The sequence below is a fragment of the Bacillus sp. SRB_331 genome, from assembly GCF_003264175.1.
Lineage (GTDB): Bacteria > Bacillota > Bacilli > Bacillales > Bacillaceae_G > Bacillus_A > Bacillus_A mycoides.
This window is the reverse complement of record NZ_NADV01000002.1, coordinates 1-42,837: the sequence shown is the minus strand read 5'-3', so window position 1 is coordinate 42,837 and position 42,837 is coordinate 1. Positions and strand designations below refer to the sequence as shown.

Genomic DNA, 42,837 nt, shown 5'->3' with positions numbered 1-42,837 from the left:
CCGTTGGCGGATCTACTGGCGGATCTACCGGCGGTTTTGGTTTCTCTGGATCCGTTGGTGGATCTACTGGCGGATCTACCGGTGGTTTTGGTTTCTCTGGATCCGTTGGTGGATCTACTGGCGGATCTACCGGCGGTTTTGGTTTCTCTGGTTCTGTTGGTTTCGGTTTTTCTGTCCCTGTATTTTCCGTATTACCATTCTCCCCCTCCGGTGTAACTGGTGGAAGAATATCTCCTATACTCGCTACTGAAGAATCAATATTTTGATCGCCAAACGCAAAATGATCTCCGTTCAGGGTTACTTGTGGTTTATTATCTGTAATAGCTGCAATCACATTATCTTTTGTCGTATCTTGAAGTGTTTTATCTGTTGTTTCTTTATCAAAGAGTGCAAGAACACGAGAAGTGGTTTCATCTCCATTTTGAAGATTACTTACAATGGATTTTTCTTTGAAATTAATTTTTGATTTATCAATCTCATCTAGTACATAAGCAACTTCATTATCTTTACTTTGAATTGCGTTCTCTGTAATTGCTTCGAAATCTTGTTTGTTCAGATTTTCTTTCTTTTCCTCCGGCTTATTCTTATCTACCTTTTTTGTAATAGCTGGTTTACTTTTTGATGATTCCTTGCTTCCAGACCAACTGCACCCTGTAGTACTCAATATCAATGAACCACCAAGAAAAACAATTCCCATTTTTTTGTACAGATTCTCATAATTTAATGGCATGTTATTTTTTCCCCCTTAGATGTCCTTTAGATCTTTATCAATTTTTTCAATCTTAGTTTTCTTTTCCTCTTCACTTATCGTAGATTGTTGAACATCTCGTTTTTCTAATTCTTTGACCTCTTTCATCAAGTTTTTATTTCCTTGTGTTTTGGCAAAAGAATAACACTCTTCATATTTTTTTAGATTTACAAAAGCTTCAACGATGAGCTTTTCACGTCTACCATCCATATTGACTTTCCCTTTAAGCTTGATTACCTCCTCATATTTCTTATTAAGCGCTGCCTTTTCAAAGTCGATTACATCATTTTTGACATCAATTTCATTGATTTTATTCATGTTGTCTATCCCGATAAAATAAGCAACCACACTTTCTGCAAATTTCGGCTCATATTGTAATGCCTTATTTGCCCTTCCATTTAATAAATAAGTAAATAAAACTGCCTTCTGACTATCTTTATCTAATTCTGTGTAATTGACCTTATCAAAGTATTTAACGGCTTCTCCATACTGTTGAATGGCTGCCTGTTGTAATCCTTTTACTACATATTGTTCCGAGCCAGCATTTGCACTCGAAACTGGCTCGGAAGAGAATAATTTAAAGGCAAATATGGCACCAGCTCCAATTAACACCACACTTCCTATAACACTCGCAATCATCTTGAATCCTTTTCTATTTTCCTTTCCAGGCTTTACTTGTGTTTTCACTTCATCCGATGGACTATAGGAGGGTTCCTCCTTTCTTTCTGATAATTCTTCTTGATATTCATATTCTTCATGAAAAGGAGAATCATTGATTTCCCTTTCTAACGTTTCTAACAGCTCCTTCTTTTGTTCCTCTTGTTCTGGATCTAATTGCATCACATTCATTTTTTTAGAAATGTGATCAAAAATATGATTTGCATATCTTGAACCCAGTGATAAAGTACCGTTATAGATTTCATTAGAATGACCATCTATCAAGTCAAAATCAATATGTTCTTGCCGCCCTTCTTCTCTATAAACACGTTCTAATCGTTTGGTTAAGGTATAAGCTTCATGAAACGAATATTGCTTACCAGACTCAATTTCTGTTCCATTACTACTTTTAAAAATGACAAACATGGCTTCTCCTTTCTCACATTTACTTTAAATCCCATGAAAAAAGGCAACAAAAAAAGCCATACCCTTTGCATAGCTTCCTCATTGCCCTATTCATATTCATTCACTATTTCATCCAAAGAAATGGAAATAAGATTTGACCAAATTTAACATTACTATTTACGCTCTCTGCTAAGTATTGGCATCCCATTACGATAACGAGTCCGGCCGCCCCACCAATAAACCACCAAATACATTTATGTCTTCCACGCTCACCGCCCCAGATTAAAAGATAAGCGCCCCAACAAAAAACAATTGCTGTACTCACCATTGCCCCTCTTTGCATCCAAGTAATAAATGAATTACCCGTATTAATTAGACCATCCATCGCATCACCTAACACTAACATTTGAGCAATTGTTTCAAACATATACACTCACTCCCTTTTCATATTTAGATTCTTATACATTACTAAGCTGACTTGACTCATTCGGCTTGCTGTCTTCTTTTACTTCTGTTGGTGTTGCCTTATAAGCTTGTAAAGCTTTCATTACTAAATCTTGATTTTCTTCAATACATTTCTGATGATGTAAATGAAGCCAATGGTTATAATCCTGACCATTGGCTTTTAATAGATTTGCTACCATTTCTTTTTCCTTTTTTAACTCTTTTTGTGTAATCGCCACTGTATCACCACCTTTCAATGATTATGTGATTACTTCTGATATTGATCTTTGCACTTTTGAACAAAATAGGTAACTTCTTTTTCAAGTTCGGACTCTTTGAACTTAGAGAAATCAATATCTTTTTTCAGTTTTCCTTTTTCATAATAAGCCAGAGAATCTCTTCGTTGTGATAATCCCCAATCGTGAGGATTACTTGAACCTGGAATGTCCTCACGATTTTCATTCAATCCTCTTACCTGAATCTTTTCCTTTTCAGCTATTTTCTTCACAAGAAAAATCCAATCATCACTATGTCTCATATTAGAGTTCAACATAATAAAACCTGTTCCATCCTCACTCATAAACTTCTTCATTTCTAAAGGACTAAGTTCCATTACTTCCCCTTTTCCAGAGCTAAAGACAAATGCTGAACTAATACCAATTGCAATTAACAGTCCAACAACAGCGGAAATGATCCACCCTTTACGACTCATGCATGTTCCTCCCTATGCCATATTTTTTAAAGCGATTTTGAAGTGTGATGAGACACATTTTAACTTCAACATCCGTCTTTATTTTATAACATTTATAGGAAAGTGGGATAGAAAATGGAAATATCATTTATGGCTGGAATGACGAACCCTGTATTAGCATGCGTATAGATACTAACCCCGACCTAGCTTCTATATGCCCAATACCGCACTACGTATTTTGGCGTGAACGTAGAACCTTATGTATCTACTGTTTGTAATGTTCGTCGCTTCTTCAGAATGTCAACATGGGATATTCCTCACGATTACTGAAACAAACAGATCTTTGATACAATGCATTTCCCAGTGGTCACAGATGAGTTTTACGATCTTACTCATCAAACGATAATCGTATACCTACCCCCTCTAGTGACCTTTTGAAGGGAGGCACGCATATATACTGGCCGTATATCATCCTTCTACATCATTACTTTAAGGAAGAAAGACATACGCAATATATATCTAAATTGTCAAAGAGCAAATTACTTTGTGCTATGTTCTCAGCACACTTCAAAATCGCTTTTTTTATTTACATTTTTGTTTTACAGCTACTAATTCCGCTTGCTTATGTTTCCGTTTTGCAATTAAATTTTGATGTTCATCTCTAACCGAGCGCACTTGATAATAAATTTGAGCTACCTTTTCAATGCTTCCTGTGGTATTTTCAATTGCGATGGCACCTTTCAGTTCGTATGTTTTCCCATCAAAAGTTTTGACACTATGAGCTTGTGATGCGGCAATATCATAGAATGTGAGCCTTTGTTCTTTTCCCATATGAACTCCTCCTATTTTTGATAAAGAAGGGAGAAAAGCGCCTCTCCCTTGTCTAGTTTTCTAGCCATCTAGATAAGATGAAATAGTGAACGAGTGCTTTATATCATGCTAGGATTGTTGTGTTGTACGAAGTGATAATGCGTTGTGCTGCCTCTTTTCCATATATCTGCTGTAATGCGGATTGAGATTCAACTACGATTGAATGATGAATGTGGTAAGTTGCGCTATCTTTTAAAAACTGCTCCATATGAGGGATCGGGTACAAATCATATTGATGAAATACCAGGTGAATTGGTCTTATATTCTTGCATTCTGTTAGATACAGAAGAAAACTTGATAATGCTTCTCCTCTATCTTGATACGTACTTGTTTCCGTTTCTACACTGATATACACAACCGCTTTTTGCTTTATATCCATTTGAAGCGTTTCATAACCAGCCAGTAAATCATGTTTGAGTATGTGATACCCTTGCTCTTGTTTCCCTTTGTATGTGTCTTCAAAAAAGATACCTTTCGGATCAAAAATGAAAATAAAATCATCGTTTGTTTCATTTACACCTTCTATGACCGATTTATAAGCCCCAAATCGAGCTTTTATCACACCTGCAATCTTTTTCCTTTCATTCATCTCTTTCAACGCTCTAATCACCTTTGTATACTTCTTAGCTACGCCTAGCATGTGTTGCACTCCTTCCTATTTCATTTTCCTCTTATGACTACTACTGAAACCAAAAATACTCTTTTTGTTCCACTTGCTTTTCACGTTGATGTTTTTCAAGAATGTATAGCAATGTGATAGTTATCGCATCCCTTGTTTCTTTTGAATAAAGACCTAGCTCATGGAAGATTTGATAAGCTGGATGCTCATTCTCAAGCGAATGTACTACTTCTACCAAGTTCGCTTCACTCTCATATATTTTTTCCGTGAACTCAATAACTTTTTTCACATCTAAGTAATATAGGTTTTTATGTCGTTGATTCAGATACAAAATACTTCCTGCCAATAATTTTGTAGCGGATTCTATCCAATAATCATGTTGCTTTAATGGTCTAATTACAGTTTGAGCGATTGAAATTGCTTGCATCAATTCTTCAGGCAACCAAGCACTCTTGCGCCGCATAACGCCTTCCCCAAGTTTCCCTAAATTTTTCATTTTACCGACGTAGATTTCTGACATCTCATTTCATCTCCCTCTCGGTATCTTATATCTTGCTCCCTATCCAAAAAACAAATGTCCAAATGGGAATTACGAGTATACATGCATTACGAAATCCAATAGCAAAACCAAGCGGATTTTCATCTGTTTTACTAAAATGAGCTTGATATTTTGTCATATACTCTTAGTCCTTTCTTTATTGAGCTTTCTTGCGGTTTCTTACTGCAAATACGGCTCCAATTAAGCCAAGTGCGACACATACAAGACCGACCCATTTTATGTATGGATTTTCGGCTTTACCGCCTGTTGTCGGAAGATAAGTTTCGATTTTCTTTGGTGTTTGTTCTAGTTGTGGTTTCATAACAATCTGTTGTGGTTTCTCTAATTGTGGTATGACAGGTTTTTCCGTTACTTTTGGTTGTTCCGGTACCTGTGGTTGTGGCGCTTCTGGTTGCTCTGGTTTTTGTGGTTGTTCTGGTTGTGGTGTCTCTGGTGTAGGTGGTGTCGGTTTCTTCTGGTCCTTCACCGTATGCTTAATGATTTGACCATCCTCTTTAATTTCAAAAGAGAATATTTCTTCATTTAGTAAATATCCTTCTGGTGCGAATGTTTCTTTATATGTGTACTTTCCATATGGAAGCTTAAATTTCGCTATGCCGTTTTGATCCGTTTTTCCTTTTACAACTTCTTCATTTTTTTCGTTAAAAATGGTAAATTCAGCATTGGGAAGCTTATTGTTACCATCCGCAATATCTACCTTGCTAATCTCCAACTCTCCTATGATGTTCCTATTTTCCGCTGTTAGCATGACTGCCTTTCCTTGTTCAGAGATACTAAAAGGAATAGATTCTTTCGTTAACACATAGCCAATTGGTGCTTGCTTCTCAATAAATGAATATGCTCCAAATGGTAAGTCTTTTACTTCAACCAAACCATTTTTATCACTTTTGTGTTCGCTAATTTTCTTTCCTTTACTATCTTGAAGAATGAACACCGCACCTTCTAATTTTTTATCTGGATTCTCTCCATCTACTTTTAGAAGTTGCACGTTTCCTTTTACTTCTTTATTTTCAACCGTAAATGTCAGTGTTTTTCCTTGTTCTTTGATCTCGAATGGATATTTTGTTTGATTAAGAAGATATCCTTCTACCCCTTTTGTCTCAGCAAAATAATACTTACCATATGGAAGATCCTTCACTTGTGCAATCCCTTGTTCATTTGTAGTTGTTTTTGTGATTTCTTTTCCCTCTGCTGTATACACTGTGAACTCAACTTTTGGAAGAGTTTTTCCGCTATCACTTAATTTCTTAATCTCAATGTTTCCTTTTACTTTTACGTTTTGTACTGTAATCGTAGCAACCTCGCCTGTTTTTACTTCAATCTGTTGTGGCTGCCCATTCAATACATAACCAGTAGGTGATTTTACCTCTTTAAGAGTATAAGTTCCGATTTCTAAACCAGAAAGGCTTGCTGAACCTTGCTCATTGGTAGTAATCGTGCCCATCTTTTTGTTTGCACTGTTGAATACTTCAAATACTGCACCCTGTAGCAATTCTTTTTGCTCTCCTACTTTTATAACTTTCAATCCACCAAGTGATTTCCAGTTTAATTGTAGATCGGCACTCACTTTTTCCTCACTTTTTTCTAAAAGGACTGTTGCATCTTGGACTTTATCAGTTCCTTGATAAGCGACTGCCTGCAAATTAGATAGATTGGATGTTACTTTTAAGGTAAAGTTACCTGTTTGAGAGGATTTCGGTATCAAAATACGGAATTGTTCTCCTAAATTGAATTGTTGTTTTTCTTCACCTTTTGTTGAAACAACTTTCGTTCCATTCGGTGCATTAGCTAGTTGAACTGTAAACACACCGTTCTTAGCATTACTTTCAATTTGATACACTGTCGTTTCAAAGTACTCACCGTTTAACTTTGCTTCTTGATTGTCTGTTGGTGTTACATTCATGTACATGTCTTGTGTTTCCTGGCTTGCATTCGCACCATTAATAATGGTTTTTACGACTTTAGCAACATTTCCGTTGCGATGCTGAACTTCGTTAATGTCAATTTGACCTAACGCTGCCCAAACACTAAGCTGTGTCGCATAATGCGCCTCTTTCCAGTCAGAAACTCCTAATTCTTCTGGACTCTTTTGCGGATATCCATTTAGAAGAACTCGGTACACAACATCGTCTGTGCGCCCCATCTCTGGAAGGTCATTACCGTTTGGACTTAATTTCCCATACGTTAAGCAATACGCAATTTGCCCATTCGTATTCTTCAATAATTCTGTCCGTAGGTCTTTCCCGTACATGGGACTGAAACTCCAATTCATTTCGTATTTCTCACGATTAATGACTTCAGCACTCGCTTTCGTAAGTGGAAATACAAAATTTAAGACAATTAGAAGTATACTCATGACAATGAGTAACGTTTGATACGATCGTTTCAACATACTAACAGCTCCCTCAAATGATATGCAGTTTTCAAAGAACTATTTAAATCAGAATTTTCTGATTTAAAAACTTAAAAAATAACAATAAAATTGTACCTTTTTTACATGGTTCATTTACAATATAAATGTATAATTATTTTTTGTGAAAATAGTTTATTCCAACTTTGCTCGATAGTAAGTTGCAAAAAATATGTTCTCAATTGGTTCTTCAAAAAAATCCGCAATGCTTTTTGCCCTGCTAAAAATTAAACCTTTTCTCCCTGATTCTACATCGTATAAAGTACTTGTAGGAATTTTGGAACCCTTTGAAACTTCTTTAATTGTATAACCCTTTGACTCACGAATTTCTCTTAGAACTGCCAAATATCTCCCCCCTTTTTTTACAGTTTATTAGTCTTTAAGCCGAAAGTCAACACTGAACATGTTAACTTTTTTAAATTTTAACATAAATATAGTTATAAGGAGCTAAAAACCATGTTTGGAAAAAGATTAAGAGAATTAAGAAACAAAAAAAATATGAGCGCTACCGCTCTTGGAAAAGCATTAGGGATTGCTCAAACAACAATTTCCAATTGGGAAAATTCAGGAGCTGAGCCAAATTATGAAATGCTAGTAAAAATCTCACGCTTTTTTGGTGTATCAGTTGACTATTTAGTTGGAAATGACGGTGATTCTAATAAAAATGAAATAAGTAGATTAGCAAAAGAATTATATGAGGACCTTAATTCAGTCTCCGAAGATGAACGTCAAGAAATAGAAAAAGGATTATTAGAGTACATAGAGTTCCTTGGGTATAAAGTAAAAAAAACAAAGAAATAAATCCTTTGCCTTTTAATTTGCTCTCTTTCTTAGACTAGATTTTGAATTTTTATTTTGCTGTATATAAGTTTGTAATTTACTATGTAGTTCAACATAATTACTTGTTTGTGACAACACTGATACCAAGAAATCGTAATCAACTCGTTTACATATATTTTTCTTTTTCATCAAATAGGCACTCTCCTGTAAAATGGATTTTCTTTTATAAATTCCTATTTTTACGCATTAGTGGAACGAAACATTAAAAATTGCCAACAAATGTTCCACCCCTTAAACAACAAATGACACTACAATTTTTGTAGTGTCATCTTTTAACAAGCCTATCACCCAGCACCGCCACCAGGATCTACCATCATATATTGAATGATTTTAGCAATACTCCCTTGTATGGGGAGCATTGCTAATGCTGTTATTGTAATTAGCAAATAAGTTTTCTTTGTCCAATTTTTCACTTGTACCACTCCTACTTCAATTTTAGTACATTTTTAGGAAGTTCTGCATAGAACAAGTCGTTATTTCTCTCAAATGCCAATAATGCTTCTCTCATTAAATTCATATCATCTCTTGCAAGAGCCTGAATGAAAACTTGTAACGGTGTCAAGAAACCATTTTTCCTTTTGATTTCTTCAATAAGATTATCTGCTTGTTGATTCAGACCCCTTTTGACATACAAATATGCAAGTTCTGCCGGATTTTTTGGTTCTATATTATCTAGATTCTTTTCAAGATGTATGTTAAGAAAATCTAGAGTTGTTTGTATCATTTGTTTCTTCTTGAACATCTTTTTGTTATTTGGGGATATCATAAGTTGCAATCCTTTATCCAAGTAGTACTTAGATAATTCATAATCGCTTAGTATATATGTTTCACCCATGATACAGCATGCTGTTGCTTTTGGTATTAAAGCTACTCTCCCTTGTCTAACAATCATTTCATTACATAATTCTCTTGCCTTTTCCAGCTCGTTATTCCTATGATAACTTGTAGCAAGCAATTCCATAGTTCGTAATTCATAAGAAGAACGTAAAAATGGATTTTTCAAATTTTTAATTTGTGATAATAAATCATTTGTATATTCACTTACTAAATTATAATTTCGATAATCAAAAAAAGCGTAGATTAGTGAAAAATCCATTGGGATTTTGCTAATATCATCTGTACTCTTTCTTTGTTCCATTTTCTTTTTTACTGTTTTTAAAAAAGTTTGCGGATTTATTTTTCCAGCATTTCTTAAATGAAGTAATTCATAAGCATTTGCAAATTTACGATTCAGTATATTGTTAGATTCTTTTTCCTTATCAATTAAATACTGTAATACATCTAATTCTCCACACATATCTAAATATTCAAAAGCAACTCTCAAATTCACTTTACGCTTTGCTTTTTCACAATATTTCAGTACTTCCGTTTTCCTAAAATTATAATCATGTGGGTATAACATATTCAATATTTCAGTGTAAATATAAAAATCAAACTCCCTTTTCCTGGTAAATGACTCATTTATTTTAGAATGACTGGTATCAAACATTTCTGCAAGCTGTCTATTAGTAATACCTTTATCATTTAGATCTTTATGGATTTTTTCTAGAATCATGGTATATCCTCACATCCTCTTGAAATGCTAATGTATGGGAAAATACATACGTATAGAATATTCTGTAAATATATTCTACCAGAAATTAGTGAAACTTTCGTTCCAATATACATTTTTCTATATTTCTATATAAATTTCAGAATTTTCAATAAAAATAACGCGTTTTCTTATTCAACTTCTAACCTATTCTTAGTTGATATTTCAAAAAACTATGTGTAAAATAGTTTACAAGGACATTATTAATTACCTATATTAAAAACGGTTCAATTAATGATACTATTATTAAGTTTATATAAAAAAATAAAACCCCACCGCACGGTTTTTAATTAGTCTAGGTCGGCAAACTTCGAACTAATTAAAAACTCCTCTGGATAGGGTTTTAAATTCACATTATAAATATATGTGTTTTTCTTTAATGTCATACTTGATGTTAAAATTATACCATAAGTTGCATACAATGTGAATATAAAACCTCTGTTTTCCTGTTTATTTGTGGTGGGAAAATTAGGAGGTTTTTTCTGTGTTATTACACAACTTTTTGCTCAGTCGAGCAAAAGCCGAATTAAGTCCCCACATCAATCACCTATCAAAAAAAACCGGGGCTATTAATCAATCAATTAAGAAAGTTATTACTTACATTGATAATATAGTCCTAGAATATGAGGGTGTTACTACGAAGGATTACCTCACAAAACGTAAATATGAAGCTTTAGAAACAGTTTTATCGTACCTAGTACAAGAAGGATATTCCCAAGTAAAGCAAGATCACATCAGCAAAAAATCAGGTATTTCAAAACCTGTCATTAACTACGTGTTAACATGGCTGCAAGATTTGGGAGTATGCCAACAAATTAAAGTACGAAGACATGGTAAGATTGCCCCTTCAATTTACATTTTAACCATTCATAACAACTATTTAAAAATCATTGAATACTTCAAGATAAAATGGGCTGTAGCAATTGATGTGTGCTCTACTTTCACTGAATTTCTAAGTAAAAAGCTCTTTAAGAAGACTGTTGTAGCCAATCACGGAGATATAAAGAAAGATATACAAGTCTCGTCTAATTCTATAGATATTTTCAGCGCAAACAAACAAGCAAAATCAAATACGTATTGTGAATTAAAAGAAAAGAATAACAGATTACAAGATTTGGACGACTATCTAAGTGAGGATCAGAGAAAGGCTTATTACTATATTTTAAGCCAAGAACTAAATCACCTTAGTGAAAAGGATGCATACACAATTGCTTTAAGAATGACACCTTATATCGACCGCTATACTAGATGGGATTTTGAAGAATGTGTGCAATGGTTCCAATACAATAAAGCTCAAAATAGCAATCCTGCACATTTTATAAAAATGTTTGGGCAAAAATCTAAACAAAACTGGGAACGAAGAAATCAAAACGCATTAGAAAAGAAATCCCTGCATGGTTTAAATATAAAAAGAGAATTTGTTTTCTATAATTTTTTAGAAGAGAGTAACTAAATTTAAAAAATCATACTCGTATGTAGCCTTGCTTAAAAAAATCAACCATAGCAAGGCTATTTGTCATATCCTCTTATAAAAAGTCATAAACTTGCTATTTTTCGACACAAGAAACTTCAAAATACAAATCATCTTATAGAATTTTTTTATGAAGTTCCAGGCAATCCACGTATACAGTTAACCATAATATATTTATAGTTAGCTCTTCTTTAACTATCAAATTAAACTTGAAATTTACTAAGAGAAAATGCTGAATAGCTTGCTAGAGTAAGTTTAAAAGCATCATTATTTATTCTAATGTCTTTATTGGTTTTACTTTTTAAAACAAGATTTATTTAATATAGCATTCTGGAATTCTTTCTGTTTTGTCTAATTTTAAGGAATCCGATTCAACTTGCAAAATATATAAATTATTATGTAGATGCCTGTAATCAGCTTCCCTAAAATTTGATAAAATTCTATTCATTTCAAATGGAATCTATGGGAATGTCTCCCCTTCCTCCCCCACTTCTAAAGAATATTATAATAATATCAATAGCTATTGAATGCATTTTAAAAAGATAGGCCATACTAAAAAACGTAAACTATTAAATATAGCCTTGTAGCATTATTTTCATTTAAGATTAAATACCTCAAATACTTTGTAGATTATATAAAAGTTATAACACTCTATAAGCCATTTTGAGGAACAAAAATTTCATTACAAGTACCCCTAGTTTAAATTGAATATTATTATTTACTAGTAAAACGCTATTTAAACGCATAGCGTTCAATACATACCTATTAACTTTTCCCATATTTTGAATTAAAAGAATATTAAATAGATACTAATTCTATTAATGAAAACTTTGATTCTTGCACATATATCTAGTAAAATTCTTATATTAGAAATAAACTTTTAATAATAAAATTTTAAGTAATTCTTTAGTTATTGTATTTTCTACTAAATATCTTTTCACTTCTAAAGGTGAACGTTATCAAAACGGATAAACTTTAGAATTTAATTAACATTAATACTAGATACATAGACTAATCTGACACACAAGTAGCTGCACTGAAAACATTTTAAAGGTAGTAAAGCTTCTTACCGAGTGGTCCAATAAAGATTTTTATTATTAGAGGAATGATCCTTCTAATAAAGAAAGAATATCTAACACACAAATAATGGAGGTGTGAAGTTTGGAATATGGATATTTTGCACAAGAAGTAGCAAAGCAACTGGATATAAACACTAATACACTTCGTAGATGGTCAATTGAACTAGAAAAAATGGAGTACATATTTGAAAGAAATGAACGTAACCAACGAATTTATTATGAAAATGATATAGATATTTTAAAACAAATGAAGGAATACCTAAATCAAAACTGGAAATTAGAAGAGGCCGCTACACGAAGCATGGAGACAATCGAAGAAAACGTCCCAAAAACGGATAGTGTTCAGGAAGAAAATGAAACTGAAGTAACACTTCAGAAACGTTCACAAACAGATATTTCAATAATTCAAGATAAGTTTTCCTATATGTTTAACCAGCAAGAAAAAATTGTACAACAAAACCAAGATATTATTAATTTATTATTACAAGAACGCTCAGAAAAGGAAGAAAAAGATGTACAAATCCAGTTACTACAGGAAAAACTGGATAAAGCCATTCAATTGTTAAATGAAGATCGCCAAGAACAACAAGATAACAGTAAACAAACGTTCATTCAACGTTTGTTCAATCGAAACTAATTGGGCGATTTTCTTTTAAACACATTTCCCAATTAATAAAAAGAAAGCGGTAATTACCGCTTTCTTTTTATTTTTTAAATCATCTTCACAATGCTAAATATACGTTATTAAAAAGAATTCCTCTTATGTCTGTCTTTAATACCTATTTAACTTCAAAAGTAAAACGTATATTTACTAATATACATCTAACTAATACTCATCAAAAGTTCATTACTTTTTTACTAAGGTTCATACATATCGCCTAAGTATAATAAAGAGAAGATAACTTAATTTCAATTATAATATTATTAGTTGAAAAAGCAAAAAAAACCTGTCTTTTTCTCAACCTTTTTTTAATTACTTTTCTTAATTCAAACATATCAAAGCTATCTTAATCCTTTGATATCAAAAGAAAGAACGCACCATAAACGCCTAGCGTTCACGATCAATTTTAGTTTTTATACACTTCAATTTTATATAGTTATTCCTCAACTCGAATTTAAATTTAATTTTGTATGAAATTTAGAGTATTACTTTCAATTTTATTGCGTTTAAGGCAATTCCACCATTTCAACAATTAGAAGTATTTATATATTTCTTTGGCCTTACCTATGAATCCTAAAGATCCTCGATTTTAATTAATATCAATGTTTTGATCATTATTTTCGAAATCATCAAAATTTCATCGATTTTTCGGGAAGCTTGGTTAGGCTCTGTAACGCCTTAACTTTTTAATATTTTCATATTATATAATTAAAGCAAGAATGCCTTAACCCCATAAAACAATGGTTTTAACGGATTATGAACGCATAGCGTTCACGTTTATTAGAACGTTAATTTACCACTTCACAAGCGTTCATTCTATATTTATTTTAATCTTGTTGTAATGAAATTATATATTGAATACTTAAATTACGCTTCTTTATTACAAATATAGAATGATAGCTTATTTTAAATGAAACTACAAATTTAAAATAGCATGCCCTAAATTTCAAAAACAAAGCTTTCTTGATCCTCAACTTTCAGCTTTATCAGCAAATCTTTTATCATTATCTCTAAGCAATCTTAGTACAAGTCGCATTCCTCTAAATAAATGAGCTCCCATAAACGTTGATATGAAAGGGATAGTCGCTACAAAAACGGATAGCGTTTACGTAATCTTAAACACTAAAATAACACTTTGATAACGTTTATGCCTTAGGAGGTTTAATTACATTCTCTAAAACATCACATTCTCTTGAAAATATTAAACTTTCAGATCCAACTAACTACTTTATTTACTAAAAAATGAATTCTAACTTAAATAATTGAGTTGGTTCATATACAAATTACTCGCTCTAATTAATGCTTTCATTATTACTTTTGAACACTATAACTTAAGCGGTCTATCAGTTATTACACTAAATCTAGAGGATCATGCCGAATGTTATTATGTAAACTGTGAACTCACATTATATACATGGATCAAAGAAAGCAAAACATCCTAAATTAATATATTTGATGGCTTACATGTTCTTCTAAAATATTGACAGATAATAGGGATGAGTGACTAATGTCAGTTAATAAGATAGGAGAATATTGGCATATGTACGCGAGAGAAAATGAGTTAAACATAAGTGTTCCAGATGCATGGATGTTTGGAGATGGTTCCAAGGACATGGGAGATGAATTAGGAAGTTTAGTTGTTAAAGGAATCAAAACAGGAACATGCGCTGCACATTGTGTTTACGGGCTTGAAGGAGAAGAAATTCAAAAAGTTGGTCAGTACGATATTGTATTGGATGGAGACAATAATCGATTAGCAATTATAAAATATATAGAGATTGATTTTTAAAAAATGAATGAAGTAACAAGTAATTTTTCCAGATCTGAGGGTACAGGTGATTTAAGCTATGATTATTGGTATAGTGAGCATGTTGAATTTTTCACTTTGGAATTATGCCAGTATGGACTTACTTTTGCTCTAGACTTATTGCTAGTTTGTCAAACGTTTAGGGTAATGGATGTTTTTGAACTACTCACCACTTAACGTCCCTACGGTGAGAACATAAGTATCTTGTACGTTGACTCACCACACTACCTACTTTGGCTTGGTTTTCGCAACTTCGGCAAGCGTGGGTCGATCGTTGAAAATTTTACGGTTGCAACGTTTTTCTGCAACCAACCTCATATCTTCAGTTTTCGAAGAGCAATCTGTACAAGTAAATGATAGCAAACATGTTGGCCTATGCCAACCGACATTCATCTCCCACCTAAAATTGGTGTTTCACACCTTCACATTTTTGAGGAAGGAGTTTTTTGTCGGAGAACGATAAATTGAAATCCAAACATGCTTTATTCTAGCTATACATATACAAGAAACAGGCTATAAAAATCCGATTTTATAGCCTGTTTTTAAACAACTATTTTCTTTTTCAAACAACTTTATTATTCGTTAACAAAAACCTTATAAACGTTGTTATTAAAGGGAGAAACGCCATGATAACGTATAGCGTTTATGTATTATTAAACACCAAATTAACACTTCGATAACGTTTGGCTGTTAGCGGATTTAAATACATCCTCGAAAACTTCAAATTCTCTTAAATTCTAACTTTAATTCCTAAGAATATCTTAAAGGAATTCATTCAACGCATATAGAAAACTTCTCCAAGGTTTATATAAATTCCTTACAAAACATACAATTAACTGAAAAAACAATCAATCCAACAAACGAACTGAACTTAGTTCTAATAAATATAAAATGAATTTCTGTTTTATATTTATTTTATATAAAACCTTAATTAATCAACTCTAAAATTCAAATTAACTCAATTAAATATTATTTTTATATCTAAATTATATCTAATTGATATTTAATTAAGGTTAATTCCTTTCAAAACCTTGTAATCACTCTAATTTTAAGTTATAATATATTTATTAAATATAAATAAAAAATAAATTTTATAGAGGTGATGTATAATGAAGGATTTAAAAGGGAAAACTCTTCATATAGACATTGAAGGCGATATTGGGAACGATTCTTTTAAAGGTTACATTAATGGTGAATACATAAAAATGAAAAACGTATATCAAAGCGTTTACTCAATGCCAAATGTAACAGAAACAAACACTCAAAAAAATGTGATTAATCTAGTAGACAATATGTTTGTAAATATTGCTAGTAAATCAATTAGAAGATCTGGTATGTACTTTATTGGTAATCGAGCGATGCTAACAGGGAAGAACCCAAAAAACATGAACATTAAAGTAGGTCAAAAATATAACGATGATTTGCCGTTAATTAATATGCTAGGACTAATTGCAAATAAATCCGTTCAGCTTGAGTGGGAAAGAACTGAACAACTACCACAATCAATTAATGTGAATGTTGATCTTATTTCAGCTATTCCAGCAAGCCAATGGACACCAGTAAATGCAAAACACCTAGAGCAACGTTTTACTAATTCAAATCATGTTGTAGTTGTTTATGTAGGAGAAGAACAAGTAACAGTCAGCTTAACATTTAACAGTGCAAACATTACCCAGGAAGGCGTTCCTCCTTTATATGCAATCCTTGAAGGCGAAGAAGATATGTTTAGTGACTTTATTAAACTATATAAAGACAAACTTGGGGTAGAGACAGTTAAAAAATCATTCTTTAAGAACAAAAAAATCTTACATAGCGACATTGGAGATGGAACAACTGAGTATATATACACAGTTGGTGTAAATCCAGTCATTGATGCTTGTAGTGGAGAAAGACGTGGAGTTGGGCATGCTACAGAAGAAGCTGTTAAGCTATTAAACGAAGAACGTGGAACAAACATTAAACGCCAACAATTCTCACAAATCCTTCAAGATCCAGATCATAAATACTATGAAGAAGCAACTGGGTACTTTAATATTACAAAAGTGGAACAAGCTGAACTTATCTTAGAAGATACAAGTGAAAAGTATGTAAGCAATACAGCTAGTGAAGCTGAAATTTTATGTGTATACGGTGGGGGAAGTGTTACTTTTAAAGATGAGTTATATAATCAACTATTAGAGTATTGTGAGCAAGTTGGTATGTACTTATTATGGATACCAGAAAAATATGCTGTAGATATGAATGCTAGAGGGATGCAAGTAATCAAGAATATTCTTACTCGAAAAAAGGTGAGATAATATGGCTGACAAGAAAAGAGAATCTTTCTTTTGGAATCTCAAAAAAATTGAGAATGAGGAATTCTTTAAATGGTTTGAATCTCAAGGGAATATAGCAGATTCATTATATAAACTTGTCTGTTACTTCATTGATAAACATGGTTTACAAGATGTTGGTGATTATAAGATTCAACAACAAATGCAAAGAGAAATCTTACTTCAAGATAAAGACTTTTTAAATGAGGTTAAACGGGTCCTATTGAATGATTCAAATCTCATTATCAAAAATGATGACCAAAACAACCATAATGAGATTAAATCTCCTAATGAAGTAATTGGGACTCCTGAAGAGAGGCCCGATAATGAAGATGAAAAAAAAGAAGACGTTTCTAAATCTGAAACAAATGTTTTGAATGATGAATATGAAGATCTTGATACAGCAAGTTTATTTGGTAATTAGCGCTGTCAACATAACAAAAAGAGTCCTGATTGATAAGGACTCTTTTTTGAACTTTTACAAAAGTAAACTTTTAAACACCTAATTAAAATTCTATTATCTATTTTACCACTTGGACAGATACTGGCTTCCAACCCTGATTCTCTACCCAATCAATATCAACCTTATATTTTTTATTACTTTGCTTATCTCGTATATTACCGTAGGCTTTATTATTACCATTATTCCCAATAAAATCGAAAATCAATTGACTCTCTGGAACATCAACAGCATAAGAAATTGCTTCTTTCATCTCACTCCAATCTACTGTTCCTTCTTTAAATTTCATTTCAGGTTTTGCTCCTTGCTTTGTACCAATTGGCTTCCAAGAAGGATTAGTTTGAGAACCCTTTTCTTGAGATACCGATTTTTCTGCTTTTTGTTTCTCTTCTAACAGTGCTGCTTCTTTCTCTTCACGTTTCTTCTCTTCTAACAGTGCTGCTTCTTTCTCTTCACGTTTCTTTTCTTCTAACTGCGCTGCTTCTTTCTCTTCACGTTTCTTTTCTTCTAACTGCGCTGCTTCTTTCTCTTCACGTTTCTTCTCTTCTATCTTTGTTGCTTTCTTTTCTTGAGCAATTGCTTTCTTTGATGTATCAGAAGGGGAAAACAACTGGTATGTCACTATACCAACTGTCACTAATATCAAAGTAAATGCAATATTAAAAATCGCCTTTTGACGACGATTTTGTTGTTTTTCTTGAAACCTGCTTACTTGTCCCATTTTTCAAACCTCCGAGTTTATTTTCTCCTCTAATCTTTATGCATCATCCTTATAATTCTTAATATTTTGATTAAACAATGGGAATGAATTACAATTCCCATACAAGATTTCATATCATAATAAAATTTGTGTTGTTTCAAGCATCTGACATATGTTATTCAAAAATATTTTAATACATTAAAAATTGATAAGCATTTGTACGTAAGAAACCTTCAATTTTATTCAAAGGTGATTCCAATTACGTCCACATTAGATCTCCTGTAGAAATCTTTTTAACAATTAAGCCCCTTCTTCCCTTATTTATAATTTTCAAATTAAACTGCCCTCTATGGTACAATAAAGATGTGTTGTTTTCTAATGGGGTATGTCGTAAAATCAAAAGGGATTTTATCTCTTTTACCTTTTTTTCAGAGTAACTTTCACCACTAGGAAACTCTATTATTCCTAATGTAATCTTTAATTCGCTTTCATCAAAAATCCAATCCTTATTAAGTTCCCTTATCTTTTGTATAAAGCTTCTTTTGGTTTTTCCTATATAGATCAATGTTTCATTCTTAGCATATACTCTAGAGATTGCAAATATCCCCTTCTTAAAAGCTTCTTCTCTATTATAAAAATCATTTAAACTATACAATCCATACCATTTAATATGTACTGTTTCTATTAACCTCACCTCATTTTTAGATAATATTATAATTTCTGAGTGTTCGAATTATTGTGGATACATAGCCTTGATTACTTGAATTATAAATAGTGCTTTTCAATAATACATTTTATTCATGAATATGTACACATCTTCATGAATTTTCTATCATTTGTTTCGTCAAGTAGGACTCATCATTCTCTTCGTTCATTTTATCGTTCTGTGGTGGGGGAAGCCGTGTACAGGGGAGATAGCAACTCAGCCGGATGAGTGGGTTGCGCACAAAAAATTATCCGAAATTCATCGATGTCAATCCCCCCCAACCATGAAAATACCATAGGTTGTCCAGGCTGCAAGAAATCCGTACTATTAGTGAGACATCCCGGCCTAGCCAAGCTGGTGGACTACGATCTTTAAGAATCCTTTATGGAGAAAGGTTTCATTTGATGCACTTGCCTCCACCTTCGTCTATGTTCAACCACACTTTCTTAGTTTTGTAACGTTTGACGAGGTCGATTGTGGTGCCAGTTGTGTAAAAAGAACTCGTCTGTTGGCTATCATTCGCCTATAAGATTTAAGGTTTGTAAAAAGAAAAAGCCATTAAGCTTATGGTACGAAAATCCATTGTCAAACCGAGGCCAAGACTGAAAGACCATACGAGTTTCGTATCAACCAAAGGGACTCAGAAGTCGCCTTCTAAATAATTAGCAGTTACGCTGGTGTTTGTAGGAATATCACACTTTAAGCGTAGGAGTTTAATGGATAATTTGTATGTAAATACCCTAAAAAAAGAGTCCTAGAAATAGGACTCTTTTTTTAGGCTTAATTTTCAACTTACATCTTATCAATAATTAACTGTCGTTTATACCATTGATTTAATTTATTTCTCGCCGTACTAGAGAGACGTTTTGTTTTTTTATTATAAAATCTAGAAAGAGTAGGCTGCGATATACCTATCTCTATTGAGAGTTCTCGCATAGTCATATTCTTTTTCATATGCACAAACTCTATTTTCTCTCTAATTACTTGTTCATTTTCAGTTGTATCTAATGGTTTTTCTACAATTTTTATTGGCTGACTTTCCTCATGTATTGTATCAATTGTTTTCTTTTTCGCTAAGTTTTCCATTGAACTAATTAGTTCTTTGGGTGGCAATATTACTATTCCTAACTGTGAATAATAGTTTTTAAACCAATTCTTCTTTGTCAGTTTTTCTTCTTCTAAACCATTATGATATTCCCAATGAGAAATTACTTCTTCTTTTTCTAAATCAATAAGAACATTTTCTAATTGTTCGCGTATACGATTAGGTTTTTGTTTCTGGTTTATACCCATAACTGCCAACAAACCTTTATCTCCACCTATAGAATAAGGTCTTTGTAAGCTAGAAAACATTTGACGGATTCTCCATTGCCATGTCAAATACCGAATTAATCTTTTATGATATTTGTGTCTATAACTATTATATTCAAGTGCCTTTTTTGATAATAATGCGGTAGTACTATTAGAGCCATATAGATATCCGGATAAGAAACTTCCTGGTTTGATCCTGCACGATTCTATCCCCATGTATTCGTTTGTATTTTTATCTCTCCATAGAACTACGGAATCTAATACAAATAATCTTTTAATTACCTCACGTTTTACTTCGTAATGCTTACCTGTTTCAGCACGATCATTTAATACGACTACTTCATTATCATCATTTAGATATATAAAAATACTTGCTAAGGCCGCAATCCGCTTCGCTACCTTAATTTTATCTTCCACTCTATAATATTCGACACCATTTGCCTTAGCTTTTGAAATACTGCACATTTCTAAAACTTGTTCATATGAAAAATCAATAAATTCATCCGGCGATTTTGCTTCATTCAACCATTGAATTGTGATGGTATCTAAACAATCTGCAGTTAAATCATCCATATTACTCATTACGCCGTCTACTAATGTATTCCATCTTGCTGTCTCTTCAATATTCGTTAACTTTAGATCTTCATCTTTATGAGAGGAGAGCTGGGCCACTCCATTACTATCCTTTGTTTCAATAGGATATGATTTTAACCGTGTGTTTTCATCTTCTTCAAATTGATTTTTTGCTATTCCATCTCTTAACTTATAATAGACCGCAGAGTTATTTACTTCTAAATAGTTTTCATTCAATTTGTTCGTAGCTGATTCACTTGTTGCTGTATGCACTATAGTACTAGCTGTCTGATTTTTACGAAACTCTTGTTCAATAAAGACACCTATTTTCTCATGAATAATTAATCTGTAAGCATCTATATTTTTAAATATATCTAGAGAAGAAACACCTTTTCTTTGTTGTTGCTCTAGCCACTGTACAAGCATTGAAAATGATGGAGAAAGGTATTCTGAAGTCACAATTTTACTTTTATCTGCTTCAACCTCAACATAATAGGAAACCCATTTATGCCACAATTGCTCATCTTGTTTATACAGTGGTTCTGTTATTGATAGTGCATCTCTAAACAATTGTAGAACGTCTTCCATATAAATTCGGCTCCTTATATACATTTAGTTATTATTGATCTTAATTTGAAAATAATTAGCTATATGATGTTCCTTTTTATAAAACTAGAAATAAAAAGGAATATTTCATTCTTTCATTTCACTGTTAACATGGTAAGGTCTCTATTTTGCATACTTATAGCCCTCTCTGTAACTGATTATACAAGACTCAATCAATTTGTAAAATCCAAATAGCAATGATACAAGTACTTATACAATAACCTATCTTTCATTCATTAACTCTTTTTCTATTAGATTTCCAGTACTATTATTCATATTTATCTCCCTAAAGTTCCTCTTACATTTAAAAGAGAAGTAAAAGCCAAAAATGTAAAGATGAAAATATATATGTTACTTCGAATACCCCAAATTCATCAAAAATGAAAATTTATAGTCATATCATTCCCCTTTCCATCAAAACATGAAATAAAAATGACATTATGTAACTCTTTTTACTAACTCGAAATTTTTTCTAAAAGTGCTTAAAGCTTGATATATAAGCGTTTCTATTACAGCTATACTATTAGTTATGAAAATTTATAGCTATATGATGTCCCTTTTATTTTAGATGAAAACCCCATAAACCTTTTTATATTAAGGCTTTACACGTTTATAACCCTATTTTCACGTATTTATGCAACATGAAAATCGATAGCTGTATGATGTCCCTTTTTTTAACCAAACATGAAAACCCACCTAGCCACTTCATGTTCCTTTTGTAATTGTAAAATTACAGATAAAACCCATTAACATCACTGTTTAAAGGGTTTTATCTGTTTAATTCACAATTATAAACATGAAAATTCATAGCCATATCATGTCCCTTTTATTTTTTTAAAAATCGATATAACTGTTGATCTAATCATGTTTACAAGGTTTTTTTGCTATTTTCCTTCTTTTCTACCAATATGAAAATTCATAGCCACATCATGTCCATAAAAAAAATTTCAAGAATCCTGAAACCCCTTGATACACAAGGGATTAAAGGACGTTTCATCTTTTTATTTTTTCTCTTAAAGGGACGCATTTCAACCAATTTCGATTTGGTATAATCAAAATTGGTATATTTTATAGTGTTTTGGCATTTATTTCTGAATTTATAGGTAGGAGGTGAAAAAGATGGGAAAATCATTTATTATTCGTAATCAACGTAGTCTAAATGGACAATCTACAAATGCAGTTTTAGTAACACTGAAGTCTTGGCAAAAACTTGTTGAAACTTTCGAAGAGAAATACTACAGCTATAAAGATACATACCTTGAGGATATTGTTGATCATATGACATATGAGGAGCGTATTGCCGATGTGGATGGCTTCGTAGCACAGGCTAAACCATCTTTTTCACGTCGTACACTATCTGCTATTTCGGAAACAATGGGAAGAAAGCATAAATTATATGGCATTACAAACGCAGATTTGGAAGTCTTCTTATATCTACATAAAAAATGTTACACGAATGGAGTCATTCCAAATGTAACAATACATATGATGTGGGAAGATTATAAACTATATAAAGAAGAATTTGCTTACATACAGCATTCTCAATTTTATATTTCATTAAAAAAATTAAACCTACATAACATTATTACGATTGAAAATGAATTAGATGGCCGATATACAATTAAATTAACTCATTTTATGAATGAAGAAACTGAAAAGGCCAATGCATATGTTTATATTAGCCCAGTGGTATTTACGAAAGCTTTCTTTGAGCTATCAGTTGCAGCTAAGAAGCTATTCTTAGATATTGCTATGCAACAGCACAGTGAGACTACACTAAAACGTTCCTTAGATAAACAAGATGAAAGAGGAAATAGAACTCATTTTGGTGGGATGTACCGCTTTTTACATAAAAAATATCCACATCAAATACGCGCAGTTATAACAGAATTAACAACTGCATTACCATGTACAGGGACTCCATTATTCAAAATTTGTAAATTACAAAAAGGAGTTAAGAATAAAAAAAGATATACGACTCTATATCTATCCTTACATACGGATTTCTTATGTACAAAAGAAACAGGCGAAGTACAGTATCGCGATCCATTCACACCAAAGCTTACTTATGCTCGTAAAGCTCGTTTTATCGAATCCGTGCTACAAGAGATGAATATTGGTGAGTTTACACAGGACATGAACAAATTTATTGCTGTACTTAAATATACATGCCATCGACAAATTCGAAGCGTAATTCATAGCTTACGTGACATGATAGATCGTAATGAAGAATATCCAAGCAAGTTAGTATATACACTGAAAAAATTATTAAATCAAACATCACAATATCAAATTCTTGATACAGCGGCTAAAGAAGGTATTTATCCTCTTATTACACAACATGTTCCAAAAGAACAAAAAGAACAAGCTGTATTTGATTTCGGATTGCATTTCTCTATGTACTCTCTTCGAAACATCAAAAAGCTGTTCCGTAAAACGTATGAATTACTAAACTACAAATTTGCTGTACCTGTTACAGAGGAATCGTATCACCGCAACTATCTAAAGTATCAAGAAGAAACGTTGTTTAGAAAGTATGCCTATGAACAAGGTACAAACCTAAACGCTTATATGGCTTTAGAAATAGAAATACGTGAACTCCTAAAAGCAAGAGGACATAAAGATCGCTTTATTCCAAGTGATGTTCGTGAATTGTTCATTGAGAAGATAGATAGATTACCGAAAGAAAAGCTTCGCGTTATTGAAGTACCAGATAGCTTCAATTTAATTACATTTATGCGTGCCTTTGAACAGTTAATACGCGCTGGTATCCCAGTAACAACAGCTGAGCAAGTACTCACAGTAATGCAAACGAACTAATCATAATCAGCTCTCTATTTTTGAAAAAAATTCAAGATAGAGGGCTATTCGTGTTGATACGTTTATTTAAAAGACTTTTACTCATTCTTCACAATAAGTAACTTTACTCGATTCTATTCATAATAGAATCTTTTTTTATGCAATCATATACAAAAATAGTATGGTACCTATCTAAATTTCCACACTTACTTTCATATAAACACGTATGAGCTGTCTAAATACATTCAAATATCTACAAGAAATCATAAGAAAAAAATTAAATTTCGTGGATAAGTAGATAAATAATACATAATGTGAATAATTTAGTGCAATTATCATTGATATAAATAGCTTATACGCCTTTATCTATCAAAAATCATCAATATTAATGTGAGTTATGTGCTTGATTTGGATTATGTTGATTAATTAACACATAATGTGAATCTTTTGTGGGTAAATACAATAAGATTGTGGAGATTCAGTGCATTCATATGAATTTTTACGATTGAATAAATATGTTTAACAATGTATCAATTTGTTTCATTTTTTATGTAGGAATACTAAATTTCATTTATGATTATTTGTAGATTCCAGATCATATTAATACCTAATTTTCCGTTGTTAAATTCTACTATTTATGATTTTTTACGCTATGCATTGTTAAAAGGCTTTGTTACAGTAAGGATATACGTACATTTCTCAGTCCTATATAAGTTTTATCTTTATATTTTTAATATATATAAGATATATATTTATATTAGATTTTATTAACTAATCTTCATAAACAAACTGATACAGTATAACCATGATAAATGATTATAGAAGAACGTTTCAAAATGTTGGTTCAAGAAACATGTAACAGACTGGATATTGTTATTATCGCAATGGAATGTGATACAGACCACGTTCACTTGTTTTTAAATACAATGCCAACACTTAGTCCCGCCAATACAATGGCAAAAATTAAAGGGGGAACATCAAAGCGTTTGAGGGAAGAATTTCCTCACCTTATGCATTTGCCAAGTCTATGGACACGTTCCTATTTTGTTTCTACTGCTGGAAATGTATCAAGTGAGACAATAAAACATTATGTTGAAAATCAAAAAACAAGGGGGTGAAACTTATGTCGCAAACCATAACAGTTCAAGTTAAATTGCTTCCAACAAAAGAACAGATCTGTTTATTGGAACAAAGTAGCCAAGAATATATCAGAGTCATTAATGAACTTGTATCTGAAATGGTTGAGTTAAAGAAAAGCACTAAGAAAAGTACAAAAGATGTTCTCGTTAACCTACCAAGTGCGGTTAAGAATCAAGCGATTAAAGATGCGAAAAGTGTGTTTTCTACAAAGGTGAAAAAAAGTAAATACAAAATCGTTCCGATTTTAAAGAAACCCGTTTGCGTATGGAATAACCAAAATTATTCATTTAACTTCACACACATCTCGATTCCATTTATGGTGAACGGAAAATCAACTCGTTTGAAAATACGTGCGTTATTAGTAGATAAGAATAATCGTAACTATAATTTGTTAAAACACAAGTTAGGTACACTCCGCATCACCAAAAAATCTCACAAATGGATTGCCCAAATATCTGTTACAATTCCTACAACCGAAAAGACAGGAACAAAGATAATGGGTGTCGATTTAGGGCTAAAAGTTCCCGCTGTTGCAGTAACAGACGGTGACAGGGTTCGTTTCTTCGGAAACGGAAGACGAAATAAATATATGAAACGTAAGTTTCGTAGTGTCCGCAAGCAGTTAGGAGAAGGTAAGCAATTGAATGCTATTCGCCAATATAATGATAAAGAACAAAGATGGATGAAAAACGAAGATCACAAAGTAAGTCGTAAAATTATTGATTTTGCAATATATAATAATATTTCTGTCATTCGATTAGAACAACTAACGAATATTAGACAGACGGCAAGAACAAGCCGTAAAAACGAAAAAAATCTACATACTTGGTCATTTTATCGTTTAGCACAATTTATCGAGTACAAAGCGACATTAATTGGTATTAAGATCGAATATGTGAACCCTGCTTATAAAAGTCAAACCTGTCCAAAATGTTCTGAAAAGAACAAGGCACAAGACAGAAAATACAATTGTACATGTGGGTTTGAGAAACATCGTGATATCGTTGGGGCGATGAATATTCGCTACGCAACTGGGATTGATGGTAACAGTCAATCAGCCTAAGCACCTATATGGTCTGGTTTAGGAGGGGCAATGAGATGCCCTCATCTTGAAGTCTGTTCAAAACAGAAATGGACTGCGAACGCTTAGTCATTCAAGAATCCCACCCGTTAGTCCGTAAGGATTAGGGCTTGCGACTTCAGTCGTGGGAGTCTCAAATTGTTACTAAAATGACTGAAAAATATTCCATTCATATACAAAAAATAAGGATATTTTCTAATATAAAAACAACCTTTTTTAACGAATATGATTTCTATGACGCCTCATGGTAAATGCTACGTGTCGATCTTGACTGAATATGAAAAAGAGACTGTACAAAAAGAAGTAGAAACAGTTGTTGGATTAGATTTTGCAATGGATGGATTATACGCTAGTTCTGAGGATGAGAAAACCAATTCTCCTAAGTTCTATCGTAAAATGTTAGAACAATTAGCAAAGGTACAACGAGGATTAGCAAGACGTGTTAAAGGCTCAGAACGTTGGAGCAAGGGGGGTAGCTCGACTGTCTTAGGACTAATTTGTTAGCTATCAAAAGTAATGAATAACCGAGAAGCTCCTACTTCAAGTAAGCTCATAAGAGCTAATAATTGGCGAGTAGTTCACTTGCAAATCTTTTTCTTAATGGTATACTGTAAATACAAACTAAGGTATATACCTGATTAAAAAATCATACAATAAAAAAGAGAGCAACATGTGCTCCTCTTTTGATAACTACTACCGTCAGGTGGTGGCTATCAATTATCGTTTATTTTTACGAAAACCACTCTTTTTCTGCTTGCGACGGCGTGAAGAAAGGGTGGTTTTCTTGTTATTAGCACAGATTCAAAGAATTTAAGATTCTTGTCGAACGTCATTCCTATTTTGGAATGACGTATTTTTTTAGGGACAAATTCGAAAATCCTTATCATTATCATATGTATTTAGTGTATCTAGAATTCTTTATGGATGGTGAAGACATATGAGTCAATATCAAATGCTGTATAGTACACCTTATCAGTATTCTTCTCGAGCATTGAATCAAATGTACAAAGCTAATAAGAATGAAGAAAACATATGTGCTATACAAGAGCACATGCTACGACATGAAGTATACCTGGACCGACAATACCGAGGTTATTATCATTTAAGTCAAAAAATCGAGGAGGATCTATATGGTGATGAACAGGCTGCCTCCTGGAATGAGCTACTAGATGAATATCAACTTTTTAAGGATGGTAAAGGGAATTTGTCCATTAAACCAAAAGGATGGGGTTAATATGACAATTATTGGAGAACTAGGTATTGTATATGGCGTGACAGGAGCTTCAATTTTAGGAATAAAAATGCTAAAGAAGAAAGGTCTTTATCTTCCAGGTTGGTTGCTACGTGCGGGTCTCAAATGTTTGCTGATTGGGAGCGTTTGGTACGTTCTAATGGATATACTAGATGTGTTTCTACGTTAGTATTACATCTGGTAGTTGAAAGTGATTATAATAGCGCATCTTAAACAGCTTTTTCTAAGCTTCCATACAGGCTCAACTACCTTAAGGAGGTATGGAGGGAATGTTGTCGCTTTTATTAATTCCAGCAACCTTTATAACTGTAGCTTATTTTTATCAAAGTAATGGAATGAGTGATAAGAAAAAAATTGCAACGTTTTTTGAAATTGCAAAGATATGTGTCCAGTATAAAGGTGAATTACAATACCCCATTTTTATAAAAGAAATTAAGGATGATATAAGTATGAATTATGTTTACAAGTTACCACTTGGTGTACCTAGTCAACTTATCCAAAAGTTAGCTGAAGTATTAGAAGAAGGCCTATATAAACCTGTTAAAATATCGTTCCATCAAAGAGAGCTTCATATTCGCGTATTTAAGCAACAGATACCTGAAATGTGGAATTGGTCTAAGGATCTATTAAAAGAGCATACATGGAGAGTTATGATGGGGAAAGCGTTAGATAAACATGTGTATCATGATTTCGAGAAAACACCGCATATGTGCGTGTCGGGTATGACACGGTTTGGAAAGACTGTATTTCTAAAAAATGTGATGACAAGTTTGATTTTACAACAATCTCAACATGTAAGTTTTTTTATTATTGACTTGAAGGAAGGATTAGAATTTAGCCCCTATAAGAATTTGTCTCAAGTGGTAGAGGTCGCTGAAAATTCGGAACAGGCGTTAGAAATGTTGATGAGGGTACGTGAAAAGATGGTAAGACAGATTGAAATGATGAAGAAGTCCTATTTTACCAATATCATAGACACATCAATTAAAGAACGTTGCTTCATCATAGTAGATGAAGGAGCAAATCTTTGTCCCACACAAGGATTACCTAAAAAACAACGTGATGTATTATTTTTGTGCCAGGAGATGTTATCTGAAATCGCAAGAATCGGAGGTGGTTTAGGATTCCGGCTCATATTTTGTACGCAATATCCTACTTCTGATACATTACCAAGACAAATTAAACAAAATGCTGATGCGAAAATAGGCTTTCGATTACCAACGGCGGTCGCTTCACAAGTTGCTTTGGATGAACCAGGTCTGGAGGATTTACCTTCTCTTCCAGGAAGAGCATTGTTTAAAACAGATCGTACAGAGGAAATCCAGGTACCTTATTTAAAGGATACAGACATGTGGAAGTTACTGAAGCAATACAAGGTGGTGAAACAGCATGAGGCACCAGAAGCTCAAACAGAAAGCCAGACAGATCGAGATTTTATCGAGTTTAAATAAGCTGGAATTTGCTTCTAGGAGGCAATTGCAAGCAATTCATGCTCTAGGTAGTATTCGAAATGCAAATCGTATTTTGAAGGATCTACGGCAATATTGCCATGTGACCTCTCATAACCGAGAGTATGTTTACTATCTTAATAAGAAAGGTTGTGCTTTGTTAGGATTAGAGCCGAATGAACGAAAAAAAAAGCATCAACTTGAACATATTCTTTTACGCAATGAGGCTTGGATGTGGTTAGATTTTCCGGATTGGAAGACTGAACAAGTTATAAAATTTAGATATCAAAATGAAGAAAAAATAATTGTACCAGATGCATATTATTTAGTGGATCAGATACCGCATTTTGTTGAGATTGATAGGCTGCAACACATGAAGAATAATGAAGAAAAAATACAGTATTATAGTTTAATTGCAAAGCTATATAAAAAACAAAAAGATATCGTACCAAACATTTTATTTTTTACTATATCGGATTATCGAGAAAAGAAATTAGAGAGTTATGGAATAAAATATAATGTATTCACCCGTACATTTGTATTAAAAGACGTACTATAAAGTTAAAAAGCACAAGGTGAATTCTGCTCCTTGTGCTTTTTACATGTCCCAAAAATCAGTGATTTTTGCACTCCTGTCCACCTTTTTAATTGCTCGAAAGATTTTTTGAATAACTGGGAAGCTTGGAATGTGAGATTTATTATTACATAACCTAGAAATTGTATTACGGCTTACACCGGTTGCATCTTCTAATTCCTGCTGCTCTATTCCATTTTGATCTAACCATTTTCCTAACTTTGTACGATTTTTCTTTTTTCTTTGCATGAAAGTGCCTTCCCTTCTTCTATCCTATTTAACTGTTATTTTGGACACTTTCGATGTAATTTATACACATTCACCTTGAATGGTGCATATGTCTTTCTTTTGGTGCATACAATAAAAATAGATAAAGAGAATAACAGATTTTTTGTAATTATTTTGTGGAATATAGCATACATAATAATAGCTACAAGATGCGGATACACTGAAATATAATTGCATCTTGTTGCAAAGGATATGATTAAAAAATTAAAAGCTGAAACCTCTTCTGCGAGAAGGGATTCAGCTTTTAATTTTTATTTAAATAAACGTCGAGAAAATTTGAAAGATGAGCAGGAGAAGGATAAGAGTCGAAATATGAAATGTTATATATCAAGCAGTAAGTATCTCAAAAAAGTTTCAATCCGCGCACCAACAAGAGATGCGATTGTACGCTCCGAGTCCTCGTTAAGAAATTGAAAGATTTCAATCCACGCACCTGTAAGAGGTGCGACCGAAATCATTTTAAATATGGAAAAGGAGCGTGCTATTTCAATCCCCGCACCAATAAGAGGTGCGACTACTACATTAACAACTAGTTGTACCTTGCTGTGCATTTCAATCCACGCACCTCTTGTAGGTGCGACCATTAGACAGCTATACAGAGTTTTCACCATCTATATTTCAATCCCCGCACCAATAAGAGGTGCGACACAAGAAATATCAGAGTATACTAAGGAATATCAAATTTCAATCCACGCACCTATAAGAGGTGCGACTAAAAAAAGAAAAATTACCCATTGTATGCGGAATATTTCAATCCCCGCACCTACGAGAGGTGCGACAAAACGCTCCGGCCACACCGTTAAGCGACAGCCTGATTTCAATCCCCGCACCTACAGAGGTGCGACGTAAGGCGACTTCGGATTGTGTCAAGTCTTCAAAATTTCAATCCCCGCACCAATAAGAGGTGCGACTTAAAGCTGCATTTTACACTTTTCATGCGTTTAGGATTTCAAACCACGCACCTATAGGAGGTGCGACTATCAAGTTCAGCACCAACGCCAACATCAAGAGTAATTTCAATCCACGCACCAATAAGAGGTGCGACGGGTCATTGATAGATGCTACCCCTACCTCACGAACATTTCAATCCACGCACCTATAAGAGGTGCGATTCTTGGCCTGGCTGCCAAACGAGGCTATCATGGGATTTCAATCCCCGCACCTACAAGAGGTGCGACGTATGTTGCGTTACGATGGATTAGAAGTTTTAGAATTTCAATCCACGCACCTGTAAGAGGTGCGACTGTAGAGCTGATCGTAGCTTTTTCGATGCACGAATTTAAATCCCCGCACCCACAAGAGGTGCGACCCCGATTTGTGTTCAAGATCATACACAAATACGTTAAGTTGGTTCAAAAATATGCAAGCTTTTTTATTTAATTAAGAAATTTGTATAGAAAATCATAAATTTTAATCATAAGATAACTATTTTCTTCATTACAGTCCATCAATAATCTCAACTTTTAAACCATCTAATTCATGTACTAAGATGGTATAGTTATCAATTGTTTTGGGTTCGTCAATATTCCGCTTAATGTCCAGTAAACGGTGTACTTTTGCAGAAGAGTACTGACCAAGTTTTGAATTATGCTCCCACCAACAAACTTTATGTACTTCTATACTTCCTTCAGGACGTGCTGCTGACGCATCATTTTCAAACAATGTAACCAGTGCATTTTTAATCTTTTTCGCATCCTCGTTAGTAAAACCTGTCTTTTCTGCTAATTGTGTATTAATACTGCCATAAAAAACATAGACTCCAAAATCAACACGATGCTTCATCCCCATCGTATCTGAACCTTTATCCTTCCCAGGCTCAGAATTTACACTCTTCGTAATCTGCATACTAGTAATGTCAATCGGATCAACACTAGTTGCTGTATGAATTGAAACAGGTCCTCTTACTCCAACAGAGACACCTTTTCCAGCTCCCCCTTTAAATGCAAAAACTTGTCCAAAGCTCCTTACATCAATCCACTCCTGACATGAGATTGCAGCAAATTGTTCATGAGGATTTTCTTTTGATTTTAACGCTTTGACTAAATCTACATTTGTTTCTGCTCTTTCCCTTAAACTATTAAACTGGTCTACCCTCCTATCATTTGATTGAACAAAAATAGATTCTTCCATATCTTGAAGACGATTTCTAATTTTTCTTTTAATGGCTACATCAGAGATTTCACCATGGCCATCATAATTTTGTCTTGGACGATTCCCATTCAAAGGATCTCCATTTGGATTAGCCTTGGTAACAGATAGAACAACTGCAAAATCGATTTTATGGTTTAAAGTTGTCATTATTAATTCTCCTCTCCATTATTTACTGCATCATTTAGTGAAACATTCTTTTCTTTTTTTTGATATAACTCATGCCGTTGACTGTAAAAGCCTAACAAGTATTTTACAGATAGTGGTTTATTATTGAAATCTTCGATTTTTATTTTTGAGCCAACCTCATCAATTAATTTGTTATAATACCAAACTTTCTCTCCTAAACGTGCTTGATATGGCTGTAGAGCCCCCTGAATCGTCCTCCATGTTCTTTCCGGATGTTGAGAAAAGGAATTCATATATCTTCTAGCATTTGTAGCACGTTGATCACCTGTATTTAAAGAATTTCTTTCCAAAACATCCGCAATTGCAAGAAGGCGACCGAATAGATAATCACGATCATTATTTTCCTTATCTAGTACCAATTGATATCCCTCCATTGTATTAATTAATGCACATGTAATGCTTAGTGTTTTTTCCCATTCCCATTTTTCCATTGAAAGAGGGTTTGATGCACGCTGAAAGGCGCTTCTGACAATGTCGAAGGGGATTTTTTTCTCGTCTATAATACAAGGCAGTATACGCTCCATCAAACCTTTAACTACTTTCTCGTTTGCTTTTGGCCCATAAGCAGCAAACGCAATATCTTTCGTTGATGGTGCTCCATAAAATTTCACAAATTCATTATCTTTATTTTTACGATAGCGATGTTCCCATACACATGTGGAATGCCAGTTCTTTAACCGGTTTAAATAAAGGTTTTTATCTATATTACGGTAATAGAGAACTGCTAATCTACCCGTTGTCGCTGAATCAAGCAAGAGAATATTTACATTGGCACTGGACGATAAATTATTTTTATAGCCATCAATCGCTTTAGCGACCTCATTAGCAAATTGTTCATGTGTATAAGACTTAATTTCTCGCTTTTTCGTTACTCTTACATCCATTGAAAAAATGTTGTAACTGTCTTCTACAAGATCTGGAATATCTTCTGCATCATTGCCCCAGACAAGAAATACACGTTGATCAACGATTTTCCCTTGCTTGTTAATAAGCCATTTCAATGCATTATGCGCTTTTTGAGATACATCGTAACTGATATTAGCGACATCATTAGCCTTTTGAAATCTTCCTCTAAATGTAAAACCACTTGTATCATTTGCAGAAATCAATTTTGCCTTGTCCCCTGCATTTCTGATTTTATTGGCATGTTTGTCTGTACTTGGCATTATTTTTCCTGTCACATAGCAATAATCATCTTTACCCAAAAAATCATTATAAAATTTGATAAAAGAATCGTACATTAAGGGATCTTTCCAGACGTTTGTCAGTATTTCATTCGGAGAATACACATTAAACCTAATGAAAGCGCTCTCTTGCCTACCTGTAACTGTTGAAAAAATGGGGGGTTTTTCACCAAGGAATACTTCAGCCTTTTCATCCCATGCTTCAATCAATTGTCCGTTTTCATCAACATGCAAAACTTTTTGTTCGACTAAATCTTTTATTAATTGTCTCTTGCTTAAATAATTATAGATGCTTTTTACTTTATCTGTAGCATAGGGAGATACTGCCCATTTTTCTAATTGTCTTATGTAGGCGGAGAAAGGTTCTTCTTTTTTGATTTTCCCCCCATAGGTAACAAAATCACCTGCCACATAACTCAATTTATCATGTAATGGATAAGGAGCTATTTTTGATCCAGCTCTGTTGGCGGAATCTTCTGTACATGGAATCAATGTATTGGCATCAATTTTATCAATGATTTCCGCGGTGTGAAATTCACCATCTTCTGTAATTGAAACTTCGATATGAGCTGTTTGAGTAGTATGAGAAATAGGTAGTAATGTATATTCTTGGCCATTATATTTTTTTTCAATTTTACCGATTCGATCTAAGTTTGATTGATACGTCTCGTACAAATTCAATAGCCAACTCATTTATTCACTTCCTTCTTCTAATTGTTTTATAAGCTCATCAACTGATTCAATATTTGAACGGTCAAAAACCTTTGGCTCCATCTTCGATATTTTACGAACTTGTGTACATTCTTCAGGTCGGATGAATTGAATGATTCCATCTCTCATTACAGGATTCCATAATCGAACTTCTAGTTCATTTCTACCCGTTTCATCTGGATAATTAAGCCCATGAACCATTGTACCTAAATGAATATCTCCACCATAATTATCATAAAAGCCTTTGCCTTCACCAAAAACACAGGGCTCCACATATCCTTGGCATTCTCTCGTTCCTAAAAAAATGTCTCTCCGTCCTCCAACTTTAAGTGAACGTTTTAGGATGTTATGATGCTTAAATTCGTTACGGTCAAAAGCTAAATCTGGTCGGTGAGGATTAAAGATAAAATGAGCCTGGACTTGATATCGTACATTCTTTAAATATGTGTAATTTGCGAGTGTATTTCCACCACCATACTCAATTGGACGAATACCTTTTGATTCCATTTTAATCGCATTCATAATTCTTATTTTATCTACAATCATAAGGAGAGTTGGCTTCCAGTAAATTGATTCGACAATCCCTTTAATAGCTTGATAAGTTGGTACTTGATAAGTTAACTTTTCTCCTCCCATTTTCATCAAGGGATCTGTGAAAAGAGCGTAATCACCAAATACTTCAAATTCAATAGAATTTCTCAAAGATTCTCCCCCCTTTTTTGGTTTTCTAAATTTTTCTAATAAGTTAATGATAGCTCTCCTATGTAACGATATCAATAATTTAAAATAATATATTGTAAGAAGGTTATGAATTTTTTATAAATACTATAATAAATCGTCACTAGTATTAGTGTGGACTAAAAGGTATAGTATATGATTTAAAAACCTATCTCAAATAAAGATAGGTTTTTAAAATATTGTGGCCTTAAAAGTGCTCTCATTATGAGCATTCAAACCATATTCATCACTATAAGCACTTTCTTTCAAAGCTAAAATCTTTCCATCAAGATAACATACTAGTCCATCGTTTTTAATTAATTGTTCTTTTTCATAGTCGAATAAATTAACTGTATACTGCTGTGCCTTTCGTAATAATCGACTTAGATCCTCAATGGAATTACTGCCATTTAATTCTGCGATAATATCCTTTCCCTCTTCATATGGAACAATAACCGAAGTGGTTAGATTATCAATGACGTTGAAATGTTCGGCTGCTGTTCGGTAACTATTTATAATAAATAACGGAATGTCCTTTTTGGCGTGTTTATGAATATATGCTTGACGATAGCTGTTTTCTATTCTTGGTGCAGATAATAAATCAGTCATGTTCTTTTTTAGTTTTGGAATAAAATAATTTAAATCAGATTCAAATTCTGTATAATATTCTTTAAAATACCTTTTCATTGCCTCTCTTGATAAAATATGCCCCCCATGCGATTTGTTGTTACGCTTCAAATCCACAAGGATTTTTTTTGTAATTTTCTTGCCGATTTTAATCTCCTTTAAACGACTTAGATTTTCCTCTTCATAATCAATCACATAAACATTCTGTATGCCCTTTTCCCCATGACGATTACACCTTCCCGCGGCTTGTGCTATAGAGTCTAACCCAGATAAGGATCGAATAACACACTCAAAACTCACATCTACACCAGCTTCGATTAACTGTGTACTGATGCAAATGATTTTTTTTCCATCATTGAGGCGCTTCCTAATCTCTTCTAAAATTTTATGTCGATGGGCTGCACACATTGTTGTGCTTAAGTGGTAAATCGGAATATTTAATTCTTGACTCTGTAATTGTGTATATAAATCTCTCACAACTGATTTTGTATTTAAGATAATTAGGATACTTTGTACTTCCTCAATTTTTGTATGTATAAATGCTGTGAGTTTATTATTATTAAACGTTTCATTAGTTGCTTTATCAATGATTTCGACTCTTTTAAATGATTCAATTACATAATCGAGATTATTAATCATTTCAGAATCTGTATTTATATCTAACTTCTGTTCTACAAAGTCCAAAGCGGGTTGAGTGGCAGTACAGAGAACCAGACTGGAACAACTATATATTTTTAAAAAATTCAATGCTTGATTAAATAATGAAACGCATGAAATGGGAACTTTTTGTACTTCATCAAAAATAATAATTGCATCACTTAGATTATGGAGTCTTCTAGTATTTCGACTTCCTTTTGCGTAAAACACATTTAGAAACTGAACCATGGTTGTAAAAATAACGGGCGAATCCCAATTATCTTTAGCTAGTTTTAATTTTTGTTGTACGTTAATAATACCGTCTTCACTTTCATCATTATCATTCACTTCTTCAACTATATTGGAATGATGTTCTAAAATATTTGCTTCATCTTCTAAGATTTTTCGAACTTCTTCCGCATTTTGCTCAATAATTGTTGTGTAAGGTACAACATAAATAATTCGTTTTTTATTATGGAGCTTAGCATGTTTTAGTGCATATCTTAAACTTGCTAATGTTTTACCACCACCAGTTGGAATTGATAATGTATATATTCCTGATGGCCTTTCCGCAAATTGGTCACACTGATCTGACATCTCTGCTCTTAGAATATTAATGGGGTTATTTGCATTCTGCTGTTTTTTAAATGAATTGATTTTTATCATGAGCCTTTCGTAGTATATATCGAATAAATCGTTAGAATTTATTACGGATTCTATACTTTTATCTTCTTCAAATAGTCGGGTGTTTGTTCTATCGGCATCTATTAATGTACTAAAGATAAATTTAGTTAAAAACATTAATTGTTTTTCAGTATTTTCGGGGGATTCTTTAAGTAAAAAACTTTCTAGTTCTACAGTGGCTTTGTCAACATACTCATGAAAATCTATTTCGCTCATAACATATTTAAAAAAGAATTGCTTTGTCATATCAAATTCACTCAATTCTTTATCTCGCACTCGATTTAAATAGGCAGATTCTAAATCAGGGTTTAAAAAATCTTGAAGGTACCCATGGTGAGAAATAATGGCATTTCCTACGATTTCAGCTAGTATCCCTTTATAAGGAATAATATTTTCCGTATGGAAGAATTGATATAAAAGTTTTCCACCTGCAGTTGAATGATCGACACTTCCTCTTTTGGATGGAGATTCAGGGTTATTTACTGCTTCTAATATATATGTTCTAAATCCATTGGTGTATTTACCCAAATCATGGAGCATACCTGCTAAACCAGCTAAGTGTTTTATCCCAATTTTTTCTCCATAGGTTTCAGCTAGTTCTTTTACACCTAACAAATGCTCTTCGACAGTTTGTACCTGTTTGTCACTTTCACGGATGTGAGCAATGTAGTTCATTCTTTTCCCTCCAATATATAGCTTTAAAAAGTCGCCCATTTTACCATTTTATCATGTAAAGAGATAGACAGGACTTAAGCATGGGATGTTGATCTTCGTTATTAAGCCACGACTTAATAATTTCACGTACCAAACTTTTAATAAAAAAATGTTTGTATAAACCAAAACAAAAGGTTTATAATAAGAACAAATGTTCTGTTCTTGGAGGCTAAAACGATGTTTGATTACTCAAAATGCATGAATCGAATGATTTTTTGCATAGACCTTTGTTCATTTTTTGCCAGTTGTGCATGTGTTATGAGAGGTTTAGATCCACTGAAAGTAAAATTAGCTGTCGTTGGGGATGTGAATAGAAATGGATCTATTGTGTTGGCTGCGACTCCTGAACTTAAAAAATTAGGTATTTCCACAGCAACCAGATTATACGAAGTACCAAAAGATCCAAATATAATTATCGTAAATGCAACAATGAGAAGATTTGTTGAAATTTCAAATCAAATCACAGAAATTTATACAAAGTATGTAGCATTAGAGGATCTACACGTTTACTCAATCGACGAATGCTTTTTAGACATGCAACAAACAGCTCATCTTTTCGGACGTGATCCGATTGTAATTGCTAAAAGGATTCAAAAAGAAATATATGATACAACGGGCATAACTGCATCCATCGGAATTGGGCCGAATTTGTTCCTTGCAAAAGTTGCTCTAGATGTGGAAAGTAAACATTCGAATTCCAGGATTGCAATGTGGTCATACGAAGATGTTTCGAAGAAATTATGGAATATTAAACCCCTTCAAAAAGTATGGGGAATTGGAACGGCGACTCAGGAAGCTTTACATAGCATGGGGCTATTTTCCTTGAAGGATGTTGCTAGAACGCCTAAAGAACATCTAATCAAGCGATTTGGCAAAGTAAAAGGTGAAGAGTTATATCGTTTTTCATACGGTATTGATGAGAGCCGTATTGCTAATAAATACATTCCGAAAAGCACTTCTATTACAAAAGGACAAATATTATTAGAAGACTGTTTTAGCCCCAAAAAATTAAAAATGCTTCTTCTAGAACAAATAGAAGAAACCTGTTTTCGCTTACAGCCCTTCCCGAACGAGAAAGCCCATCGCCTTTAGGCATGGGATGAAAGTGAGGTTGGATACGGAGTGCTACTAAACAACCGAAAGGTTTGTGGCACTTTAGTTATCCAAAGTGTGTGTATCCTTTATTTTTGACCTTTCGTTTTGCAGTTTTATAATCAAACTGATACATTGTAAGTATGATAAATGATTATAGAAAAACCAAAACAACAGTTTCATTAATTAACTACCATTTTGTGTTTTGCCCACGATACAGAAGAAAGATTTTTCTTAACGCAAAAGTAGAAGAACATTTCAAAGCATTGGTTCAAGAGCTATGTAACAAACTAGATATTGTTATTATTGCAATGGAATGTGACAAAGACCATGTTCATTTGTTCTTAAATGCACTACCAACACTTAGCCCTGCTGATATTATGGCGAAAATTAAAGGCGTGACGTCGAAGCGTTTAAGAGAAGAGTTTTCTCATCTCGCGCATTTGCCAAGTCTGTGGACACGTTCCTATTTTATTTCTACTGCTGGGAATGTATCAAGTGAAACAATACAACATTATGTTGAAAGTCAAAAAACGAGGGGGTGAAACTTGTGGCACAAACCATCACGGTCAAAGTTAAATTGCTTCCGACAAAAGAACAACTTAGGCTATTGGAACAAAGTAGTTCCGATTATATTAAACTCATTAATACACTGGTATCAGAAATGGTTGAAGCGAAGAAAAGCATGAAGAAAAGCACAAAGGATATTGAAGCCAATCTTCCAAGTGCGGTTAAAAATCAAGCGATTAAAGATGCGAAAAGTTTATTTTCTACAAAAGTGCAAAAGAGTAAATACAAAATTGTTCCCATTCTAAAAAGACCTGTTTGTGTGTGGAATAACCAAAATTATTCATTTGATTTCTCGCACATTTCAATGCCCCTTATGGTAAATGGAAGGTCAACTCGGTTAAAGGTTCGTGCTTTATTAACCGACAAATATAATCGCAATTTTGAATTGTTGAAACACAAGTTAGGTACACTTCGTATCACAAAGAAATCTGCTAAATGGATCGCTCAAATATCTGTCACAATCCCTACAAACGAAAAAATGGGAACAAAGATTTTAGGAGTGGACTTAGGTCTCAAAGTTCCTGCGGTAGCCATCACAAACGATGATAAGGTTCGTTTCTTCGGAAACGGTAGACAAAACAAATATATGAAACGTAAGTTTCGTAGTATTCGCAAGAAGTTAGGAGAAGCTAAGAAATTGAATGCCCTTCGGCAGCTTGATTATAAAGAACAAAGATGGATGCAAGATCAAGACCACAAAGTGAGTCGTGAAATCGTTGATTTCGCAACGAATAATAATATCTCTGTCATTCGATTGGAGCAACTAACGAACATTAGACAGACGGCACGAACAAGCCGTAAAAACGAAAAAAATCTACACACTTGGTCATTCTTTCGTCTAGCACAATTCATTGAGTACAAAGCGAATTTAGTTGGTATAAAGACCGAATATGTGAATCCTTCTTATACAAGTCAAACATGCCCGAAGTGTTCTGAAAAGAACAAAGCACAAGATAGAAAATATAAGTGTCAATGTGGATTTGAGAAGCATCGTGATATCGTTGGGGCGATGAACATTCGCTACGCAACTGTGGTTGATGGTAATAGTCAACCAGCCTAAGAACCTATATGGTCTGTCTTAGGAGGGGTGATGGCACACCCTCATCTTGAAGGCTGTTCAAAACAGAAATGAACTGCGAACGGTTAGTCATTCAAGAATCCCATCCGTTACACCGTAAGGTGTAGGACTTGCGGCTTTAGCCGTGGGAGTGTCAAGATCTATAGATAAATGTTGTCGTACGGTTGAGCTTTCTATAGGCTATAGCAAATACATCGGTGGAGGATTTAAACGAGCGATTACATTAGATCAGCCAACATGCTTAACAGAAGATGTGTATGAGGCTTCTTTGCAACTATTAAGAAGGTTTCATTCTGGACATCCGGTGCGCCAAATACACATTACACTAAAAAATTTGACCAGGGATGATGCAATTCAAATGTCATTGTTCGAAGATACTTCCCAAAAAGATACTAAAAGGAAATTAGCAAAAACAATGGATAGTATACGGCATAAACATGGTAAAAATTCAATTATGAGAGGTATCAGCTACATTAAAGGGGCTACACAAAGGGACAGAAACGGAAAAATAGGTGGACATAAAGCATAAGGAGGAATACAGATCATGATTGATAGAGGTATGATGCGATGGGTTCCATTTTCAGCAATAAAAGAACAATTTGAAGGGATGAATGAATTATACGATAAGCAAAATGAAGTACCGATGCCTATTTTAGATGAGCAACAATTAGAAGAAATAAATGATGTTGTGTATTTGGCAATGTCTAAAAATCTAGAAGTAAGTATTTTCTATCATAAACAGAAAAAAATACAATTGGAAACAGGTTATATTCATTATTATGACACATCTCGAAATGAGCTAAGAGTTATTGATAAACATGATAAGGTGATATGTATATACATCAATCATATTACAGATATAAAATATACATAATTTGAAAAATAGGATAGGTTGTTATATTGAAACGAACAGGTAAAGATGTAATTGGACTGATTGGTACGTTGTTAGGATTACTATGTTCGCTAGTCATTCTATTTCTAGGAAGACTCGCATACGAAATGGGAGAGTTAGAAGGAGCTGAAAAAGGTCTTACTGTTGGATGTATGGGAGCATTTTTTTCTATTTTAGGATTCTTTGGTTTTATAAAAGCTAAGGGTGCATGTAAAGAGGCTGGATTTTTGATGATTGTATCTGCAATAGGTTTATTTGTTTGTGTAAATAAAATTACATTTTATCTATTCCCTGGCTTGGCACTTTTACTTAGTGGACTAAATAATATTTTTGGCAAGAAGTAATATATAAAGAGCAAAAAAATATTAATTAAGGAGTGGTAAGTGTGAAATATTTTGTATTTGAAGATGATGAATTAATAGGGGGATGCGAAGAGACAATATACGTTTTTGAACAAACCAAAAGAAAAAATAACTACGACAGCATTAATGATTTGGAGGAGTTTGCAGTACAATGCCTATTCATTGAACGGAGAAATACACATTGGTATTGGTATAAAGGAAAAAATGTGATAGAAATGACTATGCAGGAACTCGAAGAGAGAATTAGAGCAGAATTAAAAGAATTGAAAATGATATCCAAAGAAGAATTTACAGAAGTAAGAAACAGATATTCTCCTTATATCAAACCTATCGAGTTTCCTCGTAATGGAATCAGATGTGCATATGCTTATGAACCAGACTGGAATGATGTGTTCTTTGTTATGGAAACGGAAGAAAGTTATTTTGCCCTTTATTGGTTCACAGGGGCTTAAAAATAACTTTTATTCAAAATTAGCGGGTTTTCGATAAATAATTAATAGGCTTGCTATATAAATAGAGTCCTATATTAATTAGCAAGATTTAATAGGGATAGCACCGCACATCCATCAACTTAAGGATTTAGACTATTTTTGAAGCTAAAAGCACGTTACTATTCTCTTATATTAATGAGAAAGGGTGACGTGCTTTTTATGAATATGAATCAAAAACAAGAATTATCTTTATTCGCCGAAGAGTTATATCGATATATGTCTCCCGCTACACTTAATCAATTAGCTATAGAAGCTGGTGGGATGAAACGAAAACGTAAGTGCCATGGGCACCATTTTTTATCTTTATGTGTATGGCTGAACCAACAAATCGCTACTACCTCTCTTACTCAACTTTGTAGTCAATTAGAAACTTCAACAGGAATTTTATTAAGTCCTGAGGGACTTAATCGGCGATTTAACTCGGCTTCTGTAGCCTTCTTTCGAACTGTATTTACTACACTTCTACAAGCTAAAATTGGGGGATTATCTAAGATTTCCCATGCTCTTTCTGCTTACTTTGAGCGTATTCTTATCCTTGATTCTACAACATTTCAAGTGCCGGATCGATTCGCAGCTACTTATCCTGGTGCCGAAGGCTGTAGTCATACAGCTGGTGTAAAAATTCAATTAGAGTATGACT

Annotated in this window: 43 protein-coding genes and 3 pseudogenes; 22 read left to right on the top strand and 24 right to left on the bottom strand. The window is 33.4% G+C overall.

What is annotated here, in order from left to right; translation table 11 throughout:
• The 11 genes from B5P42_RS01655 to B5P42_RS01610 form a co-directional block, all read right to left on the bottom strand.
• Positions 1 to 730: hemagglutinin (locus B5P42_RS01655; RefSeq protein ID WP_258397389.1), on the bottom strand; the 730-nt coding region annotated here is incomplete at its 3' end.
• Between the two features lie 15 nt (positions 731 to 745).
• Positions 746 to 1,831 (bottom strand): hypothetical protein, encoded by a 1,086-nt coding sequence (locus B5P42_RS01650; RefSeq protein ID WP_113733494.1) that lies wholly within the window; start codon positions 1,829 to 1,831, stop codon positions 746 to 748.
• Between the two features lie 103 nt (positions 1,832 to 1,934).
• Positions 1,935 to 2,237, bottom strand: coding sequence for a hypothetical protein (locus tag B5P42_RS01645; RefSeq protein WP_002193594.1), 303 nt, complete (start codon positions 2,235 to 2,237; stop codon positions 1,935 to 1,937).
• Between the two features lie 31 nt (positions 2,238 to 2,268).
• Positions 2,269 to 2,493: a hypothetical protein gene (locus tag B5P42_RS01640; protein ID WP_002166630.1), complete on the bottom strand. Its 225-nt coding sequence runs from the start codon at positions 2,491 to 2,493 to the stop codon at positions 2,269 to 2,271.
• Positions 2,494 to 2,522: 29 nt separating this feature from the next.
• Positions 2,523 to 2,966: a hypothetical protein gene (locus B5P42_RS01635; protein ID WP_113733493.1), complete on the bottom strand. Its 444-nt coding sequence runs from the start codon at positions 2,964 to 2,966 to the stop codon at positions 2,523 to 2,525.
• 561 nt (positions 2,967 to 3,527) lie between these two features.
• Complete coding sequence (locus B5P42_RS01630) at positions 3,528 to 3,776, bottom strand: hypothetical protein (protein WP_113733492.1); 249 nt, start codon at positions 3,774 to 3,776, stop codon at positions 3,528 to 3,530.
• 103 nt (positions 3,777 to 3,879) lie between these two features.
• Positions 3,880 to 4,455 carry a TraM recognition domain-containing protein gene (locus tag B5P42_RS01625; RefSeq protein WP_113733491.1) on the bottom strand — a complete coding sequence of 192 codons (576 nt, stop codon included), beginning with the start codon at positions 4,453 to 4,455 and terminating at the stop codon, positions 3,880 to 3,882.
• 40 nt (positions 4,456 to 4,495) lie between these two features.
• A complete protein-coding gene (locus B5P42_RS01620) occupies positions 4,496 to 4,954 on the bottom strand; it encodes a type IV secretory system conjugative DNA transfer family protein (protein WP_113733490.1) in 459 nt (152 codons plus the stop codon).
• Positions 4,955 to 4,979: 25 nt separating this feature from the next.
• Positions 4,980 to 5,111: a hypothetical protein gene (locus B5P42_RS32460; RefSeq protein ID WP_258397387.1), complete on the bottom strand. Its 132-nt coding sequence runs from the start codon at positions 5,109 to 5,111 to the stop codon at positions 4,980 to 4,982.
• Between the two features lie 18 nt (positions 5,112 to 5,129).
• Positions 5,130 to 7,385, bottom strand: a complete 2,256-nt coding sequence (locus tag B5P42_RS01615) for a thioester domain-containing protein (RefSeq protein ID WP_113733489.1) — start codon at positions 7,383 to 7,385, stop codon at positions 5,130 to 5,132.
• Between the two features lie 153 nt (positions 7,386 to 7,538).
• Complete coding sequence (locus B5P42_RS01610; RefSeq protein ID WP_113733488.1) at positions 7,539 to 7,748, bottom strand: helix-turn-helix transcriptional regulator; 210 nt, start codon at positions 7,746 to 7,748, stop codon at positions 7,539 to 7,541.
• Positions 7,749 to 7,859: 111 nt separating this feature from the next.
• Between B5P42_RS01610 and B5P42_RS01605 the strand changes: the two genes are divergently transcribed.
• On the top strand, positions 7,860 to 8,204 hold the full coding sequence (locus B5P42_RS01605) for a helix-turn-helix domain-containing protein (RefSeq protein WP_002187884.1): 345 nt from the start codon (positions 7,860 to 7,862) through the stop codon (positions 8,202 to 8,204).
• A gap of 323 nt (positions 8,205 to 8,527) precedes the next feature.
• Here B5P42_RS01605 and B5P42_RS32455 read toward each other — a convergent pair whose 3' ends face one another.
• Both B5P42_RS32455 and B5P42_RS01600 read right to left on the bottom strand, forming a co-directional pair.
• Positions 8,528 to 8,656 (bottom strand): hypothetical protein, encoded by a 129-nt coding sequence (locus B5P42_RS32455; RefSeq protein WP_258397385.1) that lies wholly within the window; start codon positions 8,654 to 8,656, stop codon positions 8,528 to 8,530.
• A gap of 11 nt (positions 8,657 to 8,667) precedes the next feature.
• On the bottom strand, positions 8,668 to 9,798 hold the full coding sequence (locus tag B5P42_RS01600) for an AimR family lysis-lysogeny pheromone receptor (RefSeq protein ID WP_113733487.1): 1,131 nt from the start codon (positions 9,796 to 9,798) through the stop codon (positions 8,668 to 8,670).
• A gap of 520 nt (positions 9,799 to 10,318) precedes the next feature.
• Between B5P42_RS01600 and B5P42_RS01595 the strand changes: the two genes are divergently transcribed.
• From B5P42_RS01595 to B5P42_RS01570, 5 genes and pseudogenes are all read left to right on the top strand, one after another.
• The gene (locus B5P42_RS01595; protein WP_113733486.1) at positions 10,319 to 11,287 is read left to right on the top strand and encodes a Replicase RepFR55; all 969 of its coding nucleotides are present in this window, start codon (positions 10,319 to 10,321) and stop codon (positions 11,285 to 11,287) included.
• A 1,179-nt stretch (positions 11,288 to 12,466) separates the two neighbouring features.
• Positions 12,467 to 13,021, top strand: coding sequence for a MerR family transcriptional regulator (locus B5P42_RS01590; RefSeq protein ID WP_113733485.1), 555 nt, complete (start codon positions 12,467 to 12,469; stop codon positions 13,019 to 13,021).
• Between the two features lie 1,531 nt (positions 13,022 to 14,552).
• Positions 14,553 to 15,029 (top strand): annotated as a pseudogene (locus tag B5P42_RS01585) (ASCH domain-containing protein).
• A 932-nt stretch (positions 15,030 to 15,961) separates the two neighbouring features.
• Positions 15,962 to 17,149, top strand: a complete 1,188-nt coding sequence (locus B5P42_RS01575; protein ID WP_113733484.1) for a ParM/StbA family protein — start codon at positions 15,962 to 15,964, stop codon at positions 17,147 to 17,149.
• A gap of 1 nt (position 17,150) precedes the next feature.
• Positions 17,151 to 17,588, top strand: coding sequence for a hypothetical protein (locus B5P42_RS01570; RefSeq protein WP_113733483.1), 438 nt, complete (start codon positions 17,151 to 17,153; stop codon positions 17,586 to 17,588).
• Positions 17,589 to 17,685: 97 nt separating this feature from the next.
• On the opposite strand, the gene B5P42_RS01565 is transcribed toward B5P42_RS01570, so the two are convergent.
• From B5P42_RS01565 to B5P42_RS01550, 3 genes are all read right to left on the bottom strand, one after another.
• The gene (locus B5P42_RS01565; RefSeq protein ID WP_113733482.1) at positions 17,686 to 18,345 is read right to left on the bottom strand and encodes a YrrS family protein; all 660 of its coding nucleotides are present in this window, start codon (positions 18,343 to 18,345) and stop codon (positions 17,686 to 17,688) included.
• Positions 18,346 to 18,583: 238 nt separating this feature from the next.
• The gene (locus tag B5P42_RS01560) at positions 18,584 to 19,018 is read right to left on the bottom strand and encodes a sodium:proton symporter (protein WP_113733481.1); all 435 of its coding nucleotides are present in this window, start codon (positions 19,016 to 19,018) and stop codon (positions 18,584 to 18,586) included.
• Between the two features lie 804 nt (positions 19,019 to 19,822).
• Positions 19,823 to 21,502: a helix-turn-helix domain-containing protein gene (locus B5P42_RS01550; RefSeq protein WP_113733480.1), complete on the bottom strand. Its 1,680-nt coding sequence runs from the start codon at positions 21,500 to 21,502 to the stop codon at positions 19,823 to 19,825.
• A 1,137-nt stretch (positions 21,503 to 22,639) separates the two neighbouring features.
• Here B5P42_RS01550 and B5P42_RS01540 point away from each other — a divergent pair.
• The 8 genes and pseudogenes from B5P42_RS01540 to B5P42_RS01505 all read left to right on the top strand — a co-directional run bounded on the left by B5P42_RS01540 (position 22,640) and on the right by B5P42_RS01505 (position 29,799).
• Positions 22,640 to 24,340 carry a hypothetical protein gene (locus tag B5P42_RS01540; protein ID WP_113733478.1) on the top strand — a complete coding sequence of 567 codons (1,701 nt, stop codon included), beginning with the start codon at positions 22,640 to 22,642 and terminating at the stop codon, positions 24,338 to 24,340.
• A 797-nt stretch (positions 24,341 to 25,137) separates the two neighbouring features.
• A pseudogene (gene tnpA / locus B5P42_RS01535) lies at positions 25,138 to 25,437 on the top strand (IS200/IS605 family transposase); the annotation flags it as partial.
• Between the two features lie 5 nt (positions 25,438 to 25,442).
• Positions 25,443 to 26,522, top strand: a complete 1,080-nt coding sequence (locus B5P42_RS01530) for an RNA-guided endonuclease TnpB family protein (RefSeq protein WP_113733477.1) — start codon at positions 25,443 to 25,445, stop codon at positions 26,520 to 26,522.
• Positions 26,523 to 26,768: 246 nt separating this feature from the next.
• Positions 26,769 to 27,008 (top strand): annotated as a pseudogene (locus B5P42_RS01525) (transposase); the annotation flags it as partial.
• Positions 27,009 to 27,477: 469 nt separating this feature from the next.
• Positions 27,478 to 27,774, top strand: a complete 297-nt coding sequence (locus tag B5P42_RS01520; protein WP_113733476.1) for a hypothetical protein — start codon at positions 27,478 to 27,480, stop codon at positions 27,772 to 27,774.
• A gap of 1 nt (position 27,775) precedes the next feature.
• Complete coding sequence (locus tag B5P42_RS01515; protein WP_044441200.1) at positions 27,776 to 27,961, top strand: hypothetical protein; 186 nt, start codon at positions 27,776 to 27,778, stop codon at positions 27,959 to 27,961.
• Between the two features lie 100 nt (positions 27,962 to 28,061).
• On the top strand, positions 28,062 to 29,243 hold the full coding sequence (locus tag B5P42_RS01510; RefSeq protein ID WP_113733475.1) for an FtsK/SpoIIIE domain-containing protein: 1,182 nt from the start codon (positions 28,062 to 28,064) through the stop codon (positions 29,241 to 29,243).
• Complete coding sequence (locus B5P42_RS01505; protein WP_098425903.1) at positions 29,182 to 29,799, top strand: replication-relaxation family protein; 618 nt, start codon at positions 29,182 to 29,184, stop codon at positions 29,797 to 29,799. The genes B5P42_RS01510 and B5P42_RS01505 overlap by 62 nt, the downstream gene beginning before the upstream one ends.
• Before the next feature lie 39 nt (positions 29,800 to 29,838).
• Here the strand turns inward: B5P42_RS01505 and B5P42_RS01500 are convergent, their stop codons facing one another.
• The 8 genes from B5P42_RS01500 to cas3 all read right to left on the bottom strand — a co-directional run bounded on the left by B5P42_RS01500 (position 29,839) and on the right by cas3 (position 37,673).
• Complete coding sequence (locus B5P42_RS01500; RefSeq protein ID WP_113733474.1) at positions 29,839 to 30,063, bottom strand: helix-turn-helix domain-containing protein; 225 nt, start codon at positions 30,061 to 30,063, stop codon at positions 29,839 to 29,841.
• A gap of 359 nt (positions 30,064 to 30,422) precedes the next feature.
• Positions 30,423 to 30,713, bottom strand: a complete 291-nt coding sequence (locus B5P42_RS01495) for a hypothetical protein (RefSeq protein WP_113733473.1) — start codon at positions 30,711 to 30,713, stop codon at positions 30,423 to 30,425.
• Between the two features lie 66 nt (positions 30,714 to 30,779).
• On the bottom strand, positions 30,780 to 30,923 hold the full coding sequence (locus B5P42_RS31835; RefSeq protein WP_181458770.1) for a hypothetical protein: 144 nt from the start codon (positions 30,921 to 30,923) through the stop codon (positions 30,780 to 30,782).
• 318 nt (positions 30,924 to 31,241) lie between these two features.
• Positions 31,242 to 31,427: a hypothetical protein gene (locus B5P42_RS31755; RefSeq protein ID WP_142674042.1), complete on the bottom strand. Its 186-nt coding sequence runs from the start codon at positions 31,425 to 31,427 to the stop codon at positions 31,242 to 31,244.
• Between the two features lie 112 nt (positions 31,428 to 31,539).
• Entirely contained in the window at positions 31,540 to 32,400 is an 861-nt protein-coding gene (gene cas7c, locus B5P42_RS01490; protein WP_113733472.1) for a type I-C CRISPR-associated protein Cas7/Csd2, read from the bottom strand.
• A gap of 2 nt (positions 32,401 to 32,402) precedes the next feature.
• Entirely contained in the window at positions 32,403 to 34,316 is a 1,914-nt protein-coding gene (cas8c, locus tag B5P42_RS01485; RefSeq protein WP_113733471.1) for a type I-C CRISPR-associated protein Cas8c/Csd1, read from the bottom strand.
• Entirely contained in the window at positions 34,317 to 35,036 is a 720-nt protein-coding gene (cas5c, locus tag B5P42_RS01480) for a type I-C CRISPR-associated protein Cas5c (RefSeq protein WP_113733470.1), read from the bottom strand.
• Positions 35,037 to 35,243: 207 nt separating this feature from the next.
• A complete protein-coding gene (cas3, locus tag B5P42_RS01475; protein WP_113733469.1) occupies positions 35,244 to 37,673 on the bottom strand; it encodes a CRISPR-associated helicase Cas3' in 2,430 nt (809 codons plus the stop codon).
• 216 nt (positions 37,674 to 37,889) lie between these two features.
• On the opposite strand from cas3, the gene B5P42_RS01470 reads away from it, so the two are divergent.
• From B5P42_RS01470 to B5P42_RS01430, 8 genes are all read left to right on the top strand, one after another.
• A complete protein-coding gene (locus tag B5P42_RS01470) occupies positions 37,890 to 38,804 on the top strand; it encodes a Y-family DNA polymerase (RefSeq protein ID WP_113733468.1) in 915 nt (304 codons plus the stop codon).
• A 143-nt stretch (positions 38,805 to 38,947) separates the two neighbouring features.
• Complete coding sequence (gene tnpA, locus B5P42_RS01460) at positions 38,948 to 39,349, top strand: IS200/IS605 family transposase (RefSeq protein ID WP_113733467.1); 402 nt, start codon at positions 38,948 to 38,950, stop codon at positions 39,347 to 39,349.
• 5 nt (positions 39,350 to 39,354) lie between these two features.
• Entirely contained in the window at positions 39,355 to 40,434 is a 1,080-nt protein-coding gene (locus B5P42_RS01455; protein ID WP_113733466.1) for an RNA-guided endonuclease InsQ/TnpB family protein, read from the top strand.
• A 142-nt stretch (positions 40,435 to 40,576) separates the two neighbouring features.
• The gene (locus B5P42_RS01450; RefSeq protein WP_258397381.1) at positions 40,577 to 40,981 is read left to right on the top strand and encodes a DinB/UmuC family translesion DNA polymerase; all 405 of its coding nucleotides are present in this window, start codon (positions 40,577 to 40,579) and stop codon (positions 40,979 to 40,981) included.
• A 15-nt stretch (positions 40,982 to 40,996) separates the two neighbouring features.
• Entirely contained in the window at positions 40,997 to 41,326 is a 330-nt protein-coding gene (locus tag B5P42_RS01445; protein WP_113733465.1) for a YolD-like family protein, read from the top strand.
• 26 nt (positions 41,327 to 41,352) lie between these two features.
• The gene (locus B5P42_RS01440; protein WP_088055073.1) at positions 41,353 to 41,688 is read left to right on the top strand and encodes a hypothetical protein; all 336 of its coding nucleotides are present in this window, start codon (positions 41,353 to 41,355) and stop codon (positions 41,686 to 41,688) included.
• A 41-nt stretch (positions 41,689 to 41,729) separates the two neighbouring features.
• Positions 41,730 to 42,158, top strand: a complete 429-nt coding sequence (locus tag B5P42_RS01435) for a hypothetical protein (RefSeq protein WP_113733464.1) — start codon at positions 41,730 to 41,732, stop codon at positions 42,156 to 42,158.
• 198 nt (positions 42,159 to 42,356) lie between these two features.
• A partial coding sequence (locus tag B5P42_RS01430; RefSeq protein ID WP_142674041.1) for a transposase occupies positions 42,357 to 42,837 on the top strand: 481 nt, incomplete at its 3' end.

Coding starts and splice junctions, on each gene's coding strand:
- B5P42_RS01515 (WP_044441200.1), top strand. CDS start 27,776: ATGACAATTATTGGAGAACTAGGTATTGTATATGGCGTGACAGGAGCT.
- B5P42_RS01530 (WP_113733477.1), top strand. CDS start 25,443: ATGTCGCAAACCATAACAGTTCAAGTTAAATTGCTTCCAACAAAAGAA.
- cas8c (WP_113733471.1), bottom strand. CDS start 34,316: ATGAGTTGGCTATTGAATTTGTACGAGACGTATCAATCAAACTTAGAT.
- B5P42_RS01625 (WP_113733491.1), bottom strand. CDS start 4,455: ATGCTAGGCGTAGCTAAGAAGTATACAAAGGTGATTAGAGCGTTGAAA.
- B5P42_RS01520 (WP_113733476.1), top strand. CDS start 27,478: ATGAGTCAATATCAAATGCTGTATAGTACACCTTATCAGTATTCTTCT.
- B5P42_RS01495 (WP_113733473.1), bottom strand. CDS start 30,713: ATGGTGAAAACTCTGTATAGCTGTCTAATGGTCGCACCTACAAGAGGT.
- B5P42_RS01575 (WP_113733484.1), top strand. CDS start 15,962: ATGAAGGATTTAAAAGGGAAAACTCTTCATATAGACATTGAAGGCGAT.
- B5P42_RS01635 (WP_113733493.1), bottom strand. CDS start 2,966: ATGAGTCGTAAAGGGTGGATCATTTCCGCTGTTGTTGGACTGTTAATT.
- cas7c (WP_113733472.1), bottom strand. CDS start 32,400: ATGACAACTTTAAACCATAAAATCGATTTTGCAGTTGTTCTATCTGTT.
- cas3 (WP_113733469.1), bottom strand. CDS start 37,673: ATGAACTACATTGCTCACATCCGTGAAAGTGACAAACAGGTACAAACT.
- B5P42_RS01540 (WP_113733478.1), top strand. CDS start 22,640: ATGGGAAAATCATTTATTATTCGTAATCAACGTAGTCTAAATGGACAA.
- B5P42_RS01500 (WP_113733474.1), bottom strand. CDS start 30,063: ATGCAAAGAAAAAAGAAAAATCGTACAAAGTTAGGAAAATGGTTAGAT.
- B5P42_RS01650 (WP_113733494.1), bottom strand. CDS start 1,831: ATGTTTGTCATTTTTAAAAGTAGTAATGGAACAGAAATTGAGTCTGGT.
- B5P42_RS01570 (WP_113733483.1), top strand. CDS start 17,151: ATGGCTGACAAGAAAAGAGAATCTTTCTTTTGGAATCTCAAAAAAATT.
- B5P42_RS32460 (WP_258397387.1), bottom strand. CDS start 5,111: ATGACAAAATATCAAGCTCATTTTAGTAAAACAGATGAAAATCCGCTT.
- B5P42_RS01470 (WP_113733468.1), top strand. CDS start 37,890: ATGTTTGATTACTCAAAATGCATGAATCGAATGATTTTTTGCATAGAC.
- B5P42_RS01630 (WP_113733492.1), bottom strand. CDS start 3,776: ATGGGAAAAGAACAAAGGCTCACATTCTATGATATTGCCGCATCACAA.
- B5P42_RS01550 (WP_113733480.1), bottom strand. CDS start 21,502: ATGGAAGACGTTCTACAATTGTTTAGAGATGCACTATCAATAACAGAA.
- B5P42_RS01620 (WP_113733490.1), bottom strand. CDS start 4,954: ATGTCAGAAATCTACGTCGGTAAAATGAAAAATTTAGGGAAACTTGGG.
- B5P42_RS01505 (WP_098425903.1), top strand. CDS start 29,182: ATGAGGCACCAGAAGCTCAAACAGAAAGCCAGACAGATCGAGATTTTA.
- tnpA (WP_113733467.1), top strand. CDS start 38,948: ATGATAAATGATTATAGAAAAACCAAAACAACAGTTTCATTAATTAAC.
- B5P42_RS01615 (WP_113733489.1), bottom strand. CDS start 7,385: ATGTTGAAACGATCGTATCAAACGTTACTCATTGTCATGAGTATACTT.
- B5P42_RS01510 (WP_113733475.1), top strand. CDS start 28,062: ATGTTGTCGCTTTTATTAATTCCAGCAACCTTTATAACTGTAGCTTAT.
- B5P42_RS01605 (WP_002187884.1), top strand. CDS start 7,860: ATGTTTGGAAAAAGATTAAGAGAATTAAGAAACAAAAAAAATATGAGC.
- B5P42_RS01445 (WP_113733465.1), top strand. CDS start 40,997: ATGATTGATAGAGGTATGATGCGATGGGTTCCATTTTCAGCAATAAAA.
- B5P42_RS01645 (WP_002193594.1), bottom strand. CDS start 2,237: ATGTTTGAAACAATTGCTCAAATGTTAGTGTTAGGTGATGCGATGGAT.
- B5P42_RS01600 (WP_113733487.1), bottom strand. CDS start 9,798: ATGATTCTAGAAAAAATCCATAAAGATCTAAATGATAAAGGTATTACT.
- B5P42_RS01565 (WP_113733482.1), bottom strand. CDS start 18,345: ATGGGACAAGTAAGCAGGTTTCAAGAAAAACAACAAAATCGTCGTCAA.